Source organism: Bellilinea caldifistulae (assembly GCF_001306055.1).
GTDB classification, from domain to species: domain Bacteria; phylum Chloroflexota; class Anaerolineae; order Anaerolineales; family Anaerolineaceae; genus Bellilinea; species Bellilinea caldifistulae.
On record NZ_LGHJ01000012.1, the window covers coordinates 112,616 to 169,597 of the forward strand.

At 55.7% G+C, this 56,982-nt stretch carries 54 protein-coding genes (2 of these 54 only partly in view); 20 read left to right on the forward strand and 34 right to left on the reverse strand.

All coding sequences use genetic code 11. From position 1 onward, the window contains the following. Both AC812_RS06550 and AC812_RS06555 read left to right on the forward strand, forming a co-directional pair. On the forward strand, nt 1-438 hold the 3' portion of the coding sequence (locus AC812_RS06550) for an MOSC domain-containing protein (protein WP_061919310.1). Its footprint begins 132 nt before the window's first position; only the last 438 of its 570 coding nucleotides appear in the window; the start codon falls outside the window, past its left edge; the stop codon is at nt 436-438. Between the two features lie 18 nt (nt 439-456). Continuing rightward, nucleotides 457-840, forward strand: a complete 384-nt coding sequence (locus tag AC812_RS06555; protein WP_061919312.1) for an ACT domain-containing protein — start codon at nt 457-459, stop codon at nt 838-840. Between the two features lie 9 nt (nt 841-849). On the opposite strand, the gene AC812_RS18260 is transcribed toward AC812_RS06555, so the two are convergent. Beyond that, nucleotides 850-3,648 (reverse strand): methyl-accepting chemotaxis protein, encoded by a 2,799-nt coding sequence (locus AC812_RS18260; RefSeq protein ID WP_061919313.1) that lies wholly within the window; start codon nt 3,646-3,648, stop codon nt 850-852. Between the two features lie 160 nt (nt 3,649-3,808). Between AC812_RS18260 and AC812_RS06565 the strand changes: the two genes are divergently transcribed. Continuing rightward, nucleotides 3,809-4,750 carry a DMT family transporter gene (locus AC812_RS06565; protein WP_061919315.1) on the forward strand — a complete coding sequence of 314 codons (942 nt, stop codon included), beginning with the start codon at nt 3,809-3,811 and terminating at the stop codon, nt 4,748-4,750. Nucleotides 4,751-4,756: 6 nt separating this feature from the next. Here AC812_RS06565 and AC812_RS06570 read toward each other — a convergent pair whose 3' ends face one another. Then, nucleotides 4,757-5,794 carry a class I SAM-dependent methyltransferase gene (locus AC812_RS06570; RefSeq protein ID WP_061919317.1) on the reverse strand — a complete coding sequence of 346 codons (1,038 nt, stop codon included), beginning with the start codon at nt 5,792-5,794 and terminating at the stop codon, nt 4,757-4,759. Between the two features lie 287 nt (nt 5,795-6,081). On the opposite strand from AC812_RS06570, the gene AC812_RS06575 reads away from it, so the two are divergent. Then, complete coding sequence (locus AC812_RS06575) at nt 6,082-6,630, forward strand: ribonuclease HI family protein (RefSeq protein ID WP_061919319.1); 549 nt, start codon at nt 6,082-6,084, stop codon at nt 6,628-6,630. Here AC812_RS06575 and AC812_RS06580 read toward each other — a convergent pair. The 7 genes from AC812_RS06580 to AC812_RS06610 form a co-directional block, all read right to left on the reverse strand. Then, nucleotides 6,621-7,208, reverse strand: coding sequence for a protein-tyrosine phosphatase family protein (locus tag AC812_RS06580; RefSeq protein WP_169787265.1), 588 nt, complete (start codon nt 7,206-7,208; stop codon nt 6,621-6,623). The two genes, AC812_RS06575 and AC812_RS06580, sit on opposite strands and share 10 nt — an antisense overlap. A gap of 72 nt (nt 7,209-7,280) precedes the next feature. Beyond that, nucleotides 7,281-8,192, reverse strand: coding sequence for a carbohydrate kinase family protein (locus tag AC812_RS06585; protein WP_061919321.1), 912 nt, complete (start codon nt 8,190-8,192; stop codon nt 7,281-7,283). Nucleotides 8,193-8,201: 9 nt separating this feature from the next. Then, nucleotides 8,202-9,116 carry a hypothetical protein gene (locus AC812_RS06590; RefSeq protein WP_061919323.1) on the reverse strand — a complete coding sequence of 305 codons (915 nt, stop codon included), beginning with the start codon at nt 9,114-9,116 and terminating at the stop codon, nt 8,202-8,204. A gap of 39 nt (nt 9,117-9,155) precedes the next feature. After that, entirely contained in the window at nt 9,156-9,662 is a 507-nt protein-coding gene (locus AC812_RS06595; RefSeq protein WP_061919325.1) for a DUF3592 domain-containing protein, read from the reverse strand. An 83-nt stretch (nt 9,663-9,745) separates the two neighbouring features. After that, nucleotides 9,746-10,987 (reverse strand): 2-oxoglutarate dehydrogenase complex dihydrolipoyllysine-residue succinyltransferase, encoded by a 1,242-nt coding sequence (gene odhB / locus AC812_RS06600; protein WP_061919327.1) that lies wholly within the window; start codon nt 10,985-10,987, stop codon nt 9,746-9,748. Beyond that, complete coding sequence (locus AC812_RS06605) at nt 10,988-13,765, reverse strand: 2-oxoglutarate dehydrogenase E1 component (RefSeq protein WP_061919330.1); 2,778 nt, start codon at nt 13,763-13,765, stop codon at nt 10,988-10,990. It lies immediately after the preceding gene. A 118-nt stretch (nt 13,766-13,883) separates the two neighbouring features. Next, nucleotides 13,884-14,963: a double zinc ribbon domain-containing protein gene (locus tag AC812_RS06610; RefSeq protein ID WP_169787266.1), complete on the reverse strand. Its 1,080-nt coding sequence runs from the start codon at nt 14,961-14,963 to the stop codon at nt 13,884-13,886. 140 nt (nt 14,964-15,103) lie between these two features. Here AC812_RS06610 and AC812_RS06615 point away from each other — a divergent pair, with 140 nt between their 5' ends. From AC812_RS06615 to AC812_RS06630, 4 genes are all read left to right on the forward strand, one after another. Continuing rightward, complete coding sequence (locus AC812_RS06615) at nt 15,104-15,838, forward strand: DUF364 domain-containing protein (protein WP_061919334.1); 735 nt, start codon at nt 15,104-15,106, stop codon at nt 15,836-15,838. A gap of 64 nt (nt 15,839-15,902) precedes the next feature. Further along, nucleotides 15,903-16,103, forward strand: a complete 201-nt coding sequence (locus AC812_RS06620) for a PspC domain-containing protein (protein WP_061919336.1) — start codon at nt 15,903-15,905, stop codon at nt 16,101-16,103. A gap of 85 nt (nt 16,104-16,188) precedes the next feature. Continuing rightward, nucleotides 16,189-17,166: a LiaI-LiaF-like domain-containing protein gene (locus AC812_RS06625; protein WP_061919338.1), complete on the forward strand. Its 978-nt coding sequence runs from the start codon at nt 16,189-16,191 to the stop codon at nt 17,164-17,166. A 157-nt stretch (nt 17,167-17,323) separates the two neighbouring features. Beyond that, nucleotides 17,324-18,724 carry an alpha/beta hydrolase family protein gene (locus AC812_RS06630; protein WP_061919340.1) on the forward strand — a complete coding sequence of 467 codons (1,401 nt, stop codon included), beginning with the start codon at nt 17,324-17,326 and terminating at the stop codon, nt 18,722-18,724. Here AC812_RS06630 and AC812_RS06635 read toward each other — a convergent pair. Both AC812_RS06635 and AC812_RS17970 read right to left on the reverse strand, forming a co-directional pair. Then, a complete protein-coding gene (locus tag AC812_RS06635; protein ID WP_061919342.1) occupies nt 18,685-19,560 on the reverse strand; it encodes an HAD hydrolase family protein in 876 nt (291 codons plus the stop codon). The genes AC812_RS06630 and AC812_RS06635 overlap by 40 nt on opposite strands. An 84-nt stretch (nt 19,561-19,644) precedes the next feature. Further along, complete coding sequence (locus tag AC812_RS17970; RefSeq protein ID WP_082149228.1) at nt 19,645-20,514, reverse strand: M23 family metallopeptidase; 870 nt, start codon at nt 20,512-20,514, stop codon at nt 19,645-19,647. A gap of 121 nt (nt 20,515-20,635) precedes the next feature. Between AC812_RS17970 and AC812_RS06650 the strand changes: the two genes are divergently transcribed. Then, nucleotides 20,636-20,992 carry an MGMT family protein gene (locus AC812_RS06650; protein ID WP_061919348.1) on the forward strand — a complete coding sequence of 119 codons (357 nt, stop codon included), beginning with the start codon at nt 20,636-20,638 and terminating at the stop codon, nt 20,990-20,992. Between the two features lie 3 nt (nt 20,993-20,995). After that, on the forward strand, nt 20,996-21,910 hold the full coding sequence (locus AC812_RS06655; RefSeq protein ID WP_061919350.1) for a YihY/virulence factor BrkB family protein: 915 nt from the start codon (nt 20,996-20,998) through the stop codon (nt 21,908-21,910). Nucleotides 21,911-21,960: 50 nt separating this feature from the next. Here AC812_RS06655 and AC812_RS06660 read toward each other — a convergent pair whose 3' ends face one another. Both AC812_RS06660 and AC812_RS06665 read right to left on the reverse strand, forming a co-directional pair. Then, nucleotides 21,961-22,578 (reverse strand): superoxide dismutase, encoded by a 618-nt coding sequence (locus AC812_RS06660; protein ID WP_061919352.1) that lies wholly within the window; start codon nt 22,576-22,578, stop codon nt 21,961-21,963. A gap of 278 nt (nt 22,579-22,856) precedes the next feature. Further along, nucleotides 22,857-23,147 carry a PilZ domain-containing protein gene (locus AC812_RS06665; protein WP_061919354.1) on the reverse strand — a complete coding sequence of 97 codons (291 nt, stop codon included), beginning with the start codon at nt 23,145-23,147 and terminating at the stop codon, nt 22,857-22,859. A 143-nt stretch (nt 23,148-23,290) separates the two neighbouring features. Between AC812_RS06665 and AC812_RS06670 the strand changes: the two genes are divergently transcribed. Further along, a complete protein-coding gene (locus AC812_RS06670; protein WP_061919357.1) occupies nt 23,291-24,508 on the forward strand; it encodes a YibE/F family protein in 1,218 nt (405 codons plus the stop codon). On the opposite strand, the gene AC812_RS06675 is transcribed toward AC812_RS06670, so the two are convergent. Together AC812_RS06675 and AC812_RS06680 are read right to left on the reverse strand one after the other, a co-directional pair. Continuing rightward, nucleotides 24,505-25,170 carry a helix-turn-helix transcriptional regulator gene (locus AC812_RS06675; RefSeq protein ID WP_061919358.1) on the reverse strand — a complete coding sequence of 222 codons (666 nt, stop codon included), beginning with the start codon at nt 25,168-25,170 and terminating at the stop codon, nt 24,505-24,507. The two genes, AC812_RS06670 and AC812_RS06675, sit on opposite strands and share 4 nt — an antisense overlap. 9 nt (nt 25,171-25,179) lie before the next feature. Beyond that, a complete protein-coding gene (locus AC812_RS06680; protein ID WP_061919360.1) occupies nt 25,180-26,091 on the reverse strand; it encodes a S1C family serine protease in 912 nt (303 codons plus the stop codon). Between the two features lie 188 nt (nt 26,092-26,279). On the opposite strand from AC812_RS06680, the gene AC812_RS06685 reads away from it, so the two are divergent. The 4 genes from AC812_RS06685 (at nt 26,280) to AC812_RS06695 (ending at nt 29,706) form a co-directional block, all read left to right on the forward strand. After that, nucleotides 26,280-27,194 carry a DMT family transporter gene (locus AC812_RS06685; protein ID WP_061919362.1) on the forward strand — a complete coding sequence of 305 codons (915 nt, stop codon included), beginning with the start codon at nt 26,280-26,282 and terminating at the stop codon, nt 27,192-27,194. 107 nt (nt 27,195-27,301) lie between these two features. Further along, nucleotides 27,302-28,195: a cobamide remodeling phosphodiesterase CbiR gene (cbiR, locus tag AC812_RS06690; protein WP_061919364.1), complete on the forward strand. Its 894-nt coding sequence runs from the start codon at nt 27,302-27,304 to the stop codon at nt 28,193-28,195. 18 nt (nt 28,196-28,213) lie between these two features. Next, nucleotides 28,214-28,387, forward strand: a complete 174-nt coding sequence (locus AC812_RS17540; protein ID WP_157235430.1) for a hypothetical protein — start codon at nt 28,214-28,216, stop codon at nt 28,385-28,387. 8 nt (nt 28,388-28,395) lie between these two features. Next, nucleotides 28,396-29,706 (forward strand): MFS transporter, encoded by a 1,311-nt coding sequence (locus AC812_RS06695; protein ID WP_061919366.1) that lies wholly within the window; start codon nt 28,396-28,398, stop codon nt 29,704-29,706. An 8-nt stretch (nt 29,707-29,714) separates the two neighbouring features. Here AC812_RS06695 and AC812_RS06700 read toward each other — a convergent pair whose 3' ends face one another. From AC812_RS06700 to AC812_RS06755, 12 genes are all read right to left on the reverse strand, one after another. Continuing rightward, the gene (locus AC812_RS06700; RefSeq protein WP_061919368.1) at nt 29,715-30,095 is read right to left on the reverse strand and encodes a hypothetical protein; all 381 of its coding nucleotides are present in this window, start codon (nt 30,093-30,095) and stop codon (nt 29,715-29,717) included. Then, nucleotides 30,092-31,468, reverse strand: coding sequence for an ABC transporter substrate-binding protein (locus tag AC812_RS06705; protein ID WP_061919370.1), 1,377 nt, complete (start codon nt 31,466-31,468; stop codon nt 30,092-30,094). The genes AC812_RS06700 and AC812_RS06705 overlap by 4 nt, the downstream gene beginning before the upstream one ends. Then, nucleotides 31,465-32,463: a M42 family metallopeptidase gene (locus AC812_RS06710; protein ID WP_061919372.1), complete on the reverse strand. Its 999-nt coding sequence runs from the start codon at nt 32,461-32,463 to the stop codon at nt 31,465-31,467. The genes AC812_RS06705 and AC812_RS06710 overlap by 4 nt, the downstream gene beginning before the upstream one ends. A gap of 19 nt (nt 32,464-32,482) precedes the next feature. Next, the gene (locus AC812_RS06715) at nt 32,483-33,562 is read right to left on the reverse strand and encodes a M42 family metallopeptidase (protein ID WP_061919374.1); all 1,080 of its coding nucleotides are present in this window, start codon (nt 33,560-33,562) and stop codon (nt 32,483-32,485) included. A gap of 4 nt (nt 33,563-33,566) precedes the next feature. Next, nucleotides 33,567-34,514 (reverse strand): DpnII family type II restriction endonuclease, encoded by a 948-nt coding sequence (locus tag AC812_RS06720; RefSeq protein ID WP_061919376.1) that lies wholly within the window; start codon nt 34,512-34,514, stop codon nt 33,567-33,569. Continuing rightward, nucleotides 34,498-36,177 carry a DNA methyltransferase gene (locus AC812_RS06725; protein ID WP_061919378.1) on the reverse strand — a complete coding sequence of 560 codons (1,680 nt, stop codon included), beginning with the start codon at nt 36,175-36,177 and terminating at the stop codon, nt 34,498-34,500. The genes AC812_RS06720 and AC812_RS06725 overlap by 17 nt, the downstream gene beginning before the upstream one ends. A 12-nt stretch (nt 36,178-36,189) precedes the next feature. Next, entirely contained in the window at nt 36,190-37,257 is a 1,068-nt protein-coding gene (locus AC812_RS06730; protein ID WP_061919380.1) for a zinc-binding metallopeptidase family protein, read from the reverse strand. 21 nt (nt 37,258-37,278) lie between these two features. Beyond that, nucleotides 37,279-37,692, reverse strand: coding sequence for a hypothetical protein (locus AC812_RS17545; RefSeq protein ID WP_061919383.1), 414 nt, complete (start codon nt 37,690-37,692; stop codon nt 37,279-37,281). 71 nt (nt 37,693-37,763) lie between these two features. Further along, nucleotides 37,764-38,582, reverse strand: coding sequence for a vWA domain-containing protein (locus AC812_RS17975; RefSeq protein ID WP_061919385.1), 819 nt, complete (start codon nt 38,580-38,582; stop codon nt 37,764-37,766). A gap of 164 nt (nt 38,583-38,746) precedes the next feature. Continuing rightward, a complete protein-coding gene (locus tag AC812_RS17980) occupies nt 38,747-39,847 on the reverse strand; it encodes a magnesium chelatase ATPase subunit I (protein WP_061919387.1) in 1,101 nt (366 codons plus the stop codon). Nucleotides 39,848-40,031: 184 nt separating this feature from the next. Continuing rightward, the gene (locus tag AC812_RS06750) at nt 40,032-40,466 is read right to left on the reverse strand and encodes an arsenate reductase ArsC (RefSeq protein ID WP_061919389.1); all 435 of its coding nucleotides are present in this window, start codon (nt 40,464-40,466) and stop codon (nt 40,032-40,034) included. Between the two features lie 127 nt (nt 40,467-40,593). Further along, entirely contained in the window at nt 40,594-41,841 is a 1,248-nt protein-coding gene (locus AC812_RS06755; protein ID WP_061919391.1) for a radical SAM protein, read from the reverse strand. A gap of 126 nt (nt 41,842-41,967) precedes the next feature. Here AC812_RS06755 and AC812_RS06760 point away from each other — a divergent pair, with 126 nt between their 5' ends. Genes AC812_RS06760 through folP form a run of 4 tightly spaced genes read left to right on the forward strand, consistent with a single transcriptional unit; the run spans nt 41,968 to nt 45,220 of the window. Beyond that, nucleotides 41,968-43,002: a hypothetical protein gene (locus tag AC812_RS06760; protein WP_061919393.1), complete on the forward strand. Its 1,035-nt coding sequence runs from the start codon at nt 41,968-41,970 to the stop codon at nt 43,000-43,002. Beyond that, on the forward strand, nt 42,999-43,640 hold the full coding sequence (locus tag AC812_RS06765) for a hypothetical protein (protein ID WP_061919396.1): 642 nt from the start codon (nt 42,999-43,001) through the stop codon (nt 43,638-43,640). Before AC812_RS06760 ends, AC812_RS06765 begins: the two co-directional genes overlap by 4 nt. Nucleotides 43,641-43,642: 2 nt before the next feature. Further along, nucleotides 43,643-44,338, forward strand: a complete 696-nt coding sequence (folK, locus tag AC812_RS17815; protein WP_201797737.1) for a 2-amino-4-hydroxy-6-hydroxymethyldihydropteridine diphosphokinase — start codon at nt 43,643-43,645, stop codon at nt 44,336-44,338. A 30-nt stretch (nt 44,339-44,368) separates the two neighbouring features. After that, nucleotides 44,369-45,220, forward strand: coding sequence for a dihydropteroate synthase (gene folP, locus AC812_RS06775; RefSeq protein ID WP_061919398.1), 852 nt, complete (start codon nt 44,369-44,371; stop codon nt 45,218-45,220). 57 nt (nt 45,221-45,277) lie between these two features. Here folP and AC812_RS06780 read toward each other — a convergent pair whose 3' ends face one another. From AC812_RS06780 to AC812_RS06805, 6 genes are all read right to left on the reverse strand, one after another. After that, nucleotides 45,278-46,336, reverse strand: coding sequence for a hypothetical protein (locus AC812_RS06780; RefSeq protein ID WP_061919400.1), 1,059 nt, complete (start codon nt 46,334-46,336; stop codon nt 45,278-45,280). Nucleotides 46,337-46,495: 159 nt separating this feature from the next. Then, on the reverse strand, nt 46,496-47,659 hold the full coding sequence (locus AC812_RS06785) for an FIST N-terminal domain-containing protein (protein ID WP_061919403.1): 1,164 nt from the start codon (nt 47,657-47,659) through the stop codon (nt 46,496-46,498). 27 nt (nt 47,660-47,686) lie between these two features. After that, entirely contained in the window at nt 47,687-50,722 is a 3,036-nt protein-coding gene (locus AC812_RS06790; protein WP_061919405.1) for a GAF domain-containing protein, read from the reverse strand. A gap of 33 nt (nt 50,723-50,755) precedes the next feature. Then, entirely contained in the window at nt 50,756-51,271 is a 516-nt protein-coding gene (nusG, locus tag AC812_RS06795) for a transcription termination/antitermination protein NusG (protein ID WP_061919407.1), read from the reverse strand. Between the two features lie 81 nt (nt 51,272-51,352). Continuing rightward, entirely contained in the window at nt 51,353-53,911 is a 2,559-nt protein-coding gene (locus tag AC812_RS06800; protein ID WP_061919409.1) for a DUF2207 family protein, read from the reverse strand. A gap of 97 nt (nt 53,912-54,008) precedes the next feature. Next, nucleotides 54,009-54,377: a winged helix-turn-helix domain-containing protein gene (locus tag AC812_RS06805; RefSeq protein WP_061919411.1), complete on the reverse strand. Its 369-nt coding sequence runs from the start codon at nt 54,375-54,377 to the stop codon at nt 54,009-54,011. 159 nt (nt 54,378-54,536) lie between these two features. Here AC812_RS06805 and AC812_RS17550 point away from each other — a divergent pair, with 159 nt between their 5' ends. Next, nucleotides 54,537-56,783, forward strand: a complete 2,247-nt coding sequence (locus AC812_RS17550; RefSeq protein ID WP_061919413.1) for a hypothetical protein — start codon at nt 54,537-54,539, stop codon at nt 56,781-56,783. 2 nt (nt 56,784-56,785) lie between these two features. On the opposite strand, the gene AC812_RS06815 is transcribed toward AC812_RS17550, so the two are convergent. After that, nucleotides 56,786-56,982 carry the 3' portion of a transglycosylase domain-containing protein gene (locus AC812_RS06815; protein ID WP_169787268.1) on the reverse strand. It continues 3,373 nt past the right edge of the window, so only the last 197 of its 3,570 coding nucleotides appear in the window; the start codon falls outside the window, past its right edge — the gene reads right to left on this strand; its stop codon occupies nt 56,786-56,788.

A 56,982-nucleotide genomic window follows, 5' to 3' on the forward strand; every position in this document is an offset into this window, starting at 1 on the left:
ACGCGTCTTTCCGACAGTCGCACCCCGCATTACGAGCGTGGCACGCTAATTCGCAATGACCGCCAGGTTTCTCTGGTTTCCAGCGAAGAACTGTCGGAAATTGCCCAAAGGCTGAGCATTTTGACCGTACAGCCGGAATGGCTGGGAGCCAACCTTCTTCTCAGCGGCATTCCAAACCTGACCCGCCTGCCTCCGCCGGCGCGTCTGTTCTTTGAGCAGGGGGTGGTACTGGCCGTCAGCGCCGAAAACCTGCCCTGCACCGGCCCCGGCCGCGTGATTCAGCAGAACTACCCCGAACGAGAGGGCCTTGCCCCGCAATTTGTCAAAGCAGCCCGCGGTCTGCGCGGGTTAGTCGCCGTGGTTGAACACCCCGGCGTGATTACGCTGGGAGAAAAAGTACGTGCAGAAATCCCTTCCCAATATCAATACCGGCTTTAGCCAGAGAGGAAACCTTCTGTGAACCCATCCCAAGTGCTGAACATCCTGCCCCAACGGCTGGTCGTCTGCCGGTTGGAGGCAGGTGAGCCCATCCCCGACTGGGCACAAAACGGCTCCTTCTTCTCCATCACCCGCACCGCAGAAGAACTTTCCATCGTCTGTGAAGAGGGACTGAACCCGCCCGGCATCCTTTGCGAAAGCAGCTGGCGGGCGCTGATGCTGGAAGGCCCATTTGATTTTGACCAGATTGGCATCTTGAAGTCCATGTTGGATGCGCTTGCTGAGGCGCGCATCAGCATCTTCGCCATTTCCACCTTTGATACGGATTACATTTTGGTGCGGGCAGCCGATTTAGAAAAAGCGGTTTCAGCCCTGCGCTTAGCCGGTCATCGCGTCTGTTAATATACCTTTCTAATTGAGGGACTTACCGGCTGCCTGTACCGCTGCTTCCAGCCGATCGAGCGCACCGAGAAACTCGGCCGTGACCGCCTCCACCTCGCGGGCTGTGTGTTCAAATTCCTGAAGATTGCCGTTGTGGAAAGTCTCAACGGCCTGCCGTGTCAGTTGATGGAAACGAATATGAACCTCTTCCAGCGCTTCAAACTGGGGCAGATTTCCATAATGCTGCTTCCCTGCCCCATAGTACCAGCGCCCCAGTGAACACTGCTCGTGAGTCACCACGCCGTAGTTGTTCAAGCGATTTTCCAGGCGGGCAATCCGCAAGCGGCGCAGCCAGGCGCTGTGTGCCTGCCGCACCAGTTGAAAACGCAGTGAGGTATCTCTGCCGTTGTCGGTCTGAAAGTTAGCCACCATTTGAATCAGCGTTTGTGCCAGTTCCGCCAGTAAATTCGCCGAACGGGAGACCTCCTCAACCTGTGCGCTCATCTCCTCGGTCGAAGCCGAAACCTCTTCCACCGCAGCGCTGTTCTGCTCACTGATGCTGGCGATATTTTCGATGGCCTCGCCCACTTCGCCGGATCCGGCCGCCATTTCTTCGGTGGCCGCCGTGTTCTCCTCTACAATCGCCGAAACGCTGTCCATGGCGCTGGCGAGTTCCTCCGCCAGTTGATCAATTCTCAAAGTTGCCCGGGCAATTTCCTCACCCGATTGCAGTCCTTGTTGCGAGGCACGCAGCAGCTCATCCAACGCCCGGCGCGACTGATCCGCCAACCCCACCCCTTGCTGGACTTCCCGGCCGCTTTCAGCCATGGAACGGACGGCCTCTTCCACCGCTTTTTGAATTTCGCGAATCAAAGCCGCAATTTCACGGGTTGCCTGGCGGGCTTGTTCGGCCAGCTGGTATACCTCCTGCGCTACCACGGCGAAACCGTTGATTCGTAATTCAAACTTCTTCAAACTGGACACATTGAAGCCAATCTGCACAATGCCGGGCCGATCGGCGCGGGAAACGCCGACGAACTTGTACACCTCATCATCAAAAGATCGTTTTTGCGACTCCTGACATAAAACACCGTCTTTTTGGTGAATCAACTGCCGGAAGGGATAAGCCTGTTCTTTGGGGTCGGTGGGGAATTTCCAACCAATCAACTTGGAATCGTTCGACAGCACCACCACGCCGTCCTCATCGGTTGCCAGAATCATATCCAGTTGGGCAGCCTCTCCCAGTCTTTGCCAGTCACTGAGCGGCCGCTTATCCCACCCTGAAAGCAGCAAGTGGTTGATGATCCGACATTGGGCGGTCATCATGCGGTCGAGCATCACTTCGGTCATTTTCTTGCTTTGCACCTCGGCATGGGCGGCTTCAATGGCGGCGTTAATCGCAAGGATGTTGGTCTTGGCGGCAATGTCATCAATCGTTTCCAGAATCATGCCAATTTGCCGGGAACGGTTGCCCATTTCCTGCACTTTTTGGGTAGATAGATCCACAACGTTTCGAATGCGCTCCATCCCGCGTGCGGTATCTTCCACCACCCGTGCCGTATGCTGGCTGGTTTCAACTGCACGGCCGGAAGTCAAAACCTGCTGCTCGGCGGAAACCCGAATCTCACGGACTGCCTGGGTGATTTGATTGGCCACTTCAGCCGCTTTGCCCACGGCTGCCGCCTGTTCCTGCGCCCCTCGCGCCACACCGTCAATTGCCCGTGTCATTTGATGAATAGACGAACTGGTCTGACTGACCGCTGTCGCCTGCTGGGAAATTCCCTGGGCAACCTGTTGAATGGTCATCGCAATTTGAGAACTGGCCTGTCCGCTTTGATCGGCCGCACCGGATAACTCATCCGAGGCTTTGCTGACCGTCAAGGCGCTGTTGGCAAACTGACCGATCAGCGTTCGCAGTCTTTCCACCATCTGTTTGAGGGTGTTTCCCAGCAAGTCATCTTCGCCTTTCGGCTCCAATTGAACGGCAAGGTTGCCCTCCCCCAATGCCTGAGCCACCGCAGCCACATCCTCCAGGTAGGTCTGAGTTTCCAACAAACCCGCAGCCAGTTTTCCGGCTTCATCTTGCCGGCGCGTCAGCCGGGCAATTTTCTCCATCTGATCGAAGTCCATCTGCAAGGCTCCCCGCGCAATTTCATGCAAATGGGCAGTTACTTGCTCCAGGGGTCGGGTGATGTGCAGGCTGAGCGACAGGCTGGCAACCAGCGAAAGACCGGCAGCCAACAGACTGGCTATCATCAATACCGCAGCGGCGGAGCGGTAGGTGCGTTCGCTGGACTGATAGACATTTTCAGCAACGGTTTCACTGGCCTTCACCAGTTCATCGAAGGATTGACTGACCAGTTTCTTATTCTGAGCCAGGCTGCCGCTATTGAGCGAGTCATACACCACCGAGCGGTTGCCGCTATCGGTCAGGCTCATCGCCTCCAATACCGCACGCTGATACGATGACCAGTAAATCTTGAAATTGGTCAACGCCTGCACGGCATCCGGCGGGACTTTTCCCCTCTCGTATTCACCCAAAAAGGCGTTGATGGCATCCATGTTGCGCTTCAGGGTTTCACGGATTTCAGGACGGTTTTCCGGCAGCATCACATAAGTCAGCAGGTTGCCGTGCAATTCATACAGCGTTTTATGGGCGGTTCCCAGCGTTTTTATAGGGAGCGTCTGGTCAAGGTAAATCACCTCCACGCTGCGTTGAATTTGTTGCAAATGGAAAAAACCCACGGCTGCAACCAGCAGAACAAACACAACCCCCATGATTGCCGATCCAACCAGTTTCGTACGAGTATTGAAGCGACTCAAATCCACCTTTGCGACTCCTTTCCATCCATTGAAAAAGAAGGGGTTAACGCCATTTAGGTTATAGCGGTTTGACCCGTAAAAATCCAATAAAATCCGTCTGTTGGGCGCGTAAAATTCAGGTAAAATCCGCCTTGTTGTTTAAATTCGCTTCTCAGGACTTAATTCGATGACCATCACCGCAAGCGCAGTTGATACCCGCACGGCCAGCAAAGGTTATGCAATTGCCCTGGTCGGAGTGCTGATCTGGTCAACCACTGCCATTTTCATCCGTTACCTGACCGCTTATCAGCTCATTCCCCCCATCCTTCTGGCGGCCTGGCGGGATTTGCTCGCCAGCCTGACAATGGCGATCGTATTGGGGGTTTTGAAACGCCGTTTGCTTTACCTGCCAAGGTCTCTTTGGGGGTTCATTCTGGGATACGGGGTAGTTCTTTCGCTATTCAATGCCCTTTGGACTCTGTCGGTTGCTTTCAACGGAGCAGCCATTTCGGTGGTACTGGTGTATAGCTCGGCTGCTTTCACGGCCATCCTTGCCCGTTTTCTCTTTGGTGAAAGCCTTTCCATGGCCAAAGGCCTGGCCATTGCCGCCAGCCTGAGCGGATGCGTGCTGGTGGCCGGGGCATTACAGCCGGAAATGTGGCGGCTAAACCCGCTCGGCATTTTGACCGGACTGCTCTCCGGGCTGGCGATGAGCGGTTACAGCCTGTTCGGCAAAGAATCAGCCCGGCGAGGAATAAGTGCATGGACTGCTCTGGCCTATACCTTTGGAACTGCGGCCGTCATTCTTTTCTTTGGCAGCCGCCTCTTGCCGTCTTTTCTGGGGGGTGTGTCAACCGGCGATTCTCTCATCCCCTCTCTGGAAAATGCCGGTTGGGCAGCATTGATTTTACTGGCAGTTGGCCCGACCATTGGCGGTTACGGCCTCTACACCCTCAGCATGAGTTACCTGCCGGCTTCGGTGGTCAACCTCATCGCCACTTTGGAACCGACTTTTACCACCGTTCAGGCTTACTTTCTGCTGGGTGAGCGTTTCAGCGCTGAGCAGGTGGTGGGCAGCCTGTTGATTCTGGGCGGGGTAATCGCCTTGCGGTTTCACGAAAAAGGCTGATGCGCCTCAACTGGCCGCTGCGCGGTCTTTGCGCGCCACCCGCAGAACAGCGATTTTGGTGGGGTGGTTGAATGGGGATGGATCAACCGGTGGAGGAGAAACCCGCGTTTTTGGAAAACCGGTCACGTCTTCCGGTACGGGGATGATCTCCTCCAGCCAGAGATAGCCGCTCCGGGAAATCTCATCAAAAATGCGGATCAGACCCGTCCCGCTCATAAAAAGGGCATTATTGACCACGATCAAAACGCCGTCATGGGCAACCAGCGGACGAACTTTATTGAGCAGCGGCAGGGTTTTCTCGTTGAGGAAAATCTCACCGTTGAAACCAGTGGAGAAGAAAGGCGGGTCGAGAATCACGCAGTCAAACAACTGTTTGCGGCGCTTCAGGCCATCTACCACCTTGAAGAAATCCCCAATCAGGAAGTCCTCATCGTTAACCGGCCAGCCGTTCAAACGGTAAGTTTCCCGCGCCACTTCCAAAAAACGCGGGTTGTGATCGGTCTGCACAACCCGCCGGGCGCCGCCCGCCAGCGCCGCCGCCCCCAGGCTGCCGGTATAGGCAAAAGTGTTCAACACACTTTTCCCGGCCATGTGTTCTTTCAGCCATCCGCGCAAATTGCGGGTATCCAGATAAAAACTGGCATCCTGATTCAGGCGCAGGTTGATCGCATACGACACACCGTGTTCAACAATCCGGGTAGCAAGTGCCTGCTCATCCCCAAACCGAATCACCCCCAAACGCGAAGCCATGTTGCGCAGGCTGCGGGTTTTATGCACCACCGCGGTAATCCACGGGAATTGCCGGATGAACCATTTTTGCAATTCGATCAGCAGCGGACGCAGAACCACCGGATTCTCGTGGTAGTTGAAAATCACCAGTGTGGTGGCATACAGGTCAATCAGCACATCCGCAAAACCCTCATAAAAGCCACTGAAGAGGCGCAGCGCGGTTTGATGCTGATCGTCCATTCGCGGCAAACGTTCTTGCAGGGCCTTCTCCACCCTTTCAAATAAAATCTCACCATCCACGGAAAAATTACTCATCTTGTGTATTATAACCAGCCCGTGGGTATAAACCTAACAGTTTTCTTAATCCAATTTTTACCAGTTATTGATTGCATTTTTACATAAATCCTGCATAATCATAGATAAGTGAAGCAACTGAAAACTCACGCAGGCTGCACAGGCAAACCAATGAGGTCTTCACTCAACCAACACGCAACAAGATTCAACCTTTCATCTTCTTCCTTCCCTCTGGCTCACAATGAGCCCTCTTCTTCCCGACCGGCGATGGAAATCTCCATCGCCGGTTTGCGTTCAGCGAGGAAACCATGACACTCACACTGTACTTTGACGGTCTCTTTATGGGCATTCCCAAAAAGAATTGCCCCGCCCACGGCGCCGGCTTCATGTGTTACGGTTGGATTGCCTGGCGCGGCAGCCGCATTATTGCTCGCGGGCACGGCGGCTACCTGCGCGGCCGGGATGCCAGCAGTAACATTGCTGAATACCTGGCGTTGATTGAAGGGCTGGAAGCGCTGCGGGATATGGGCGTGGAAGGTGAAACCATCCACATCATCGGGGATGCCAAATCGGTCATTGAGCAAATGGAAGGGGTCGCCTCGGTTCATTCCGACCAGATTCGCCCCTTGTACGAAAAGGCTCAGCGCATCGCAGCCGGATTTGCCCATTTAGATTGGCGCTGGATTCCACGCAAGCACAACCGCGAAGCCGATGCCCTCACCCGCCGGGCACTGCGTCAGATTCGCTCCAATCCGAACAGTTATTCGGCGGCATTGAAAGCCATCAACCCGGCCCTGCCCGGCAGTCACCCCACCCGCAAGTTCTGGCCGGTACTGGATTTACGAATCTACTGCTGAGACAGCCTCTCCGCAAAACGCTCAATTTGTTCCTGCTGAACGCGGGTCAGACGAATGAAAATCCGCACCTGCCGAATTTTCGCCCACGCCTGAGAGGGCGTTAAACCTTCCGAAATCAAACAGGCGGCTGCCATGCTGGGTGCCCGTCCCACCCCTGCTCCGCAATGGATATACACCTTACCACCCTCATTCTTGATCTGCCGATAAAACTCAACCCCTGCCTGCAAATCCTCCAGCGAAGGCGCGGCATCGTCCACCGTGGGGAGATGAAGGTAAGCGGGAAAATCCAGGCCCAGTTGACGATCATCGAACTCAGCCCGCAGATTGATGACGCCTCGAATGCCCCACCGTTCTAAAATCCGCCAGCCGCCTTGACGAAACTGCGCCCCGACAAACAGATGGGGGGTAATTTCGCACTGCTCACGAATGGGGCGGTCTAAAACCAGACGGTTGAACACATTGAACAACCACCAAAAGGTAGCCCGCACTCCCTGAGTCACCAACCGTACCCGAAACAGGCGTAAAAATTTGGCCAGATCCATGCTTGCTTCGCGGCTGGTTTTACCCTCTATCTCCACTTTCATCTCCTTAACACACAGCAATGCCGCGATTGTAGCCGTTCAGCAGGCAGAAATCAAGTTAAGGTTCGGTTAAGCGGGGTAAACCCGTCGGTACCATTCTTCCAGCCCCGCGGCATCCAGAAACCCATCCGCCGCCGAAACCGCCCCAATCTTATACGAAGCAAACACCACCGCCTTGCGAAGAGCCGTTTGGGCTGTATCTCCACCAAAATAAGCATGCAGAAAGGCGGCAAAAAGCGCATCGCCTGCGCCAATCGTGTTGCGCACCGGACGGGTATTCACCGCCGGAACATGGCAGACCTCTCCGGCGTCGCGCTCACCCAGCAGACATCCCTTTTCCCCCAGCCCAATCCCCACAATTTGTGCCGGGTATCTGGCCTGAATCGCCCGCAGCCACTCCTCCGGCGGTAAGGGCAGCCTTTCATGGCTCATAAAGAGAATATCCGCAAATTGCATAAAATCCCGGTTGTAATCATCCTCCAAATCCCCGATGGCGTGTACATCGGTTGCAATCGGTTTGCCCAGACGGCGCGCCTGCACTAGCAACGGGCGGGAAAAATTGATGTTGCAGAGGATGGCTGCATCACAAGCCGCCAGAGCCTGTGCGGCGAGCCGGGGCGGGTAAACCTGCTCTTGAATGTCCTTCAAATCCGTGTGAATCTGACGCCTGCCATGTGAATCGTAGAGGATCACTGACTGGGGCGTCTCTTCGAGCCGCTCCAGCACACTGGTTGATGGGATGCGGTCTCTCTGTAAGGCATTTTGCACCCGCCGGCCGGCATCGTCCCTGCCAATCATTGAAAGAAATTCCACTTCGTTCCCCAGGCAGATGAGTGCTTTGGCAAGGTTATAGCCAACCCCTGAAACACTGGACTGGATGCCGTAAAAAGGAAAATTAACCGGATTGTAATCCAGCGGGAAGCGTTCAATTCGCAGGGTTGTTTCGATGTTGATCAGGCCCGAAACCAGAAAACGAGTCATCCGAAAGGCTCATACCACCGTTTCCACAATGCGGGTCAGCACATGACGCTCGACCTGCGCATCGTTGTGGGGTGTCGGCACATCCCGGAACAGATACCAGTCCTCGACATGCTCGATGAAGCCCTGAGGGGGAATGGTTTGCAGCGGGCCAAGCGTTTCCAGTTCCAAAAAGCGTTCGTTGATAAAAACCTCGACATTGCAGCCCAAATCGGGATAGACCGCCTCGCCTGCCACCGCAAAGCGTTTGATGAACAAATGTCCACGGCGGGCATAGGCACACCACCCGCTGGGGATGAAGGCGCCAATCTTCTGGGCGATTTTGATCAAGGGGTCTTGGCGCACCAGCAAGTACTGACGGCCCCAAATCAAGCGCGCATCGCTCAGGTCGGTATACGGCCACAACGCAAGGGAATTGACCGGCAGTAAACCAGCCGGATCGGTATGCGGCAGGCGCGGCGGCATCGGTAAAATGGCCGTGCCGCCGGAAAGCATCACCGAGAGCGCCCAAGGGGCAAGCCGCACATCCCATAACCCGCGGTTATACAACCGATGAATCACCCGTACATGAGTTCCCACCGGCGAAAGGCGGATATCCATCTCCTTCTGGATGCCGGTGGTGCGCTCAACCGGTTGAGTAACACGAACACCGTCCCCCAAATCCTGCCAGACGAGAGGTTCATTATCGGGGTAGTAGGTACGCGGGTCGGCTTCCGGCGCATGCCACAGGCGGTGACCGCCGTACATCCGCCATCCATCCCTGCCCGCTTGGCCCTGGTCTTCCTCGATTTCGGCAAATTCGTTTTCCTCATCGAGGAAACCGTACCGCAAAATCCGTGGCCCGAATTGAGTAGAGACAATCACATCCACCAGTTCATTTCGAAAGCGGATGCACTCCTGCCAGCCGTTGAACGATACCATCTCCATAAGACCTACCACCCTCACTCCAGGATTCGATGCCGGACTCTATCCCAGCGAATTAGCCAGCAACACCACACTACCGATACATAAGATTGTAACCGCAATCACCACCAGGATAATTCCCGCCACCAATTCGGCTTTGCCGGTCTTACCGGCTTCCAAAACCGCCTCGGATGGGTTTTGAGGATTGTAGAAGACCGGAACATTTTTCCCGGCGGGGTAATACGCAATCCGCTCTTCAACTTTCCTGCGGTTACTGATGGCAACGCTGGGGCCAATCCCCATTCGATCACCGGTATAAGTTATCCCCGCCACCTGATATTCGAACCGCACAACGGGGGAGTAGGTATAGGTTGAGATACCGTCTTCATCTTCGCTCTCATGTTCCGCAATGCGCGACTCGATTATCCGGCCGGTGGTTTTTGGCCAGTCAAGGCTTTGCCGGGCTTTTTCTTTGTTCTTCTGATAGCGCAGAATTAACCACACCCCAATGCCGGCAAAGAGCAAAAACAGACCACCCCCACACAAAACAACAAAAAGCGCACTAGCCATTGGCAGCCCCTCCCGTGATCAGGAATTCCTTTTCATTATACATAACTTTATAATGGGAAAGGGCGTTGGACGAGGGGCACTTTTCAACCAATCTCTACCAGCAATTGACCCGGGTCTTCGAGCATCTGTTTGATGCGTACCAGAAACTGAACCGCCTCGCGGCCATCCACAATCCGGTGATCGTAACTCAACGCCAGATACATCATCGGGCGGATGACCACCTGCCCGTTGACTGCCACCGGCCGCTCTTGAATCCGGTGCATACCGAGGATGCCAACCTGGGGTGGATTGAGAATCGGCGTACTCAGCAGGGAGCCAAACACGCCACCATTGGTGATGGTAAAAGTGCCACCGCGCAAATCATCCAGGGTGAGACTTCCTTCGCCGGCTTTGCGAACAAACTCGCCAATCTTGCGTTCAATCTCGGCAAAGCTCAGGTTTTGGGCATCCCGCAGCACCGGCACCACCAACCCTTCGGCATCCCCTACCGCAATGCCAATGTCGTAGTAGTATTTGCGGACAATCTCAGTCCCCTGAATCTCGGCATTCAGGTTGGGGAACTCACGCAGAGCGGCAACACTGGCCTTGACGAAAAACGACATGAAGCCCAAATCCACCCCATGGCGCTTTTGAAAGGCTTCGCGGTAACGTTTGCGCAAAGCGATGATCTCGCTCATGTCCACCTCATTGAACGTGGTCAGCATGGCAGCAGTTTGCTGGGCTTCTACCAGCCGGCGGGCAATTGTCTGGCGGCGGCGGCTCATGCGGATGCGCTCCTCGCGCCGCTCACCGGTGACGGGGGGCGGTGCCGCCTGCGGAGCCGGTTGAACCGGCCGAGCAGGCGGTTCGCTCGACCTGGCCGGTTCGGATGGAGCAATTTTCTGGCGACTGAGGTAGGTCAGCACGTCCTCACGAGTGATTCGTCCCCCCGTTCCGCTGCCGCTGATTTCTTCCAGCGGAACACCCTCTTCTTCGGCTAACTTGCGCGCCAGCGGGGTGATTGAGGGGGCAGCCGGCTGAGGCTTTTCAATGAGCGGCTGGGTTTGTGCGGAAGGCTCACTCACCGGCGGCGCGGTTTGTTTCTCCTCCGTCGGTGCAATCAGCGCAAGCACCTCCCCAACCGCTACCGTTTCACCGGCCTGTTTCTCAATCCGTTCCAGCACTCCGTCGGCGGGTGCGCTGACTTCCAGGTTGATTTTATCGGTTTCCAGTTCCAGCAGCACCTCGCCGGCACGTACCGGTTCGCCTTCTTTCTTTAACCAACGTCCAACCGTGCCTTCCAGAATCGATTCGCCCATTTCGGGAACTTTGACCGCTATGCTCATCTACTCCTCCTCTTGCGGGTTTGCCGAAAAAGCGCGCCGGATCAGCCATTGTTGATTGTAGAGATGCAGGGCATTCGAGCCTTCTGCCGGGCTGGCGCTGCGCGGCCGGCTGATGACCTGCACCGGCGCACCCCAAACTTTCTCGATGTACGGACGCACAAACTCCCATGCCCCCATATTTTGGGGTTCTTCCTGCACCCAGCGGACTTCTTTGAGATTGGGAAAGCCATCTAACACAGCGGCGAGCTCTTCGAGGGGGAATGGCGCCAGTTGTTCCAGGCGGACAATGGCGGTTTGGGGGTTCTGGCGACGCACCTCACTGACGGTCAAGTCCACCGCCACCTTACCACTGCACAACAGCGCCCGCTCGACCTCTTCCGGCGGGGTGTTATCGGTCAGCACCGGCAGAAAGCCGCCGCGCGTAAAATCCACTCCCGCCGAAGCCACCAGCGGATGGCGTAGCAGGCTTTTGGGGGTCATCACCACCAGCGGTAGGGGATGTTTCTGAATCAACAGGGCCTGCCGGCGCAGCAGGTGAAAGTACTGAGCGGCGGTGGTGCAGTTGACCACTTGCAGATTCTCATCCGCATACAGGTTGAGGATGCGCTCCAGACGCCCACTGGAATGATCCGGCCCCTGGCCCTCAAAGCCGTGCGGCAGCAGCAGCACCAGCCCCGGGGTCAGCAGCCACTTGGCGCGGGCGGTTGTGATGAACTCATCCACCATCACCTGAGCGCCGTTGATGAAATCACCGTATTGGGCTTCCCAAATCACCAGCCGGTCGGGTGACTGAATGCTGTAGCCGTATTCAAAGCCCAGCGCAGCCAGCTCCGAAAGCGGGCTGTTGTAAATTTCAAAGGCAGCCCTTGCCTGCGGCAAGCGCTGTAATGGAATGAACTTTTCGCCGGTTTGGTAATCAAACAGGGCGGCATGGCGTTGACTGAACGTACCCCGCAGGACATCCTGTCCAGTCATACGGATGGGAATACCCTCCTCCAGTATCGAAGCAAACGCCAGTTCTTCCGCCTGCGCCCACTCAATTGCAGGCCAGTGGATGTCCTCCATCCATCGGGTGCGCCGCTCGCGCGCCTTGGTCAACTTGGGGTGCAGGTGAAAATTCTCCGGCAATTGCTGCAAAGCCCGGCTGAGGGTCTGCAATCGTTCAAGAGGAATGCCGGTTTCAATGTCTTTCAGGGAAAATCGGCCGGGTTTGGGAGATTCGGCCTCCGTTTGAAGGACGGCGTTGGCATCCAGGCTGTTTAGGATGTTTTGCAGGCGCTGCTCACAGTCAAGGATGATCTGCTCTTCCTGGGCGGGGGTCAATTCGGCTCGCTCCATTAATTGCTGCGCCCACTGACGGCGTACGGTGGGGTGCTGCTCAATTTTTGCGTACAGGCGCGGCTGGGTGAATGAGGGTTCATCCCCCTCGTTGTGTCCGTGGCGGCGGTAGCCGATCAGGTCAATCACAAAATCGCGATGAAACTGCTGGCGGTAAGCCCATCCCAGGCGAATCGCCAATAAACAAGCCAACGGGTCATCGGCGTTGACATGCACAATCGGCACGCGAAAGCCCTTTGCCAGATCACTGGCAAAGATGGTGCTGCGCCCGTCCTTGGGGTCGGTTGTGAAACCCAACTGATTGTTGGTGATGATATGAATCGTACCGCCGGTATGATAACCTTCCAATTTGTACAGGTTGAAGGTTTCGGCGACCACCCCCTGACCGGGAAAGGCTGCATCCCCATGAATGAGCACCGGCAGAGCCGCCAGCGGGTCGAAACGGGGGGAACCGGGTTGGCAGGTCTGGCTGCCGGCTGCCCGCGCCATTCCCTCAACCACCGGGTTGACCGCTTCCAGATGACTGGGGTTGGGCACCAGGGTGATCTCGATACAGGCCGCACATTCATCCTCGGCGGCTTGCCGACCGCCCAGATGGTATTTGACATCCCCGCTGAACCCCAGCGCATCATCATTGCGCAGTCGGCGCTCCAGCGGGTCTTTGAACTCCGCCAGAATCGTTTCGTACGGCATACCCAACACATGCGCCAGCACATTCAAGCGCCCGCGATGTGCCATGCCCATCAGCACGTGCCGGACTCCGCCCTCCCCAGCCAGTCGGATGAGCTCATCCAGCATCGGCACCAGCATATCCACCCCTTCAATCGAAAAACGGGTTTTACCCGGGAAAGTGCGTTGCAGAAAACGCTCAAAAACTTCCACCTCGGTCAGGCGTTCCAGCAAAGCCAAACGCTCTTGCGGGGTTAAATCCGGCTGGTAGAGTTCCTCCTCAACGGCCTGTCGCAACCAGTGGCGTTCCTCCGGCACACGAATTTGCAGATAATCATGGCCGATCCTGCCGCTGTATAGCGATCGCAGCCGTTGAACGGCATCCAGCGCCGTCGAACTGCGCCGGGCAGCCGCTCCACCCACCAGGCGTGCCGGCAGAGCAGCCAGTTCTTCCTTGCTCAGGCCGTAGGTAGATTCCTCCAGCCACGGGTCACCCGGTGGCGGGGAACCGAGCGGATCCAGATGGGCATCAAAATGCCCGTACTGACGGATTGCCTCAGCCAGACGGCTGACCGCCACGGCCTTTTCGGGTGGGATACCGTCCTGGCTAAGCTCGGGGCGAAGGGTCTCACTTTTTTTCTCGAAAACGGGAGGAAATCGGTCAAAGAAAATTCGCAATGCCGTATCTACGGCGTTCGGATCCTCACAGTATTTTTCATATAAATCCAGCAAATAGGCTTGATTGAAGCCGTTGAACTCATCCCACTCCATGCTGCCCTCTCCCTTAGCCGCGTCGTCGGTTAATCTTAACGGTCATGGCGCATGGCTGTCAACCAGATCGGGCAAAGTTGAACAAGGTTGTACAACCTGTGTGGAAAAGCCGGGTGGTTTACCGCGACGGTTGAACGCGCACCACCCTGCCGCGGCTGTTGACATCCAGTATCCAGCGGCTGCCGGGCTGAGCCTGCCGGAAGAGCGATTCATCACTGGTTTCGTAGGTGTAAGTTTCGCCATCGGCGCGGAAAACGATTTGATAAACTGCCTGCCGGGAACCAATCCGCTGGTCGCTGCTCAACTGGGGCTGGGGAAAGACCGGATTGGAGTCGCTGCCGCTCAGGGTCAGGGTATCCACCTCCGTCCAATCCAGGATGGAATAGCGGCAGTATTCGGCATAAACCTGATAGACACAATCCTGAACGACTTCGCCGAAACCGGTGCCCTGATCCACGGTGTAGGGAGTGCCGCACACCTCGGTGGCAACCGGCTGAGGCTCATCGGAGGTGAACGCAAAACGATATTCACAGCCCAGCACCTGCGCCCCACCGGGCAGGTTCTCGCGCCAATCGGCCCGCTCAACCGGCTGCAAGGCTTCCAGCACCAGCCGGGTTTGCCAGCCGGCCGACTCGACCGTGCCGACGACTTCGCTGGTACGATTGAACACACCGCCGATCACCAGCAAACAACCAAGGATTGCCACAATCAGCACCGCTGCAATCACCAGCATAGCGCTGCGTGAACGGGTTTTCGGCGCAGCTGCAGCCGGAGCAGGCGGCGGGGTTTTGGTCAGCGGCGACCCGCAGGTTCGGCAATAGCGGGCGGCCGCGGGGTTCGGCGAGCCGCAGGCCGGGCAAGCCACATCTTCAACCGCTGCGGTTGAAAACGCCCCCACGACTTCACCCGCCTTGCGCTGAACACCCTCTTTCAAATCGGCACCGCATTGGCGGCAGGTTTCAGCCTCAGCCGGGTTGCGGGTTCCGCAAAATCCGCAGTGAATATCCGGTTTCCGGGCTGCAATTTGTTGGGCTTCTTCCCCGCTAATCAGTTCCTGTTCGAGGGGTTGTTCAAACTTCACATCTTCCGGCTGCGGCCCGCCGCAGGAAAGACAGACCTTCTCGGCACCTGGGTTGCGCGTTCCGCAGCGCGGACAGGTCCATTCCAACTGGGTGTATCCAAGGCTCTTGCGCGCCACAATTCCAACTCCTGTTTTTTTGATTACTTTATTCAACTATAAGATTACCTTATTTCCTCAATTTGTTCCACAATTCCGGCAGGGTACTTTTCAAAACACCTCATCTGAATTGGGTTTATAATCGGGGCGGGAGGGTTACCATGACACTGATTGAAGCATTACTGAAGACCATGCCAGCCGAACCGGTCGCGGTACGGGAAGTAATGGTTGGCGTAAACTGGACGGCTGTGTGCAGTCGTCAATGCGGCCTTGCCGCTACGCTGCGAAATGAAGGGGAACACGGCAGCAACCGCATTCGGGATGTGGGCAGCCTTCACCTCAAAACCGCTCAAGAGCTGGCCGGCTGGCTGAAATCCGAAAATCCGCTGGAAGCCAGTTTGGGCATGGCGGCTGTAAACTCGCTCCTGCCGCCTCCTCCTGAGAATCTGCTGACGGAAATCAACGCTTTTGATTACTTACAAACCATCGCAGCCGGAAAAACGGTTGTGATGGTCGGGCACTTTCCGCAAGTGGAAAAATTACGTCACAGCGGGGCGCGCGTTCTGATTCTCGAAAAGCAACCCCGCGAACGAGACCTCCCCGCCGAAGCCGCACCGGATGTTGTTCCGTTGGCGGATATTCTTGCCATCACCGGAATGACGCTGGTCAATCACACCCTGGAAGACCTGCTGGGGTGGCGCAGTCCGCATTCCCTGGTCATGCTGCTTGGCCCCAGTACCCCGCTGACTCCCTTGCTGTTTGACTTCGGCATTCACCTGATTTCCGGCACTCAAATTGTGGATGAACAAGCCGCTCTGCTCACGATTCAGCAGGGAGCCGCTTTTCCGCAGGTCAAAGGCACCCGGCTGGTGACTCTGAGCCGATTACCGGTCTGAACTCAACTTTTCGATGCAACTTTTTTTGACCCTCCATCGTAAGTAAAAACGGAGGTAATGAACCATGCAAACCAAACGTTTATATCGAAGTCGTCAGGATCGAATGCTGGGCGGAGTGTGCGGCGGTCTGGCGGAGTATTTGGGCCTGGACCCCACCGTCGTCCGGCTGGTTTTTCTTTTGTTGTTTTTCCTCGGTGGTCAGGGATTGCTAATTTACCTGATCATGTGGCTGATTGTACCGGAAGAGCCGGTTTCTCCGCTTTAAATCCAAGCTTTATGGACGGCTATGGCCCCTTCTTCCCCAACCCGGACAGGCCATAGCCGCCTTGACCAATTGAATGGAAAAAGATATGCATCAGAAATCCTACCGTTCTCTATTTTGGCCGGTGTTGTTGATCGGCGTCGGTGTCATCTGGCTGCTGAGCAATCTCGGCGTGATTCCCCCCCAGAATCTGGCCATGCTGGTCAACCTCTGGCCGTTGATCTTGATCGTCATCGGGCTTGATTTATTGATTGGGCGCCGCTCGGCGCTGACAGGCGCACTGGTTGCCGTGGTAGCGGTTGGCATTGCTGTGGTTGTCCTGATAGCCGGGCCGGCGTTGGGACTTTCCACCAGCGGTGTTCTGCGCCATGAATCGATCCGCGATCCACTGCGAGAAGCCGCCCACGCCGAAATCACCCTCAACCTGAGCAGCCAGCCAGCCCGCATCTACCCCCTCAGCAATTCCACCAACCTGCTGGAAGCAGAGATTGATTATTTTGGCGAGCTGCGCTACACCTCAAACGGCGAAAGATTGCGCCGCATCCGCCTGCAACGTATCCAGCCCAATCCCTCGCTCAACTTTTCGGTTGATCCAACCGCCCGATGGGATATTGGCTTGACCCCTGCCATCCCGCTGGAATTAACGATTGACGCATCCTCCGGCTCGGCGGAATTCGATCTTTCTTCTTTGCAGCTAACCAGTCTGGTGATTGACCAGTCCTCGGGGCGATTGCAGATTCAACTGCCTTCGAGCGCCACGGCCTATACTGCCAAAATCAACGGCGGTTCGGGCAGTTTGCAAATCACCCTGCCGAAAGAGGGCAACTTCACCCTGCGGCTGGAAGGCAGCAGCGGAGCCATCCAGATCCGCACGGCTGGTGAAATTCCGCTGCGGCTGGAAATTCGCGATGATGGTTCGGGGAGCGTGAATCTGCCGGCCTGGCTGAATCGCATTTCCGGCAGAGATAAAGAAGGCGTGTGGGAAAGCGCCTCTTATTCTGGCGCCTCTAATCCAATCGTGATCATCTGTGAAGATTTAGGCTCTGGCTCCTTTACCATCCGCTGAGGATGAAGCAGCAACTGAACCAGGGACGGCTGGGCAAACCCAAAAAGCGCCAGCCGTCTTTGAGTTTAGAGACAAATCACTTTCGACGAAAGGATGACCGGCTAACCTTCCTGTGAGATAATCAGGGACACAATCTCTTGACGGAGCATGCTCGGATATGCGCTTTCTGGAAAACATCATCCTGATTCTGTTGTTGCTTGCTTTAGCCTGGTCATTTTTACCCCCGCAACGCCGCTCGCGGATCATCCTCTACCTGCCCTTCCTGACCGGTTTACTGATCATCGTCCATCTTGTGGTCGAAGGTGCCCGTTGGCAAATGTTTCCGGCTTACCTGCTCGCCATCGGGCTGCTGGCTAACAACACCCGTTTATTGCGCTCAACTGCCAGCCGTCCCACCTCACAGCCGGTCTGGCTGCGCTTGCTGCTCGTCCTTGGTGGACTGCTGTTATTCATTGTGGTTTCTCAACTGCCGGTACTGATTCCGGTGTTCAACCTTCCACAGCCGGGCGGCGGTTTTGATGTGGGCATAAGCCAGGTGGTACTCACCGATGAGACCCGCCCTGAAACCTTTACCAGCCAGACCGACGATTTCCGCCAAGTCCCGCTGATGATCTGGTATCCTGCCGCGAACCCCCTCAATGCCCGACCGGTTACTTACTGGCTGGATCAGCCCCAGATCAGCCGCCAGCTGGCCGGTATGCTGAACCTGCCGTTCTTTTTGCTGGATCACCTCTCGCTGGTGCAGACTCACGCCGCTTTGGATGCTCCGGCGGCAGGCGGACAGCCGCCCTTTCCGGTCATCCTCTTTTCTCACGGCTACCGGCTGGGTTACCTGCAGCAGAACACCTCCCTGATGGAAACCCTTGCCAGTCAGGGTTATGTGGTCATCAGCATTGGGCATCCCTATCAGGCGGCGGCAGTACCCGACGAAAATGGGAACTTAATCCGCTTTGCGGCTGAAACCGCCCGACGCTTTTCGCAAGATGCTGCCTTCCGTGAAGAAAGCCTGACCATCTGGACGGATGACCTGCGGTTCGTTCTCAATCACCTGCCGGATTTTCAACAGGGCAAGTTCCTGCCTCAACTGACTGGCAGACTGGACCTGGAACGAATTGGTGTCGCCGGTATGTCCTTTGGCGGTTCTGCCGCCAGCCGTTTATGCCTGCAAGAAGTCCGCTGTGATGCGCTCCTCACCCTCGACAGCCCGCAGTACGAGCCGGTGCTTTCCGCATCCTTGCAACAGCCGTCCCTGTTCTTTGCTGCGCAGGAAAGCGAATATGTACGCCGTGAGGTGTACGAACAGGTTAACGCCCCTGCCTACCTGCTCACCATTCAGGGCAGCGCTCATTATGACTTCACCGATCTGACGCTGGTTTCACCGCTCAATGCCGCTCTGGGCTTTTCCGGCGGAGTGAATGGCGATCAAATGGTGCGCATCCTCAATCAGTACAGCCTGGCTTTCTTCAATCGCCACCTGAAAGACCTGCCCGCCCCGCTGCTGGATAGCCCCTCGGCTGCTTATCCTGAGGTGACCATCACCGCCCGCAACCTGCCCTGAACCGACTCCGCCAGAGGAAGCCGCTCCAGTGCGGCTTCCAGCACCGGCTGGAAAATGCCCCGTTCGTTACGGTCGAAGATGAATTGAGCATGAGCTTTCAATGGCGGATGCGCATTGGCGGGCGCACAGGCCAGATCGGCCATATCCAGCATGGTAAAGTCGTTTTCGCCATCCCCAACCGTAATGAGCGGGACATCCTGCAGGCCGAGCGCTGGCAGCAGCGCACTCAGACCGGTCGCTTTGGTAACCCCTTTGGGGGTCATCTCGTACAGATCCCCCAGACTGGAATTACCCTCGATGGGCAAATCCCTCAGGATTTGCGCCAATTCTTCCAGTACCGGCGGTTGATCGGAAATGCACAACAACTTGCTGAACACCGGCACGGGTTCTCCCGGCTGCCACGGCAGGGGACGATAACCGTAGATAATCGCCCGCGGCCCGCCGTACGGCGAGGTGCGAATCAGCCACTCGCGCCCCTCACCCTGGGCTACCACCGCCAGCGGATGCGGGAAAGCCAGCATCCGCTCGATCAGCACAGCCGCAACCGAGGGTTCGAAAGCAAAGTGACGGTGCACCCGCTCACCCGGCAGGTAGACCAGCGCGCCGTTGTGCAATACCAGCGGGTACGGCACCGGCTGATTTTCAGCAATCAACCCGTTGATCAGCAGCGGCAGGCGCATCCCGGTCAGCGAACGCCCGGTGGCAAACACCACTGTGAGCGGTAATTCTTGTTTCAAAAATTCCACATCCATCGGGTGAAAGCGGTTTTCGGCAAACAACATCGTGCCGTCCATATCCACGGCAATCACCAGTTCCAAAGAATTCATCCCGTTCATAAACACAATATCCTTCTACCTTTCTAACCAAAACAGCCCAATTATTGCCTGAAAATCGAAAAAACACAAGGTCAGCGCGCCGACTCACGGCGCAGAGGAACATTTGTCCAGAAGGCACATCGCATCCATGCTCTGAAACAACCCGCTGACCCGCCAAAGGCAGTAAGCCGCCATTTCTTCATTGGTCGCGGAAGGATCGTAATGCGCCATGGAAGGAAAATTCACATCCGCCGGGCCGATGCGCGCTTCCAGATGCAGGTGCGGCGCCAGCGCATTGCCGGAATCACCGACCGCACCGATCACCTGTCCGCATTCGACCATCCCGCCGGGCGTGACCGCCGGCACATCCTGAAGGTGGGCATACAGCAAATAGAGCGAACGCGGACGGCTCTGCCAGTCCTCGGGCAGCGGATAAGGCGGACAGGTCAGCGCCAGCGGTTGAACCACATCTTCCGGAGCTTCCGGCAGGTTAAGCCTTGCCAAAACCTGTTCGTCCAGATCGCTCAACGGTGTCTCCACAATCAGCGCATTCCCATAAGGAAAGCGGTTGACGATGACACCGGCGACGCGCCCGCTCAAAACCGCCTGAACCGCCATTCCGCTGCGCGCAATCCGCTCCGGTTGGCTGAAATCGGCCAGATCCACCCCAAAGTGAGGATCATCGCTGCCCGGCGGAGGCGGCTTGTAGGGGTTGGAAATCTGCTCGGTCAACCGCGTCAATTCATACCCTTCCAGCGGCGAACAAATCCGGCTTTGCGGTGATGGGGTAGCGGTGGGGGATGGGGAGGGGGTCGGACCAGGCAATGCCGCCGTCCGCACGGCAGTTGCCGTCCATCCGGGTGCGGGGGAGGCGGTTTGCGGCACATGAACCGGACTGGTCGGGCTGCAGCTGACTGCCAGCAGCAACGACAATCCCAGCAGCCAGCCCGCTCCAAATCGAATTCTGTGAAGCATGGGCAAATTTTACCCGCAAAATCATGGCTGAAACGATGGATTGGCTACCGTTTTTTCCCTCCATGGGGTATCATCATAGAAAAGCAATTCTCCGACCTGTGAGGTTGCTGGGGAAACCGGTATGAAGGATGAAATCTTCAACGACCGCTCGACCAATCAACGAATTTACGACCTTGTGCGCCAGATTCCACCCGGTCGGGTGGCCAGTTACGGGCAAATTGCCCGCATGGTGGGCGGCGGGGTTGGGCCGCGCCAGGTCGGTTACGCACTGGCTGCCCTTAAATCCGGCACGGATGTACCCTGGCAGCGAGTGATCAATGCCAAAGGGCGCATCAGCCTGCCCGGCATCGGCGGGGCCATTCAACGCCAGTTGTTGATCGAGGAAGGCGTGCAATTTGACGAAAACGACAGCGTGGACTTTGAGCGTTACGGCTGGAACGCCGCTGCCGATCCAAAAAGCCGCCCTTCCACTGACTGACTCATGGTTGATCTGAAACAAGCCATTCTCCCTTATTACCTGCGGCTCAACCGCTTCAGCCGTGGGACCATTGAAATCATCCGGGTGACTCTCAAAAACTTTTCCCTGGCACGCGGCAGTGAAGCGGCGGCCAGCCTGGCGTACTATGCGCTTTTCTCATTATTCCCTTTGCTGCTGATCCTCATCTCGGTAGCCGGTTTTGTCCTCAACCGCGAAGATGCCTATCAGGCGGTGCTGACGCTGGTTTTCCAGGCCCTGCCCAACGCCGAACCGCTCATCGAACGCAATTTACAGGTCATTCTCAACCGACGCGGAACTATCGGAATCATCGGTCTCTTGGGAGCGTTCTGGTCGGCTTCGGGTTTTTTCAATACGCTGGTACGCAACATTAACCGCGCCTGGCTGAACCTCAAACCGCGCGATGTGATTCGCACCCGCCTGCTGGCTCTCGGCATGATCGGCATGATCATCCTGCTGCTCGTGCTTTCGCTGCTTTCCACCGCCGTTTTCAACCTGATTCGGGTATTCGACCGCATATTTCTCAACGGCAACCATCTGGAAAACACCTTCATCTACCCCTACCTGCGCCTGCTCATCCCGGCTTTCTTCACCTTTCTCATGTTCCTGATCATCTACCGCTGGATTCCCAATACCAAAGTGCGCTGGCGGGCCTGCATGTGGGGTTCTTTGTGGACAAGCGTAGCCTGGGAACTGGCCAAATACGGATTTAGCGCGTATTTATCCAGCGGATTGGCGCAATATGAGATTTTATACGGCTCACTCGGCACGGTATTGGCGCTGATGTTCTACATCTACCTGTCCTGCACCATCATCCTGCTGGGGGCACACCTCACTGCCACGATTGACCAGCGCAAACCGCGCCGCACCTTGACAGAACAGACCGAGGTTAAAAACTAAAAGGCAGCCCATCTTACGGCTGCCTTTGCACCTTGTAACTCCACAATGGTTTAGCGGTTAGCCTGATACCGGCTCTCGACAAAATCCCAGTTGACAATCGTCCAGAAGGCTTTGACGTAGTCGGGACGGCGGTTCTGGTAATGCAGGTAATAGGCGTGTTCCCAAACATCCAACCCCAGCAGCGGAATGTGGCCGTCCATGTAGGGGCTGTCCTGATTTGCGGTGGAATAGACCTGCAATTTTTTCTCGCCATCCAGCACCAGCCAGGCCCAGCCGGAGCCAAAGCGAGTAACGGCAGCGTTGCTGAACTTTTCCACAAAGGCGTCGTACGAACCGAAGGTGGCGTCAATCGCCTTGGCAATCTCACCCACCGGGGTTTTGCTGCCGCCGGGGGCAATCCAGTCCCAGAAGAGGGTGTGATTGAGGTGTCCACCGCCGTTGTTGCGCACCGCCGTGCGGATGTTCTCCGGCACTTCGTTGATGCGGCGCAAAATCTCTTCAATTGGATGGTCAAACCACTCGGGGGCACTCTCAAGGGCTTTGTTGAGATTGGTCACATACGCGCCGTGATGCTTATCGTGGTGAATCTCCATGGTGCGGGCATCAATGGCGGGTTCCAGGGCGTTGAAGGCGTATTTCAGGGGAGGCAGTTCAAATACTTTTGCCATCGTTCAATTTCCTTTCTTTTTGTTCTTGTTTTGATATTCATATCCCCACCCGTTCGGGGTATTTATTTATATTATTATGATAATAATACTACGATTTCAAAAGGGAGTCAATCAAGCCTGTACAGGTTTCATATCGAGTTCGTACAAGCGGGGGATGCGCACCATCACCCCGCCGGACCTGGGAATCACCCTTCTTGAATAAAAAAACAAAAGCTGCCCGCCTTCTACGGCAGGCAGCCTGAAAAGCCCATTCCACATCCGGAAGTGCTGCCGGCGCCTCAGGAAATGTTGACCGCCACGCGCATATCCTGCGCGGTGCGCTCCACCCTCACCACCTTGCCGTGCACCACCATCGAATCGCGCCCTTCCAGATGGGGAATGGACAGGGCAATCTCGGCTCCCAGCGGCAGATTGAGGTGACGGTCGGTGGAGAGCAAGATGCCCACAGCGCTGACGTTGATGGTCTTGCCGCTGGCGCGTACCGGGTCAACAATCAGCACCGGGCGTTCCCAGACGATGCGGTTGGCACGGCGGGTATTGGCGCTAGAAGGGGATAAGCGGTCTTCCATTTGTTGACAACCTTTCTTTACGATTAATCCTGAAAAAATAATAGCACATTTTATGCCAGAATAAAAGTGGGTGGAACTGCTAGTTTGTTCCTGAAACTGCACCATCGTCACGGTATGTTATAATCCCTCTCGCATCCAGAGCCATGACCTTTAACCCGAATCGAGTGAGTTTAATCCTCAGCCTGCTGGCGGTGATCGCCGGCGTAGCGCTGATTGTCTGGCTTGTTCCGTTGCTCAGCGGGCTGCTGAGTACCGAACGTCCCGCCGGTCAGGTCGGTTACGATTCCAGCACCGTGCGCGCCGAGGTGCTGGAAATCCTCGAAAGCGGGCAAATCACCCTCGGCGAGCGCCCGCAACGTTATCAGGTCTTTACCGCCCGCGTGCTGGAAGGCGATTTTGCCGGTCAAATCGTCGAGATCGAATACGGCTTGCAGCAAATCCGTTCAAACGATGCCGATGTGCGCCCCGGCGAAGTGGTGTTGATCACCGTTGGGGTAAGGCCGGATGGGAAAATCATTGCTTTTTTCACCGATTTCATCCGCACCGGCAGCATTTTGCAGTTGTTTCTGCTGTTTGTGCTGATCAGCATCCTGATCGGCGGCTGGAAGGGACTGCGCGGGTTGCTCGGTATCGCCCTCAGCCTGCTGGTCATCGTTCTGTACATCATCCCCCAGATTCTGGCCGGTAAGAACCCGGTGCTGGTCAGCATCATCGGCTCGTTTGGCTTTCTGGCCGTTTCGCTTTACATTGTCTACGGTTGGACGCTGAAAACGCACGCCGCCGTGCTGGGCATGTTGATCGCGCTGATCATCACCGGCACACTGGCCTGGGTTTCGATCAACTTCACCCGCCTGAGCGGCTTCGGCGATGAAAACGTGATGTTCCTCGCCCAAATGACCGCCACTCCGCTCGACCTGCGCGGCCTGCTGCTGGGCGGCATGATCATTGGTGCGTTGGGCGTACTGGATGATCTGGTTATCAGTCAGTCCTCGGCCGTGTTTGAATTACACGGGGCAAACCCGGCCCTCTCGCTGGGTTTTCTCTACCGCCGGGCAATGAACATCGGCCGGGATCACGTTGCCGCCACGGTCAACACGCTGGTGCTGGCTTATGCCGGCGCATCCCTGCCCATGCTGCTGCTCTTTTCGCTCAACAATCAGAATGTCGCTCTGCTGCTCAACCTCGATTTCATCGCCGAAGAGGTGGTGCGCACCCTGGTCGGTTCGGTGGGCTTATTCGCCTCGGTGCCAATTACCACGGCGCTGGCTTGTCTGGCGGCGGTTCATTCTCACCGACTCGGCAAATGGCGGCGCTGGCTCGGCCCGGAGACCGGATCAGAAGAACACACCCACTCCCATTAAATTTGCAGATAGCCGCGGCGCGCCCCAACACGGACTGCCTCGGCACGGTTCATCACCCCCAGTTTGCCGTAAATGGACGAGATGTGATATTTGACGGTATGCTCGCTGATGCCCAGCGTCAGTGCGATTTGCTTGTTGGTCAATCCCTGCGCCAGCTGCTCCAGCACTTCCACCTCACGGGGGGTCAAACGCTCTTCACCCGCTGGCGAGATCCACCCCCTCACCGCCGATGTCCCCCGCGGGTTGAACCAGACCGGCAGCCCAACCGAAAGCCCCTCCACCAGCGCAGCCAACGCCGCGCGCAAAACTTCCTCTTCCACCCCCAGTGGCAGCACGCCGACCGGCCGGTTATGGAAAACGGACGGAAGAGGCGTGCCTTGCGCCTCTTCCCAATCCGTCAGCAGCAGCAACATTGCCGCCGGATGATCCCTTGGCAGGTGGTGATCCACCTCGTTTAACTGGCGGGACGAAAGAACTGCCACCAGCACATCCACCGGTTCTTCCAACCGGTTTAATTCGGCTGTATCTGCCATCTCAGCAGTAATGGTGAGGCGTTCGCTGCCGGATAGCAACGCCCGAAGCCCGGCACGGATGGTACCGCCCGGGCTCAGCAGTGCAACCTGCAACGGACTTTCTTGCCTGCCCCTGAAATCCGCTGCCATCAGTTCATCTCAACGTTCACCCACGGTGACCTGTTTTTCAAGCCGTTGACCACCGCGCAGCAATTCAAGGGTGACAGTGCTGCCGACCACATCCGCCGAAAGCACCGAAACCAGGTCTTCGGGGTCATTCAACGGTCGAGTGTTGATGGCAGCCAGAATATCACCTACCATCAAACCGGCTTCCGCCGCCGGAGTGCCTTCCTCAACGCCAACCAGCAGTAAACCGCGTTCCTGCGTGCGGTTCAACGCTTGTTGCAAGGCCGAGGGGATTTCAACCGGCTGGCTGCGAATGCCCAAATACCCGCGCCGAATGCGTCCATGCCGGGCCAATACATTGCCAATCTCCCAGGCCACCGCCACCGGGATGGAGAGGAACGTACCGCCCGCCAGCCCGGAGGTATTGATACCCAGCAGCCGGCCGTTCAGATCAACCAGGCCACCGCCCGAAAAGCCGGGGTAAGGGGTGGCATCCAGCCGAAAGAAGCGCCGCAGAAGCCCACCCCGCATCGTCCGCACCGGCCCGCCGATGGCCGAAATCAACGCCCAACCCACCTGAATTCCGTCCGGATCCGGGCGCGCCACGGTCAGCGCCGGTTGGCCGATTTTGCCTTCGCTTTCGGCGGTTACCGCAGGTGTCAGCACCGCTTCTTCCAGCCGCAGCAAAGCCAGATCATTGGCAGGGTCACGGCCTGCCAGCGAAGCAGCCTGAACACTGCCATCCGGCAAAAGAATGCGGATATTTTCCTCCCGTTCGACCACATGATCGGCGGTCAGGATCAAATTAGACGAATACGCCAACCCGCTGCCGGGCAGACGCTTGCGGGCATCCACCAGCACCGTGTAGGTGGCCGCCCGCTCGGCCGCGCTGGTCCATCCCTCCGAGACTTTGCTCATCCACTCGCTGCTCGTTTCACCTGACATTCAACACCTCCTTTTTCAGTATAACGATATGCCCTTTTCAGGGCAATCCACCTGTCTGATTTCAGTATACTTAGGCGGGTTGATTTCTGCCTCTGCCATTTGGGGGATGCCCCCACCCGGAAAAACGGACAGGAACAGGTCATCACTACCTTGCCCTGCAAAGATGTGATAAGATTGCCCCCAAGCCCATGGATGCCCTCCTCGATCTGCTTCTCTCCCCCATCGGCGGTGGTCTGGCTGCCCTGACCGCCGCTTTTCTGTGGGCGCTGGCCTCCTTGTGGTTCACCCGCCTGGGCAGCCACCTGTCGGTGATTGAAGTCAACCTCCTCAAAGGGCTGCTGGCGTTGATTCTGCTGGTGATAACCCTGTACGGCAGCGGCGGCAGCCTGCAATCCATTCCAAAAAACGCGTTGGGGCTGCTGCTGATCAGCGGGGTGGTCGGCATTACGCTGGGTGATAGCGCCTATCTGCAAGCTCTTCAACACCTGGGGCCGCGCCGAACTTTGCTTTTAGCCACGCTTGCCCCGCCCATGGTCGGGCTGATCGCCTGGGGAGTGTTGGGTGAAACCCTCTCGTGGCTCTCCTGGCTGGGTATCTTTGTCACGGTGGCGGGCATTGCCTGGGTAATTCTGGAACGCACCCCGGATTCAGCACCGGCATTTGACCTTAAACGCGGTTTGTGGTTTGGTTTTCTGGCGGCCCTCTCGCAGTCGGTTGCTCTGGTGCTTTCACGCGTGGCTTTGACCCGCACCAGCGTGGATTCGCTGCAAAGCACCATTTTGCGCCTGGCAGCCGCCGTGGTTGTACTGGCGGCCTGGTCGCTGATCCGCCGCCGGTCGCTCATCAGTATTTCCGTTTTTCGGGCTCAACCTCAGCTGTGGGGAACCCTGGCAGCAGCCACGTTCATCGGCACCTATCTGGCGATGTGGCTGCAACAGGTCTCGATTGGGCTTGCCCCGGCCGGTATCGTCCAGACTCTGCTTTCGGCCAGCCCGTTATTCATCCTGCCGATGGCTGCCTTACAGGGACAAAAAATCACCCCGCGCGCCGTGCTGGGCGCTCTGCTGGCCTTAAGCGGGGTGGCCTTGTTATTCGCGAGTTAACTTCCGGTTAAAACCGCCTTTTTCTGCTGCGAATTTACCGCGAATTGTATACAATGAAGCCGTATTGGGGTTAATCCCTTAAGAATCCACCTGCAGCGAGGTCAATGATGAAATTCGGAATCATGGCGATGCAAATGGAAGCCCTTCTCCCGCCGGTCAGCAATGCGCAGGAAGCCATGCAGCATGTTGCCTCTTTCAGCCATGCGGGGCTGATTCGTAAGCTGCATTCAGCCGGTTTCTCCCTCATTGAACTGGGCGGTGATCTGGGGATGTGGTTTCCAACGGCTTTTTCCCCAACCGTCATCGAAGAACTGGCTCAACTGAAAGACGAACTGGAATTGGCTTATACCGTTCACCTGCCGCTCTGGTCGGTGGAGCCCTCCACTCCCCTTCAGGCGGTACGACTCGGCTCGGTGCAGGCGCTGACAGACTGCATCCACGCCACCCTGCCCTTACAACCCGCTTGTTATGTCCTGCATGCTACTGGCGCGCTGGCCGCCGAGTTTTACCAGATGCGCTTGCCGCCCGCCGGCAAGGGGTTGATTTTACGCCAGTTCCAACAAAACGCGCTGCAATCCATTCAGGAACTTCTTCAGCAAACCGGCCTGCCGCCGCGCAAACTGGCCATCGAAACCATTGAGTTCCCCTTTGACCTGACGCTGGAGATGGCCGAGCGGCTCGACCTGTCGGTTTGTCTGGATACCGGTCACGTACTGGCCGGTTTTTCCGGGGCGCTGGATGTCTTCACGGTGTTGGAGCAGGTGCTGCCGCATCTGGGCGAAGTCCATCTGCACGACTGTCCCCGCCCGGCCAGGCCAGATCAACCTTCCTACGGCATGGACCATCAACCCCTCGGCAGCGGTGACCTCGACACCGCCCGTTTGCTCGATCGTTTGAGCGAATCCGGCTTTGATGGCCCGGTGATCTTTGAACTGACCGTTCCACAGGCTTTATCCTCCCTGCAGGTGATCCGGCAATTGCGCCCGGCACTGCTGGCCTGACCCGCCGGAGAAAATTCCATGGACAAGAAAAAATTAAACTGGTTCGATCACATTGCGCTGAATGCCTGCTGGCTGGGAATAAACATCGCCTCCGGCGTGATTACGCCATTGCTGCTGCCTTATCTGGTGCTGCTGTTCATGCCCGAAGAGCAAAAAACACCTACCTTGCCAATGTACGAGTCATCGGCCTGACGGTTGCCATGCTGGTGCAGCCGCTTGGCGGCATGTTATCGGATCGCAGTACCTCACGCTTTGGACGGCGGCGGCCATTCATCTTTGGCGGTACGCTGGCCAATGTGGTTTTCCTTGCCATCATTGGCGCAACCCCCCTGTTCATCGGCTCACCCTTGGATGAGGTCTTTCAATCCAGTTTGGGCATTTCAACCGCTTATGCAGTCCTGCTGGTAGGAATTGTCCTGCTGCAAATTTCATCCAATATTTCCCAGGGTGCGCTGCAAGGTCTGATTCCCGACCTGGTGCCGGAAAATCAGCGTGGGCGTTCCTCCGGTATCAAAGCAGTTATGGAACTTCTGCCGGTCTTTCTGGTCATCTTCATCGGCCCGCTCATTGACCGCGGGCAGGTTGGAGTGGTCATGGGGATTGTGGCAGTCGGTTATCTGGTGACGATGGCAGTAACCGTCCTGTTTGCCCGAGAAACCCCCATCCGCCAAAAGCCCGCTGATGGCGTTGGAGACCGTTTTCTGCGCCTGCTGGCACTGACCGGCATTTTTGTTGGGGCTACGCGGCTGGCGGTCTGGCTGGTGAGCATCAGCGGCAGCCGCCTGACCCAAATGGGGGTAAGCCGCGAGGTCCAGATTTTACTGATCGGGTTGGCCGGGCTGGCAGCCATGGCCGGCTCCATCCTGATTGGCGTTTATTTTGGCGCCTCGGTCGGGATCGGAAAAGAGGCCCGCCAGCAGACTTCTTTTATCTGGTGGGTGATCAACCGCCTGCTCTTCCTGGCAGCCGTCGGCTCCATTCAGGGCTTTGCCCAGTTTTACCTGCGCGATGTACTGCAACTCCCCAACCCGGCTACCAGTACAACCCTGCTGCTGGCGGCTGTAGCCATCTTTCTGATCCCCTCGGCAATTTACGGCGGCACCCTGGCAGACCGCTTTGGGCCAAAACGTTTGGTGCTGTACGCCGGGCTGATCGCCGCCTTTGGCACGCTGATTCTCCTGTTTGCTCCAAACTTCCCGGTCGTGATTCTAAGCGGCTGCATCATTGGTCTGGGTACCGGCACCTTCTTTGCCTCCAACTGGGCGCTGGGCACCGAACTGGCCCCTCCTCAGGAAGCCGGACGTTACCTGGGGATTTCCAATCTGGCCGGGGCTGGAGCAGGCATTGTGGGGGCTGGCATCGGCGGCCCGATTGCCGACTTCTTCAACAAGATTGAACCCGGTCTGGGTTATCTGGTCATCTTTACCATCTACGGGGCGCTTTTCCTGTTCTCCGTACTGACTCTTGCGAAAATCCGCCTACCGGGTCAAAGAACCGCCCGCAGTTCCTGATTAAACCGCTATTTCGACTGTGACGTTTGACGTTGGGCGGCAATGCCGCTCAACGTCCCGATCACCACAATCAACACCAGAACGACCGCCCCAAACACAATCCCAAAAGTTTGCTCGCGGTTGGCAAGCAATTCCGCCGGTATCGGGGTGGGGGATGGTCTGCCGGCCTGAATCTCACCGGTCGGTGTCTGTGCCGGCAGGGGAGTTATCTCAACCGTTGGCGAAGGCGCAGCGGTCTGACGAGGAGAAATCGGCTCGCTGAACGCCATTGCCGCCCAAAAGGCCGCCAGCACCAGCACCAAACCGAGAAGATGGGGGTTTTGCTTCTTCACCCACTCCCGCCAGATGGCAATTCGCCGGATAATTCCATCCACAAAGCCCTGGTTCATGGTGTAAGCAACTTCTCCACCGCCGATTGTGCCGCCTGAGCCGGGCTGGACTGGTTGCGCAGTACAGCCAGACCACTTTCCCTCAGCACCGGACCGAGACTGGCAAGGATTTCGTTCGAGGGGCGAATTTGTGCCGAAAGCACCACGCGGCTCAACGTGTTTTGCAGCGTGACCGGCTGCCAGGCCGAGAGAGAGGTGGGGTGTACCGGCAGATAACCAGCCGCCACCGCCCATTCGGCCAGAAAATCAGCCGCGTTGAGATACTCCGCCAGTTCCACCGCCATTTGACGGCGCTGCGGATCGGGATCGGCAATCGCCAGTCCCCAACCAATTGCCTGAGTAAAATCATCTCCACCCAGCGAGGGAAGTAACATGGGGGTCGTATCGGCTGGCAGTTCGCTCAGGTAAAAAGAGGCAAAAGTCACTGCCCAATCCGCCTGTCCTTCCAGATAGGCCTGCCAGACCTGCCCGCCGCTCTGATACTGGGTCACCGATTGCGGAAACGTTCCCCGGCGGGCGCCTTCCTGATACAGTTCAAAAACTTGTTGCAGTAAATCCGCTTGCAGGGCAGGCCTGCCCTGCAAATCCTGCACCAGTCCACCCAGCGAACGGTACAGGGTCAGGGTAAGCAGGGCTTGGGGGTCATCGCCGGCGAAAAGAAGCGGGTTACCAAAGGCGAGTACTTCCTGCCAGGTTTGCGGCGGGCTGCCGCCTACGCTGGCCGGGCGGTAAAAGAGCATCAACGCATCGCCAGCAATCGGCAAAGCAAAGGGGATATCCTGCACCCGGCTCAACTGACGGGCATACGGATACCAGTCCACGCTTTCGATTTCTTCGCTCACCCCCTCCAGGGGATAGATCAGGCCTTTCAGAGCCGCCGCTTCCAGGTCACCCCGGTTCAAGGCAATCACCGAGGGTAAGGCAGCCGGGGCGGCAGCAGCCGCCGCCGTCAGCGATTCGAGCAGCCCGCCCGGCCCGGAAGGGGCTTTGATCCGTACATGAATCAACACCCCCGGATTTTCCTCCATGAACGCATCCAGCCGTTGCTGCAGCAATTGTGCGGCAGGAGTATCGGCAGCCGGGTCAAATTGCGGCGGCAGCCAGAGCGTGAGGGTGACTGCACCGCTAAAAGTCGGTTGTGGTTCGGGCGTAACGCTCGCTTCTGCCTCAGGTGTGAGCGTGATCGGGGCTTCCGGCGTGCTGGTCGGAGGGGGGCTGAATAACCCCGGCAAAATCGGTTCCAGCCACTGGACACATCCACCTAACAGTGCCAGAATCAAAACCGCCGCCGTCAGGCGCATCAGCGCCGGAGAGATCCTTCGGTTGCCATCCCCCTTTCGGTTTTTACCGGTGCGGGGAAGCAGACCAGTCATTTCAATTCAACCGGTGATTCCAGCAAAGCCTTTAACAAGCCGACGGCGTTTTGCACATCCTCAAAATCCACCATCTCGGATGGCGTATGAATGTAACGGCAGGGGATGGAAAGACAGCCAGCCGGCACGCCGGCGCGGGTCAACTGCATGGCGCGGGCATCCGTTGACCCGCCTTCCAGAATCTCCAGTTGATAGGGAATGCCAGCCTGTTCGGCGGTATCCGCCATCCAGCGCACCACGCGCGGGTCGGCAATCATGCCGCTATCCTTGACTTTGATGGCGGGCCCCTTGCCAAGCGCAACCGCCATCTTCAACCCTTTGGGGGTATCGCCGGTAGCGGTTACATCCACCGCAATCCCAATTTCCGGGTCAACACCAAAAGCGGCAGTGGTAGCGCCCCGCACCCCAACCTCTTCCTGAGTGGAGAAGACGAAGTAGACCTCATGCGGGGTGTTCTTCAACTGGCGCAGCGTTTCCATCATGACCGCTACCGAGATGCGGTCATCCATAGATTTGGCTACCAACCGCTTGCCCAGGTCCAAAAACGGGCGTTCAAAAGCAGCCACATCCCCCACCCGTACCGGGCAATCCTCCTTGCTGGTTGCTCCCACGTCAATGAACAATTTGTCAAAACTGTGGACGCGCTCCATATTTTCCAGACGTTCACCGCCGATTACCCCGGCAACCCCGTTCAAAAAGCGTACCCGTCCGCCATAGAGTGTGTGCGGACGCACGCCGCCAATGGTCGAAAAGCGCACAAAACCATTTTCATCTACATGAGTGGCAATCAGGCCGATTTCGTCCATGTGGGCCGCCAGCATGATGCGCTTGCCGGACGGGCTTTTTTGACCTTTTCGCACGACCAGATTACCCAGCGCATCCACGCGTACCTCATCCGCCCAATCTTTGACTTCTCCCAAAATCAGTTCGCGGACAGGCATCTCATAGCCCGAGGGGGCAATGGTTTCCACCAGTTTTTGAATTAGCGCTTTCATGCAAATCTCCTGGAACAGTTTAGCGATCTTCTGAGAATAACTGCGGGCTGAGCCGCTCCAATCCATGATACAACAAAGACAGGGTGTTTTCCCAATCCAACAAGCGCGCTTGAAGGGCGGGGGTATGGGCATAGCGCACCGGTACCGAAACGGACACTACCGGAATACCCTCCCGCTGCTTGTGAATGGCGCCGGCATCCGTGCCGCCACCGCCGGGCTGGCGAATCTGATAAGGAATACCCATCTCCTCCGCCGTGCGAATCAGATGACGAATCAAGCGCGGGTCGGAAAGAGTGGCGGCATCGGCTACATAGATGGCCGGACCACCCCCAAGGCGGGTATTATACCGGGTATTTTCCTCCCCGTCCCAGGCAGGCAAGTCATTGGCAGGGGTGGCATCTACGGCAATCGCCACATCCGGGTTGAACGCATAAGCCGCCACGCCAGCCCCGCGCAAGCCGATCTCCTCCTGCACGGTAAAGGCTGCCTGCAATTCCACGTTAGGCGGTGGATTTTTGATTAACTCGATCAGGGCAGCCACGCCCAGCCGGTCATCCAGCGCCTTACCCACCAGACTCGGCCCAGCCTGCCGGAAACGAGTCGCAAAGCCAGCTCGCTCACCCGTTTTGACCTTCTTGCCGTTTTCATTGCCAAGGTCAATCCGTAATTGTTCAACCGTGAGGGCGTTTTTTCGCTCATCGGGTGTCGTCAGATGAATGGGGCGCGTGCCGATCACCCCCGGCAGATGCTCTTTTCCCACTAAAACCGGCTTGCCGACCAACACGCGCGGGTCAATACCGCCGACTACTTCAAAGCGATACCAACCGCCCTCTTCCTCTTCAACGAGGATGAAACCGACCTCGTCCATGTGGGCGGCCAGCATGACTCGCAGGGGGTTTTCTTCCTGGGCATGGCGCACGGCCAGCACATTCCCAAGGGCATCCACGCGCACTTCATCGGCAAAGGGTTGGATTTCCTCCAGTACGATGGCGCGCACTTCACGCTCATCACCCGAAACAGCCACCGCATTCGACAGGCGTTCGAGCAGATCCAGTTGGCTTTTTGAAACAGGTTGTGAAAATGGGGAATATTCGCTCATAAGACTAATTCTTTTCGTGGTATTTTTTGGGAACGAAATCCAACACGATTTTTTCAAGATCGCCTAAATTGCTCAGGTTCAGGAAGAAATGACAGTTTTCCCAAAGGCGATAAAGGTCTCGTCTTCTGGCCAGCCAGCCACCACCATCGGCAAAATTAACGAAAATTCGCTTTTCATTATAACGGCTATTACTATGACGAATGCGGTCATAAATTGCGAGCATGTCCCGCGCCTTATTGGTTTGACCACTGCTTGTGGTTTCCTGGAAAGAGCTCATAATAATCACCCATGGGTCATCCAGGCTCGGCACTGCAAAATCTATGTCGGTTTCCACGAAACGTGATCGTCCTTGTTCAAACGGTATGCCATACTGGCTTTCAACTTTCCGCAAAACATTTTCTATTTCTGCTTCGACGTGATGTCCTTTTTTCGCGCCATAAGTCCCGATTAATGAGCGCTTGTAACGTACTTTGCGAGCCGCCTGTGTACTGGCACCAATTTCAGCGTAATTCAAACTTTCCAGATAATATCGGGGAATAAAGGCAGTCAGTTCCCCATCATTGCAACCGTTAAAAAGTAAAGAAACGATTTGACTCAGAAAATTCGGATCTTGTGAAATCCTGCTCTTGATCCTGACAAGCGACCATTCTGCATCAAAACCGCCCTCAATTCTTCCTATGCGCCTCAAGAGAGAAATAATTCTCAAGAATTTTTCTTCGGAAAGCTCCAAATCCCTGAGAATAACATCCAAAACTGCGGGGTTTTGAACAATTTTCTTCCGCAAATCTTCTTCTCTAATCGGATGAACACCGGAAAGCTGCGCCTGGGCTGCCAGTTCCAGCAAATTGTCAACCTCTCGATCAATTTCATCCTCCAAAGAAGGATTTAGATAAAAAACGCTTGCGCTCTTCCAGACTTGCTCAAAGGATATTTTTTCAATGCTTCTGGTCATCGGCAATCTCCAATTTTGCGGCCTTGATCGCTTTCCCCCATGTCGGGAACACATCCAGATAAACTTTCAAATCATATTGGCTGTAGGTTTCCACATCTTGCGGTGTGGGAAGTCTTCCTAGTTTTCTGGCCAACGAACGCAATTCCAGCTGGAGCTCTTTCTTTGTCAATTCCGTTTTTGAACGCCGGATAGAAGGACGAAGCACTTCCCCATTTTGCTGAACTTCTTGAATTTTTTTCTGCATCAATTCAACATAAAAGGGATCAATGTCAATTCCGACGAAACGACGGTTTAATTTTGCCGCCGTGATGATTGTGGTTCCAGTGCCGGCTAGCGCATCGAGAACGACATCATTTGGATTCGTTGTGAGTAATATGATTCGTTTGAGCAACGCTTCCGGCAATTGACAGGGATGCCAGTCACGATCACGCCGATGCTTAATCCGATGGATATCCCACCATATATCCGAAAGCATTTCCTGCTGGTTTTCACCCCTTAACTTCCGATTGCGAATACAGGAAGCCCGTAAACAATAGACACGGCTTTCAATATTCTTGATTGCTTCATAGTTAAACGTAAAACCTTCTTTTTGTTTGGTGTAAAAAAGCAGGCTGTAATGAGCAGGCATTAATTTTCCACGCGGCTCAGAAAGTGCATCCCAAACAATCCAGTTTTGAAAGTACAATCGCTGGTTCAGGTAATCAGCATGATACATGGACCAACGCGGGAGGTTCAGAACAAACAAAGAACCGGTAGGTTTCAAGACCCGGATATATTCTGCCAGCCACTGATTACACCATTCCAGATATTCTTTACCAGCCAGTTCATCATTATACACATTGTAAGATTTGTCTAGATTATAGGGAGGATCAGCAAAGACCAAATCAATTGAATCGTTCGGATATTTCTTAAGAATCTCTAACGCATCTCCCTGTAATACCACATTAAAGCCGGGGATTGTCTCATCCAGACGATCAGTGTTTGAAGCAGTTTTTTGCGGTTCAATCACCGAAAACAAGCCTGGTTGATATTGAATTCTATTTTCCCCAATCTGCTTCACTGTTGAGTTTGTGTGTAATGCCCCCGCCGGGCCAGCCCAGCCGACAATTTCCTTACCATTGACATCTACCAAACTCAATATCCGCTGAAAGGATGCTTCGCTCAAAGAAGTATAGTTATCTTCTGTATCTAACGATTTCCAAACATCCGAAATGGCTGCCCCAGCCGGATTCATCAAGTGGGCTTTCCCTCCCCAGTCCTTCACTGTTTTACCGCAGGCTTTGCAAAACTCATGGGGAGTTCTTATTTTGTTAATTTCAAAATGATGACCTTTTACAAACATCAATAAACCGGCGTGGACAGATGGTAGTCCATTGGTAAATTGTCTTACCCTGGACTCAAGAGCAATCCAGTACTTAAAGTTCAAGCGCTGATCGAGATACACCCCAAGCGAGGGCAAATTAAACGGCAAACCCTGGACGAACAATATTCCACCAGGTTTCAAGGCACGCACCAGATTATCCAAAATATTATAAATGGACCGACGGGTCTCTTGACCAAGCCCGCCCGAAATCAGTAAGGCAAAATCCAATGATTTGGATTCAAGCTTTTTAGCATTATCTACTATAAATGGTTCATCTGGTGTAATTAGATGTTTGATCATCTTGAGAATCAGTTACTCATCCCATTTCATTTGTTCCATAAAATTCGCCGGCAGGCTGGCGATGAATTGTGCCAGCAAGTGACCGGTACGCTGCACATCTTTCATGGAGATGATTTCCACCGGTGTATGCATGTAACGCAAGGGTATGCTCAGGACCGCCGTTGAGATGCCCTCCCCGATGATTTGCATGGCGTAGGCATCTGTGCCGGAGCGAGCCGGTAAAATTTCATTGTGGAAGGGGATGTCCAAGCGCTCCGCCGTCTCTTTGAGGGCACGGTAAAACGCCGGATGAATATTTGCCCCCCACCCAATCGTCAGCCCCTTGCCCAACGGGAAGGTGCGGTAATCCGAAGGTCCTCCCGGCCCTTTTGCAAAAGTTACATCCACTGCCACCGCCAGATCCGGGCGGATCGAAAACGGCGAGGTGTACCCGCCGCCCAGGGTAATTTCTTCCTGCACGGTGGCTACAGCCCACACATCCCACACATGATGTACCGGCTGCAACGCCCTGAGGCAAACAGTCAGGGCTGCAATTGAGGCGCGGTTATCCAGACTGTGACCAGCCAACAGGTCATTGCTCAATTCCAGCGGAGGCTGGGCAAACGAAATCAGATCACCAACCCGCACCAGTTCCCGAACCTGCTCCGGCAGCAGGCCGGTATCCACCAGCAGGTATTTCAGGTCCACCGATTGCCGCGGCGAAACTTCGTCCGGCAGCAGGTGGGCTGGCGGCTGCACCACAACGGCTGGCAAGTCCTCTCGCCCATGCACAATCACCTGCTGACCGGGCAAAATGCGCGGGTCAATTCCGCCGATCGGGGTAAAACGCAGCCAGCCGTCCACAATTTCCGTCACCATCATTCCAATGGCGTCCATGTGGGCGGCCAGCAAAATGCTGGGGCGCGGTTCTTCACCACTGCCGCGTTTGAGGGCGTGCAGGCTGCCCAGCGGACTGAACGATATTTCATCCACCAGCGGCTGCCATTCCTGTTGAATCCGCTCGCCCACCGGGCTTTCATAACCGGAAAGCCCCGGCAGAGAAATCAGATCTTTGAGAAAATCCTTGATTTCACTCATCATTTTTGAATGGTTCCCTTGAGGTTATGGAGAAGTTGGAGTATCGGTGGGGGTCGGCGTAGCCACCACCGGCGTATCGGTTGGCAGAAGGGGGGGTTCGGTCAGGGTCAGGGTCACGGTCAGCGTCGGCGTTTCGGTGAGAGTCGGAGTACGGGTCGGCGGCACAAATGGCGTAAACGTCTGGGTTGGCGTCCACGTTTGGGTTGGGGTCGGCGTAAATGTGTCGCTCGGCAGGATGAAAAATGTGGGGGTCAGGGTGGGAGGTTGGGGCGGTTCAGCCGTATTGGTAAGCGTGACCGTCGGGGTTGGCGTTGGCTCAGGCACATTCCCGTTGAGCTGCAGAATAAAAAACCCCAAGCAATAGCAGGGTATGGTTGCCAGTATGATAAAAACCAGAATGGATCGGATCCGAGTGCGGCGTTCGGCGCGAAAGGCCATCCAGAAGTTCTCCCAGTACTCCTCGATAATATCACGGCCTTATGGATGTGGCAAGTCGAGTAACGGACAAGTCAGCGGCGTTCATCCGGCATGGGATTCAACTGGGTCGTTTGCATCTCCTTGCGGACGGTTTGGTAAAGGTTCTCGGCTTTCAACTCCCCAATCGTGTAGCAGGGTGCTTGCAGTTGATCGGCCAGGGCCTGCGCCAGTCCCTGATCAAACGCCACATGCTCCATGTTGATGACCACACTGTGGATGTGTTCCTCGGCAATCTGCCGGGCAATTCGATAGGCTTCTTCATGGGGCGGAAGCTTGCCCATTGAAACATTCCCGGCGCCATCGGTGAGGACGATCAGCAGCGGCATCACATCGGGATGCAGCATCCGTTCGCGCATCAGCACATCGTAAGCCAGTTTCAGGCCGGCCGAAAGCGGCGTCTTGCCTCCTACCGGAATATCGGCAAGTGCCCGCTGTGCCAGCGTAACCGAATTGGTGGGTGGCAGAACCAGCGTGGCGCGGTCTTTCTGGAAAACGATCAACCCGACCCGATCACGACGCTGGTAAGCATCCGTCAAGAGGGAAAGGATGGCTCCCTTGGTCGCCTGCATCCGCTCCGCCACCGCCATAGACCACGAGGCATCCACCAGAAAGAGGATTAAGTTTGCCGCCCGGCGCACCCGCACTTTGCGCATGTAATCGCTGGGGCGCACCGAAAAAGCCACTCTCTGCCGGTCTTCCTCACGTTCCCGCTGATGGGGAGCAGCCGCCCGTAAAGTAGCATCAAAAGCCAGATCATCAGCCTTGCCATAAGAAGGCCGCGATTGGATATAACGGCCGCGTTTTCTTTCGGTGCGGGTACGTGACCGACGCCCGGCAAAACGACGCACCATTTTATCCAAGGGTGTGTCCAGCCGGCGCGGGTCGAAAGACTGACCGATTTTTACCCGCTCACCGCCATCCCACCATTGAGCGTTCTGTTTTCCAAAAATTTCTTCCGTCTGTCCGGGTTGAGGAGTTCCCTGAGGGAGCGTTTCCGGACTTTCCGCTCCCTCGTTCAGACTTTTTTTTGCTGATTCTTCTCTTCCTCAACCCTTTCAACTTCTTCGCGCCGCTGACCGGTAGAACTGGCTCCCTGTAATTGCTCAATCCGGTCTTGCAGTTCTTCCATAGTCACTTCTTCCTGAGAGAAAGGCCCGCGGCGCAGACGGTGCGGAAGCGCCAGTTCTGCTGCCAGCGCAATATCCCGCCCGTTGATTGCCGTGCGCCCATCGAAGGCGGCCTGCGCCCGGGCGGCTTTGAGAATGACCAGATCGGCGCGGTGTCCGTCCACATTCAAAGAAGCGGTCAATTGAGCAATTGAAAGCAGATCGCGACTGGTATAACCAACCTGATCAATCAACCGGCGAGCGCGTTCAATCTGGCGGGAGAGTTCTTCCTCTTTTGGCAGCCACTGCTGACGGAATTTTTCGGGATCGGCTTCAAAAGCCAGATTGCGTTCCATGATCTGCACCCGTTCGCGCGCATCCCGGATACCGTATATCTCTACGGAAAGGGCAAACCGATCCAGCAGTTGCGGGCGTAAATCACCCTCTTCGGGGTTCATCGTCCCCACCAGAATAAAGCGGGCCGGATGGCTGAACGAGATGCCTTCGCGCTCTATGATGTTCATCCCCATGGCAGCCGAGTCGAGCAGCACATCCACCACATGGTCATCCAGCAGGTTGACCTCGTCAATGTAGAGCAGACCGCGGTTGGCAGCCGCCAGCACGCCCGGCTCGAAAGCACGCTCGCCCTTCTGAATCGCTTTCTCGATATCCAGTGTCCCAACCACTCGATCCTCGGTCGCCGAAATGGGCAGATTGACGAAGGGAGTGGCACGGGTCGCAACCGGCAGCTCCTCCCCACGAGCGTGCCGCTCACGACATTCGGTACACCATGTAGAAGGACTATCCGGATCACAACCAAAACGGCAGTCGGCCACCACCCGCACATGCGGTAAAAGCGCTGCCAGCGCCCGTGCCGCGGTGGATTTGGCCGTGCCGCGCTCTCCGCGAATCAGAACCCCCCCGATGCGCGGATCAACCGCGTTCAAGACCAGCGCGCGCTTCATGCGTTCCTGACCGACAATGGCAGTAAATGGGTAGATGACTGGCATGTTCTTAAGAATTTCCTTTTTTCAACAATATCCTGCAATCTTTCCTGTGCAAGTTTATCACAAGCCGTTCAGAGAATCAAAGACAATTCGTAGAGGGTACAGCAATTCCATGTCCATAGCGACGTTTAAACAAGAGAAAGCACCAGTTTTATGCTCTGGTGCTGAACAAGCCAAAAGCTATGATCTAGTTAACCGGAATGTTCATTTCCTTCAGCCACTCGCGCACCCGCGCATCAATTTGATCGCGTATTTCCCGAAATTTTTGCAGGGTTTCCTCCTCGCTACCAACAAACGCTGCCGGGTCTTCAAACGGCCAGTGCATCCGCATTCCCATGCCCGGAAAAATCGGGCAATTTTCCTCGGCGTTGCTGCATACGGTAATCAAATAGCCAAAATGAACTTTACCCATAAAAGTATCCAGGGTTTTGGAGTAATGCTGGCTGGTATCTACCCCAATTTCTTCCAAAACTTTGACCGTGTAGGGATTCAATCCCTTCGGCTCTAAACCGGCACTATAGACTTCAAAATGATCCCCGGCGTATTTACGCAACAAAGCCTCGGCCATCTGGCTGCGTGCTGAATTACCTGTACATAAAAACAGGACTCTCGCTTTGCTCATCGTTACCTCTTTTGACGAATACGGAATAAGGTTTATTCAAAACTTTTTAACCAGAATAACATAAACCACCAGCGATTTGATTAAAAAGGGTATAACATTCCTTTATTGGACGATTAAAAAGCAGAGGTCAAGGGCATTGAATTAACCCCTGCGCCCACAGGCAGCCCCCGCAGGCTGGCTGGGTATTACCAAAACAATCCTCTAAATTTTGATCGGCCATTTCACAGGCATTGCAAACGACACAGGGAGCAAAATCAAAAGTCAGCAAACGCCGACGCAAATCCATGTAAATCGGGTCTCGCCAGATTGCAGCAAGACTCTGCGTGGTTAAATCCCCACAAAAATAAGCCGTGGATCGGCGCAGATGATCATCCAGGTAGCTGTCATGGGTATGCAGCAGTGAAAGGCAGGGACTGACCTTACCATCCCATCGCACGGAAAGACTGCCCTTATCTATGAACGGACAACGATTACCCGTCCGCAACGGATTCAAACCGCTAACTTCCACTCGAAACCCATCCTGAATTGCCGCGGCTAAGGATTGCTGCACTTCCGGCGGGAAATCCGCTCGCGGCAGGTTGATAACCGGCAGCAGACTGGCTTTCTGCGCTTCTGGTTCATACTGGGCACGATCATACAGCGACTCTCTGCGTAAATCGCGGGTGTGTGCCAGCACATTGCTGATCGAAAAGCAGGCCGCACCCAACTCGCGCCCCAATTCGAGTAAGCGGGGCAGTTCATGGATATTGCGGCGCATGGCCACAAAAGCGATTCCCAATTGAGTGACTGCTCGGCTTTCCTGCCGCAGTTGATGAAAACGACGCAAATGGCTCAAAATCTGTTCAAGTGCATCGCCCAACCGCACATCCATGTAAGCCTGCGGAGTGGCCCCATCCAGTGAAACCCACAGCACATTGACCCCCGTATCCAGTAAAGCCCGGCAGGCACTTTCTCCCAGCAAGGTACCGTTGGTGATGATCTCCACCTCTGCACCGATTGAGCGAGCTTCGGCAATCATCTCAAAAATGCGGGGGTGGGCAAGCGGTTCTCCATATCCGCCGAAATAGAGGGTTGGGCGGGGGTAAAAAGTCTCCACCCCTTCCAACAATCGTTCAAAAATCTCTTGGCTCATAAAACCGGCCGCTTCGTCCCATACATTTCGAACGCAGGTACGGCATTGCAAATTGCACACATTGGTCACCTCCACATAGACCCGTTCCAGAAATGTAACCGGCCGATAGAGAATGAGCTCCCGTCCGTTTTCTTCCAAGATGGTCTGTTCACCGGCCTGTAAACCGAACCGCTCAGCAACCGCCGCAGGAATTTCCAGTTTCCCCTCCCGATTCACCCGCACCCAATAGCGCTTTTGACTCATCAAAGGTCAACACTCCGTAAAAAAATATTCAATAGCACGAATAAATTATACGAAAAAGGCCTACCCCTTGTCCATTGACATAAAGACGGATAAGATTGATAAAAATCACAAAAACAGGGAGATGCCATGAAACAGGTAGCGCTGGCTTTAGTCGGTTTTGGGAATGTTGGACAGGCTTTTGCCCGTCTGCTGCTGGAAAAAGAACAGCAAATCGCCCAGCAGTTCGGTTATCAGTTCATTGTCACCGGCATCGTTACCGGCCGTCACGGCAGTGCCATCAGTTCCGGCGGCATCAGCCTGACGCGGGCGCTGGAAGTGATCAGCCGTGGTCAATCGCTGGACATCCTCTCCGAAATGCCGGCTCCCAAAAACACCCTCGATTTTCTGTTTGCCAGTTCCGCCGAAGCCATGCTGGAAACCTCACCGGTCAACCACCACACCGGCCAGCCGGCAATTGATCACATCAAAGCCGCCCTGGACAAAGGCATGCACGCCATCACTGCCAACAAAGGGCCGGTGGTGCATGCCTATCAAGAATTGATGGACATGGCCGCCACCCGCGGCAAGCGCTTCTTGTTTGAAGCGGCCGTCATGGACGGCGCTCCTATCTTTTCGCTGTTCCGCGGGCCTTTACCATGCATCGAGGTTCACGGGTTTCAGGGCATTCTCAACTCCTGCACCAATTTCATCCTCGGCCTGATGGAAAACGGCAAAACATTCGATGAAGCCGTCCGCGAGGCTCAGGCAATTGGCATCGCCGAAACCGATCCATCGGCGGATATTGACGGCTGGGACGCTGCCATAAAGGTTGCTGCGCTCAGCACCGTGGTGCTTGGCATCCCTCTCAAACCTCAGCAGGTTGAACGCAGCAGCATCCGCGAAATTACCCCCGCCATGATCAGCGAAGCTCGTCAGGCTGGCGAACGTTGGAAGGTGGTCTGCACTGCGCGGCGCAAAGGCAAAGAATTGCTGGAAGCCTCGGTTAAACCTCAGCGCGTCTCGGCCGGTAGTCCCCTGTTTGCCATCAACGGTACCAGTTCCTACGTGGAATTTCACTCCGATGTACTGCCCGGCCTGGGGATCGTCGAAAACAATCCCGGCCCGAACACCACCGCATACGGCTTGCTGGCCGACCTGATCAACGCACTGCGCGGGCAATGAGCGAAGCCTACTGGTTCGGCGGTTTCCGGCTGGAAAAGCCCGCTGAATTGCCGGACGCCTTGCAAGGGCTGGGATTTCAACCGGGCTGGATCGAGGAAATTCACTGGGTCAACGCCTTAAATCCTCCCGATCAGACCTTGTTTCATTCCATCACTCTCTTTGAATGGCCTCGTCTCAGCCATCCGCTGCGACTGCTACACTTGCTTTTGAACGAATTAATCCACGCTCAACGTCATACCCTCCTGTGGGTTGAAAGGGACTCGCACAACCACCTCCGCGCGGCTGTGCTGGGCAGCCCGGTCACCGTTGGCCGGTTCAATCTGCCGCCCCAATACCGCCTTCTGCCACTGCCGCCCGCCAGTGGAAATTGGCCAAAAATGCTCGCCTTCTGGCAGTCGCATCTGAACCTGCAAGCCGAAATCCAAACCGCTCCCAACTGGCTGATTTATCCACCCGCGGCTGAGGCCGCAATACAGATCTCCTTTCCCCATGCAGAGCGCATCCTACCCCCGTATTCGGATACCTGTATCGAACAGTTGGCAGCCGGACTGGAAACCGCCCGTTCCCTTTCGGCTGGTGAGGGGTTATGGATAGATGAAAGACCGCCTCATCTGGCGTTATTTATCGAAAGAAGATGAGATTGAAACAGGTTTTTCTGGCTTTGGGAACTAATTTAGGCGACCGGCTGCACAATTTGCAGCAGGCAATCTTCCAACTGCCTCCGGCTGTACTGCCCCTCCGCGCCTCACAGGTTTATGAAACTCCCCCGTGGGGAATTGAAGACCAACCCCGTTTCCTGAACATGGTCATTGAAACGGCAACAGCCCTGCCGCCAGTGGAGTTATTAAACTACCTGAAAACTTTGGAAAAACGACTGGGGCGGGTTGAGAATGTGCGGTACGGACCGCGCCTGATTGACATGGACATCCTGTTTTATGAGGATCAAGTTCTCTCGGAGGAGACGCTTCAAATCCCCCATCCCCGTCTGCACGAACGCTCCTTCGTTTTGCTCCCGCTGAACGACCTCATTCCCGGTTTTCAACACCCGCTCCTGAAGAAAACCATCACGGCTTTGTTGAAAACCAGCGACCTGAGCGGGATCATCCCTCAGCCCCTGCCAGCCGGTTTTCAGTTGCTGCCCTATGACGGCTGGTACAACCTGCCAGCCGACCTGCGCGGTGCATTGGAAGATTCCGATCGGGCGGCGGCGGCATTTTATACCCTGCCCTCTTCGCACCGCCAGCGTTGGATAAACCACATTCAGGAAGCTCGCCGGGCAGATACCCGTTTGCATCGCATCGCAAAAATGGTTGAATCACTCGCCGAAGGTCATTAATCCCCCATTGACACCCTGACGGAGCGTATCATGAAAAGCCTCTCTTTTGGCAGCCGGACGTACATCATGGGCATACTCAATATCACACCGGACAGTTTTTCGGGAGATGGACTGCTCAACCAGACCGACCTGCTTCAGGCAGCGCGCCGGCAGGCATTGGATTTCATCGCTGCCGGCGCCGATATTCTGGATATTGGGGGAGAAAGCACCCGCCCCGGCGCACAGCCCGTCAGCACGGAGGAGGAAATGAGCCGCGTTCTGCCGGTGATTGAGTTGCTGGCAGCCCTTGAAGCGGATGTCATCCTCTCGGTGGATACCTACAAATCCGAAGTGGCCGAGGCAGCCCTGCGGGCCGGTGCAGACTGGATCAACGATGTGTGGGCTTTGCGCGCCGACCCGTTAATGGCAGAAGTGGCTGCCCGCCATCATGCCACCCTGATTCTCATGCACAACCGTAGCAAACCCTCCAATGCCCAACTGGAAGAACGGCTGGGCGGACGCTATGTGGGAATTGAGTATCAGAATTTGATTGAAGACATTTGCAATGAATTGCTGGAAAGCGTTCGGCTGGCTCAGCTTGCCGGTGTTCCCACTGACCGCATCATTCTCGACCCCGGCATCGGCTTCGGTAAGACCGTTGACCAGAATCTGGAAATTTTGCGCCGCCTGGATGAATTCAAGAAACTGGGGTTTCCGTTACTCTTGGGAGTTTCGCGAAAATCCTTCATCGGCTACACCCTCAACCTGCCCCCCGACCAACGTCTGGAAGGAACCCTGGCTGCCTGCGTGATCGGCATTCAACGCGGTGCTGACATTTTACGGGTGCACGATGTGGAAGCCGTTACACGCGCCGCCCGCATGACGGACGCAATTTTGCGTTAAACAGTCAGTCCGCCCCCTGCGACCGGAGCAAGGGGCGGACTTTGAACGGGTTATTTTTTAGGGATAGGTATTGTTCCAGAACCAGTTGTAGGCGTAATACCCCTGCGGGCTATCCATGCGTATGGCAATCCGCTGGCTGCCTTTCAGGCTTTCGGGAATATCGAAAGTGGCTTCAAAACTGCCGCCGCTGCCGGTTTCCTTCGTACCAACCACCACACCGCCAATCCCCTTGGTGCCGTAGGCACCCATGCGGACGGTAAAGGTTTGATCGGCCGGGAAGTTTTTGGCGCTGATGGTTACCTTTCCATCCCGCACCACGGCTTTGATGCTGAAGGTGGGTATTCCGCTGTAGCCGGGGGCTGGCGTCGGGGTCGTGCCGGGCGCGGGGGTGCTGCCGCTGCCGGTGCTGTTGTAGAACCAGTTATAGGCAAAGTAACCGCCGCTGGCTTCCAGACGAATGGCAATCCGATCCTTACCCTTCAGGCCATCCGGAATTTTGAAAGTGGCTTCCAGCTTTCCGCCGCTGCCTGAATCAAGGCTACCTACAACCGTGCCGTTGACGCCCTTGGTGCCGTATTCACCCATCCGCACGGTAAAGGTCTTTCCGGCCGGGAAGTTGTTGGTCTTGACTTTTACTTCGTCATCTTTGGTGACCGATACGATATCCACCGTTGGGATGCCGGTGTAGGGCTTGCTTGGCGTGCCGGTGTCTGCGCCGGCCGGGTCGTTGGTGAACCAGTTATAGGCATAATAACCTTGCGGGCTGTCAATCCGAATGGCGATCAGTTTCAATCCTTTGAGCGAGGCAGGAATGTCGAAGGTCAATTTTTTACTGCCGCCGCTTTCGGAGTTGAAACTGCCAACGACTTCTCCGCCGACCCCTTTGGTGCCTATTTTGTTCATGCGCACCGTAAAGGTCTGGTTAGGAGGCAGGTTTTTCATCTGAATGGTAACCGATTGATCCTTTTTGACTTCTGAGATGTCAAATGTGGGATAACCGGAATAGGCCTGAGCCGTGGTTAAAGGCAGCGCCAATGCCAGAACGCTGATGACCATCAGCGTTACGATAAGACGCAGCCCGTTCCAGCCAGATTTTAGGACAATTGAGTTGTTCATGGTTCGATCCCTCCTGGATCAAGAAAAAAAATTTACAAAATCAGTATAGCAAAAGGCGCTACACGAAACAATAGGTTAAAAATAAAGACGATGAACGCCCCAAAAAGTTCCTGTATTGGGTAAGTTCCTGAGAAAAATGCTCAAATTTGAGAAAAAGCGCTACGATTCGCCCTTGAACACCACCGCCAGCGCTCCCAAATTTGCCGCAACGGGCAAAGCATCTTCACTCCCCCGCCAAATCTGTCCCAAAGTCGCCACGCTAAAACACGGTATTTCGCCGGCTTCTTCTTGAACGACCTCCAATAATTTCGCCGGTCTGGTGCGGAACAACTCAAACCAACCCACATCCAGGAAAAGCATTGCCACGCCCGCCGCTCCCTCACCTGCCAGCTGGTTGGCAGTCTGAATCGCGGTTCGAACGGCTTGCAGAGCAGCAGTTGGATCCGTCGTCATCAACCGTAAGATACTGCCTTCGGGTATGGCTACATTCATCCGCAGAGAGCCATCCTCTGCGACGGTCAACGGCGCAGCCAGAACCGTTTCGGATTGTCCTGCTTCCCGATAAGCCAGCGGAAAAAGGCGCAGCAGATCTTGTAACGGCGGTTTTGTCCACTCAGCCGGGGTGTGACCCAGAACCGTGCAAAGTTGGTCGGCTGCTGGTTGACCGTCCAGTTGAATCAGGCGGTTTTCACGGCTGGCAGTTGCCCGAAAATACACCCCGCTATCCTTCCAACCCTGTGCAGCAGCCATCCCCGCGCGAATGCCGGCTCCTAACCATAACGCTGAAAGTCCACCCTCGGCACAAAAGGTTTCCCCCAACAAAAAATTTTTTCCGCGCGGGAAACCAGCTCCTGAAAGAAAACCTCCCACCCCCAACGGCACCTGTTCAAAATAAGGAAGTAGCGTGCTGATCTCCCCATTTAACCCGTCAGCCGCCAGCAGCACCGAATGCCAGTGGCGGTTAATTCTGGCATGCTCCAATCGCCCACTCAATTCCAGCGCACTGCCAAGCGGATCTATCGAATAATGTCCGATCCAGGTGGTATCCAGCGCAAAATTTCCACCCAAAATCACCACCACCATTTTCTGGGGGGCAGAAGCGGCGTAGATCGTCGAGGTAGTACCACCCCACAGGGGAATATCTCCCAGCAGAGCGTTCAAAACCGGCCTGATTTCCGCCGGATCAAAAAGATGCGAAAAGAAGACCAGCGCCGCTTTGGGGCTGGCAGAACGCAGTCCCTTCAAAGCTTGTTGAGCGGCCTGCTGAGCGGCTTCGCGTCCGTTGATTTCATTGCTGTACCCCACTGCACTGACCAGACTCATGCCTGCCTCCCTTCCGCGCGGATTGGCTTACTGCTCGGCTACGGGTATGGTGAAGTGGAAGGTTGTACCGCGGCGGTACTCGCTTTCAAACCAGATTTGCCCGCCCTGCATTTCCACCAGACTGCGGGTAATGTTTAAACCCAAGCCGCTCCCCGGCACTTCCCGCGCTTTTGGATCTTCGGAACGGAAGAACTTCTGAAAAATCTTGGGTTGATCCTCCGGGGCGATTCCCAGCCCGGTATCCTGAACCCACACATGCACCACTTCCGCCGGCCCGTTTTCGTCCCATTCATTTTTGGTGCGTAACGCCCCTACGGTAATTTTTCCACCGGCTTCGGTGTATTTGTGCGCATTACTGACCAGATTGACCAGCACCTGCACCAGACGGGTACGGTCTGCCCACACCGGCGGCAAATCGGCGGGCAGGTTGATGGTAAGGGTCTGTTGCTTTTCTTCGATCTGCCGGCGGGTAGAACGCTCAACTTCCTGCAAGGCTTCGGAAAGGTGAATGGGCGCAAACTCCAAGCGCAACCGCCCGGCTTCAATCTTGGACAAATCATTCAAGTCCGAAACCAGAGTGTTCATGCGGTCAATGTTGGAGCGGATGACCGTCAGGAAATTAGCCTGAGCGTCGTTGACCGGCCCAACCGCTTTAGCAGCCAGCAGTTCGGTGTACCCCTTAATCGAGGTCATCGGGTTTTTGAGTTCGTGGGCAACAAACGACACAAACTCGCTCTTAGCCACATTGGCGGATTGTACGGCGCTGTACAACTGGGCGTTTGCAATCGCAATGGCGGCATGATCACCAAGGCGTTGCAAGAATTCGAGCATATCCTCATCGCAGACTTCGGGCTTGCGGCTTTCCAGCAGCAGTAAACCGATCACACTCTGCTCCCGCTGGATCGGTATCAAGACTTGACTGGCTGCGCTGGTAAACAACCCCGGCAGATCCTCAGCCGGGTAGGACCGAATGGCGCGGCGCAGGTCAATCATCCGCCCCAGTCCAATCCGATCCCCCGGGATCAAATCATTTTCAAAAATGCTCAATTCGTCCGCATATCCCTGGGAAGCAACCACACGCACCCCTTCCGGCAACACCACCCCCACCAGTCCCGCATCCGCCCCGGATTGACGCATCGCCCATTCCAGCGTAATCGTCATGGCGCGGCTGACATCCAGACTGGTGTTCAATTCGCGGTCAATCCGCTGCAAAACGGAGAGTTCCTCAACTTTGGCAGCCAGCGCCTGATCAGTCAGGGTGTAAAGCCGGGCATTTTCAATCGCCACCGCTGCCTGCGAGGCAAAAGCGGTCAACAGTTCCTGATCATCCAGGTTGAAGTTGGAGCCGTCCTTACGGTTGACCACCTCAATCACCCCCAGCACCGTATCTTTGACGATCAGGGGTACAACCAGCAGCGAGCGGGTCACAAAGCCGGTCATCTTATCCGGCTTGGAGAACCAGTCTTTGGAAGAACGCACATCATTGACAATCAGCGGCTGGCGGGTCTGGAAAGAGCGCCCGACCACCCCTTTATCAGCGGGCATGCGCTGACCTTCCAACTCATGGGCTACCGGCCCCAGCACCACCCTGAAGACCAACTCCTCAGTATGCTCATCCAGCATCAATAAACTGCCCGCCTCACAATTCAAAATATCTACCGCACTTTGCAGAATATTCTTCAACAGGCGCTCCGGGTCGAGTGTAGAAGTCAACTGGCGGGTAACCTCGTTGAGAGTCTTCAACTGACGGGCGCGCCGCTCACTTTCAGCCAGCAGGCGCACCTTGAAAATGCCGCCAGCCGCCTGATCAGCCAGCGCTTGCAGGATGCGCAACTGCTCGGTAGTGAACCGCTGGGCGGGGTCGCGCCGTCCCAAGCAGATGATCCCAATCGGCTCAGCGCCGGCGTTCAGCGGGGCGGCCATCCACGCGTAGATGGCGTCGGTCAAAGGCAGCAAGCCGCGCTGGCGTGATTCGCGGCTGTAATCATCGGTCATGCTGCCGCGTCCACTGGCAGCAACTTCACTTTCGAGGCTCGGTTCAACCGGCAAATACAAATTTTCCTGTTCGCTGACCCGCTCTTCCCCATCAATGAAGAAAACCTGTACCAGTCCATCCCCCTGGGGAGATTTGAGAATCAGGCGGAATTGATCGGCGGGAATTAACTGGGTAATTTGAGCATAAATCAGCTCAAAAATATCATCCAGATTGAGGGTGACATTGACCCCTTGCGCAACGCGGGTGAGAATATTCATCTCGCGCACGCTGTTTTCCATTTCGCTGACCATCTGGGCGCGATCCAGCGCCAGCGCAGCCTCACGGCACAATCTGCCGACGGCTTCCAGAACTGGCGGGGTGAATCCTGCGCCCGTTTGTCCATCCAGCGCCAGCCAACCCAACAGGCGCTGGTTACCGGGTAAGGGGAAAAACCAGCGCGCATTCAGCAGGCTCAAGCGGGTTCGTTCGCCGCGCAATTCATCCATCAGTACCGCATCGGCTTCATTCAAACTTAAGAAACCCTTGATTTTGGTAAGGTGCTCAACCAGCGGACTGTTGGATTGAAAAACCAGATCACTGGTTTTCTTGCCGTTTTGGTCTTCAGCCGCCTGATACGAATCACTCACCAGATCGTATAAAAACAAGTGGGCTTTTTCAACCCCCAATTTCTCCAACAACTCCCTGCGCAGACGGAGAATGATCTCGCGCCGGTCGAGTGTATCCAACAGACTGACCGCTTCGGTCATTTCAACCCGCCGCGGTGATTGTTGCAATGAGACACCTCTCAAGGAAGAGAACAGTCCTTCCAAACGATTGCGCAGCGGGAAGAAAGCCAGCGCCATGATAAAAAACAGCAGCGCACTCAACCACGGTGAATTCCAGCCAAGGGCTTGTTGAAACACCAGCGAAAGGCCGCTCACCAGCAAGGCATAGCCGCCCGCCAGCAGCAAACCGGTCATTACCAGCGGGGTATAGCGGTTGATCTGGCCCGCCCGGCGAGATTCGAGCGTGCGTCCGTTGAACAAAGAGGATTTTGGAGTTGAATTACCCGGGGATTGACTCATCATGAAAATTGATTTTTATGGCAATGAAAATGGGGATCAGGAGGATTTCTTTCGTTTGCGGATACTGCCGGCATTCAGTTCGAGCGGCACCTGCTGTCGGCTGAGCATTTTCAACAACACTCTTACCCGTTCGCTGCCCGGAAGTTTGACATCGAAGATGGCTTCATAGCCGCTGAAAGGTCCGTGCTCGATGATCACCTCATCACCCGCCTGCAATCCTTCCAGCCTTTCCCCGCCCGCCAGATTGATTTCCTGTACCCGCCGCCGGATAGCATGAATCAGGCTTTCCGGCACGGCTGCCGGTTCACCCCCAAAGGATACCAGCCCTTTGGCGTGCGGCATCCATTGAAAAGTGGAGACGCCAGCCGCTTCCAGATCCACATAGACGAAGAGATAGCCGGGAAAATAGGGGCGCACTTTGCGGGCACGCGGGTTAACCGGGTTGACTTTCAGACGCGGATAAAATACTTCAAAACCGCTTTCTTGCAGGTGACTGGCAAGAACGGATTCTTTATGCGGGTGGCTTTGCAGGGCATACCAGTTGGCGGACATGAGACATCTTCTCTGTTTAGATATTATACCTGTTTCGCCTGCACCGGTTTATTTCCACGACCGGCTTTCAATTTTATTAGTTTAACCAGCCCCGGAAGAGCCGCCCCCGCTGCCGCCCCCGCCACCGCCGCCATCGCCGGAGCCCATGGAAGAGGTGGTAATCACCCCCGTCAGCACAGCGCTGTCAACGGCTGACCCATCCAAAGCGGTAGCCCACGAAAGAAGCGTACTTAACCCTTGATTGCGAAAGGCTTTCACCCAGGCATCACCCAACCCAAAGGCAACCGCATACGGCAAAAACTCTTCCAGCCATTCCTGACGCAGCAAACTGCTGTTTTCCGGCTTCATCAGTTGGCGCAAGTAGCCGCGGAAGGATTCCCAGCGTTGAAAGCGCTGCATTCCGCCGAGCATAAAAATGGAGAGTTTTTCAGCCGTTATCCAGAAAGAGAACGCGCCGATCATTGACCCCAATCCCACGCCCATCAACACCACTCCCACAAAAGGAGAAACAAAATTTGTTAAGATGAAGAATAAGCCAGCCATTCCGACCACAAAGGCAAAAATAAAGAGAAACGTCGCCACAGCGTTCAAACGACGGCGTGCCTCAACCGCCTCTGGCCGAACCAAACCCTGGTTAACCAACTCATTGGTCAAAATCCGAGTAAATTGAGTTGTCTTGGAACTCAAAACCTGCCCTACCTTACTGAGGAATATCTCCTTCTTGGATGAAAGCGCATCTGGCGGGAAGATCAACCGCTGAAGCAGGATTTCATGATCGCTGCCGCTGAGCGGTTGCAGCAAAGACAATCGAAAATCCCGCGCTTTGAAAACCCCCTTACCTTCCACCAATTCCATCTTGACCCACGAACGCCGCGCCCACTCCAACAAGAGCGCGAACAAATCAAATAACCCAACTCGGCCGTTGTAGAGCATGAAACCGGCAGCAGCAGGAGTCAGGTCATCCGGCGGCTCGGTGATCGTACCGGGCGGAATGACGGCGCTGGGGTCAAATGCGTAGCGGCGGCGGATACGGCCGGCAGCCAGCATACAGGCGCCGACAATCCCAATGGCAAGCCCCATTGCGTAAGGTATCCCTGCCCGCAACTGGCGGCCGCGCTCCAATTGAAGCGCCTGCCATTGCGGAGGCTGCTGAATCAGACTGCCGGGCGGAAAATACGCTTCAATGACCACATCTTCATCTGCCGCAATCTCGCTGACGCGAAAAAGAAAGGCGGATCCCTCATCCAAAGGCTCAATCTTCTCTCCGCGCAGAATAATCGGTTGAACCGGCCTGACTCCCGCCGGCAAGACCAACCGGATTTGGCTCTTCCCAATGGCGTACTCATGTTCGGGCGGAATGGCTACCCACGCTAACCCATCTCCCTGATTGGTCTGCCGAACCGCCCCACTGACGCGGTAGGTTAACTCAAAGGTATGGCGGGCATCGCTGGTCGGCGTAAAATGCCAGACAACCTTCAACGCCTCGCTGTCCTGGCTGACTTCCACCTGACCCGCCTGACTGCCCGGCGCTAAAAGAAGGCCATCCATCCGCGCCGATACAAACTCTAACCGATCCAACTCGTTTTTGGAAATTTCCCGAAACGCAAAGGTGAAAGGCCCGCCTTCGAAATTAAACAAAACAGTTTCGGTTACCAGCAACTCGCCGTTGGGCTGCAAATTGATTTCCACGTCGAAGCGTTCGGCAGAATACGATTTTGCTACCACCGGTTGAACCAACCCGCTCAGTAAAACAATCATCCCGATCAGACTGGCCAGTATCTGAACCCGACGAGTCAGACGCAAGCCGTTCATGATCAGTAGGTAAACCACCGCCATGACCATAAAAACCGCCAGTCCCGCTGCCGGATCGTAAGTCTGAATGCGAAAAAGCGCCGGTGAGGGAATTGCCGAACTGGGGAAAGTCACCATCAATGCAGCGTATAAATTATTTGCGGCGTGCAGTCCCAGCGCCAGTTCCAACCCCTCACTCCGCAGGGTAACCCAGCTCAACAGCAGACCAATCCCAAGGTAAAAAGGCATCGTGAACCACAACCCGTATGTACCCACTTCCGGATTGGCACCGTGTAGCAGCATGAACAAGAGCGAAGGCACCAGCAGCGGCAGCCACAACCCCTTGCTGTACCGACCCAGCCACTGGGTCAGATATCCGCGAAAAATCAGTTCTTCGGTAGAGGTTTGTAAGGGTATGAGCAAAACGGACAGGATGAAATACGGAACGAATTCCAGCGGGTTAAAATTCCACACATAATTGCCCGGCTGCAATTGAGCCAGCACAAGATCTGCCAAAGCCGAAATGCCGAACCACACCAGCCCGGAAAGGAACATCCTCCGCCACTGAAAAGACCCCACCGGCCGAAAGAGGGTTTTCAACGGACGTTGATGGAAAAATGCCACCCCCGCCAGCACAGTCAAACCGGCAAACGGGAACGGAATCATCGTCAAAATCAACAGCGAAAGTGGCGAGAATTGAAAAATATCGGTGGTGCCTTCGATCAGAAAAAATGGGATGGTAGCCGCAATTTGTACCACAAAAGTCACCACGATCACGGCCAGAATCACCACCCCATAACGCCAGAATTCGTTACGTCCTTGCTGGGCGGCTTGTAAATAGGCGTTCATGTCCATTTACCTCGTTTCTAAGTACCCCGTTGACAATCTGCAAATGACTTCTGAACACCCCCAATTATCCGCCAATTTGGATGATTAAACCAGATGGTTAAAGGGACTTTTCCTGTTCAATCGAAGGCGCAGATGGCTGTGTGGTAGTCGGGTTGTTTTCTGACAGTTCCTCGTCCAGCAGATTGGGACGCACCTGATACCTGCGTGCCACCGCCCGATAGCGGTTTTCCAGAATGCCGGCAATCAGGCGGGTTTCCACCACACGGATTGCCCCACACTGTTCCAGAAGGTTGAAATGATAATACAACCGGTTGGGCGGGATATTCAACTCGCGCGCCACTTCCCGGATTGTGGAAGGCTGCTCGATCAACACCCGCAGCACTTTCAGCCGCAAACGCGAAACCAGCACCTTCATGGTTTGTAAATCATTCACATCGAACACCGGTTTGAGTTCATTTTCGGACATCGGCTTTTCCATTCAGTCCTGAGCGGTTAAATCTTTTTGAATTCATTGTAGCAACGCAAGATTTAATTCTTTTCAAGAACAAGTTAAGATCAAGTTAATGGTCTGATTTTTTTGGAACATCTGGATTTTTGGCGCTTAAATCCTTATACTGATTTAAGGATGAGTGTACTGGAGCAACCTTTCGTTGGCGGGACAGGCGAAGCCCCTCTTTTACCGCTTGGGCGGTATTTGCCATTGCTTCCCGGCGGGATGATCGGTGCCTGGCTCAAACAGAACGTGCCGGTGGGAGCGTGGCTTTTGGACCCGATTGGGGCTCACCCCCAGCTGGCACTGGAAGCAGCCCGGGATGGCTATCGCATTCTCATCACCAGTAACAACCCGATTCTCTCCTTCATGCTGGAAATCCTCGCAGCCGCCCCTCCCCGCCGCGAGTTCGAAGCCGCTCTGGCTGCCTTGGCAGCCAGCAAACGCGGTGAAGAACGCCTTGAACGACATCTCCTCAGTCTTTATCACACCCCATGTGCTGCCTGCGGTCAACTGGTTGCGGCGCAAGCCTTCATCTGGCAAAGCGAACCGCTGCGGATGGTAAGCCGAATTTACCGCTGCCCGTCCTGCGGCGATGAGGGCGAACGCCCGATTACCCCGGCAGACATTGAAAAGCTCAGCCTGCCCGGCAACGATGCTCTCCACCGTGCCCGTGCCCTATCCCGGGTGATCGGCGACCCGTCAGCGAGCTCGGCTGAACAGGTTGGCGAAGCCCTCAAAACCTACCTGCCGCGCCCCCTGTATGTACTGACCACGCTCATCAACAAGATAGATACCCTCGCCTTACCCGAAGACCGTAAACGCTTGCTGACCGCCCTGCTGATTCAGGTTTGTGACGAGGGTAATACCCTCTGGCAACACCCGGCAGTCCGCCCCCGCCCGCGTCAGCTGACCATCCCCACTCAATTCCGGGAAAACAACCTCTGGCTGGCTCTGGAAAATGCCGTAGAGGTGTGGAGTTCTCCTGCTCAGCCGGTACAAATTTCGGTTTACCCGCAATTACCGGAGGGGGCGGGTATCTGTCTGTTCCGCGGAAGGATTTCTGCCCTGCCGCCTTCGACCATGCCAATTCAACCGGCGGCGATCATCAGCATTCTCCCCCGGCCCAATCAGGCATTTTGGACTCTCAGCGCCCTGTGGTCCGGATGGCTGTGGGGCCGAGAGGCTGTTCAGCCGCTGCGCGGTGCATTGGAACGCCGCCGTTACGACTGGTACTGGATGTCCCATGCGATTCAACGTGCCTTACGCGAGCTTTCCCGCCACATCCCCGCAGGTACGCCTTTTTTTGCACTGGCCAGCGAGACTACACCGGGTTTTCTTTTGGCCGCCTTTCTCGGCCCGTTGACGGCTGGTTTCACCTTGAAAGGATTTTCGCTGGAACGCGAAAGCGAGTTGGCCCAATTTCACTGGCAATCCGTGCCAACGTCACAACCCGCCCCCGCTCCAATCAGCCCAAAACCGCTTCTGCAAAATGCTCTCCAGGGCTATCTGCAAGCGCGCGGAGAGCCAGCCCGCTACCTGACTTTGTTTGCCGCTGCTTTATCTACGCTGCTCGAAAACGGCCTGCTCCCTCGCCGGACGGAGGAAATTGCCCCCGACGATCTCGCCCGCCTGCAAGCCAAAGTGGGAGAGGTGCTGGAAGACCGTCGTCTTTTCGTCCGTTATGCCGGACACGGTCAGGCTGAAGAAAGCGGTGCCTGGTGGTTGAGCGATCCGCACCCAGCCAGCCTGCCTCTGGCCGACCGGGTAGAAAAAGAGGTTGTCAAATTTCTCGTCCAGCATAAACTCATCCAGCGCAATCAACTGGAAAGCAGTCTTTACCCCCTGTTTCCGGGTTTGTTGGTGCCGTCTCGGCCGCTGATCACAGCGGTGTTGGAATCGTATGCCTCGCCGGTCAACGGGCAGGCTCACCAGTGGCAACTGCGCCCAGAAGATGAGCCGGCCCGCCGCCGAACCGATCTCACCAATGCGGCTCACAGCCTCAAACTCATTGGTGAAAGATTGGGCTTCCGCATCGAAGGCGATCAACCGATGGTCTGGCTGAACGAAAAGGATGAGGCGGTTTATTTGTTTTTCCTGCTGGCAAGCAGCATCATCAGCCCGTATGTGTATCAAGCCCACAGGGCGCCGCCTTCTCGCTGTGTCCTGGTTCTGCCGGGCGGCCGTACCGGGCTGCTTGGTTTCAAAATACGCCGCGACCCCCGATTGAGCGAAGCCTTCCAAAAAGGCTGGCGCTTACTTAAATTCCGTCACCTGCGTTATTTGAGCGAATACCCCTACCTCTCCGAGAATCAATGGGAAGACCTGCTGAACGGCGACCCCCCGCAATGGGAGGACGCCGTTCAGATGAGAATGTTCTGAAACTAGGGTGTGGGTGTATCGCTGGGAGTTGGTGTCAGGGTAGGCGGCGGGGTAGGTGTGAGGCTGGGCGTTTGTGTGCTGGTCGGCGTGACAGTTACGGTTGGCGTGACAGTTACGGTTGGCGTGGGCGTAGGTGTCGGCGTGGGTACTTGAATATTCAGGTGAATGGTACGGATGGCGTAGGTGTCCCTCCGGCTGT

What these genes read in the sequence shown, in the direction of transcription:
- AC812_RS06635 (WP_061919342.1), bottom strand. Translation starts at nt 19,560, where the DNA reads ATGAACGGGATGAATTCTTTGGAACTGGTGATTGCCGTGGATATGGAC.
- AC812_RS06630 (WP_061919340.1), top strand. Translation starts at nt 17,324, where the DNA reads ATGCGCTTTCTGGAAAACATCATCCTGATTCTGTTGTTGCTTGCTTTA.
- AC812_RS06660 (WP_061919352.1), bottom strand. Translation starts at nt 22,578, where the DNA reads ATGGCAAAAGTATTTGAACTGCCTCCCCTGAAATACGCCTTCAACGCC.
- AC812_RS06790 (WP_061919405.1), bottom strand. Translation starts at nt 50,722, where the DNA reads ATGATGAGTCAATCCCCGGGTAATTCAACTCCAAAATCCTCTTTGTTC.
- AC812_RS06700 (WP_061919368.1), bottom strand. Translation starts at nt 30,095, where the DNA reads ATGAACCAGGGCTTTGTGGATGGAATTATCCGGCGAATTGCCATCTGG.
- AC812_RS06565 (WP_061919315.1), top strand. Translation starts at nt 3,809, where the DNA reads ATGACCATCACCGCAAGCGCAGTTGATACCCGCACGGCCAGCAAAGGT.
- AC812_RS06765 (WP_061919396.1), top strand. Translation starts at nt 42,999, where the DNA reads ATGAGCGAAGCCTACTGGTTCGGCGGTTTCCGGCTGGAAAAGCCCGCT.
- AC812_RS06620 (WP_061919336.1), top strand. Translation starts at nt 15,903, where the DNA reads ATGCAAACCAAACGTTTATATCGAAGTCGTCAGGATCGAATGCTGGGC.
- AC812_RS06655 (WP_061919350.1), top strand. Translation starts at nt 20,996, where the DNA reads ATGGTTGATCTGAAACAAGCCATTCTCCCTTATTACCTGCGGCTCAAC.
- nusG (WP_061919407.1), bottom strand. Translation starts at nt 51,271, where the DNA reads ATGTCCGCCAACTGGTATGCCCTGCAAAGCCACCCGCATAAAGAATCC.
- AC812_RS06685 (WP_061919362.1), top strand. Translation starts at nt 26,280, where the DNA reads ATGGATGCCCTCCTCGATCTGCTTCTCTCCCCCATCGGCGGTGGTCTG.
- AC812_RS17540 (WP_157235430.1), top strand. Translation starts at nt 28,214, where the DNA reads ATGGACAAGAAAAAATTAAACTGGTTCGATCACATTGCGCTGAATGCC.
- AC812_RS06720 (WP_061919376.1), bottom strand. Translation starts at nt 34,514, where the DNA reads ATGACCAGAAGCATTGAAAAAATATCCTTTGAGCAAGTCTGGAAGAGC.
- cbiR (WP_061919364.1), top strand. Translation starts at nt 27,302, where the DNA reads ATGAAATTCGGAATCATGGCGATGCAAATGGAAGCCCTTCTCCCGCCG.
- AC812_RS06800 (WP_061919409.1), bottom strand. Translation starts at nt 53,911, where the DNA reads ATGAACGCCTATTTACAAGCCGCCCAGCAAGGACGTAACGAATTCTGG.
- AC812_RS06680 (WP_061919360.1), bottom strand. Translation starts at nt 26,091, where the DNA reads ATGTCAGGTGAAACGAGCAGCGAGTGGATGAGCAAAGTCTCGGAGGGA.
- AC812_RS17550 (WP_061919413.1), top strand. Translation starts at nt 54,537, where the DNA reads ATGAGTGTACTGGAGCAACCTTTCGTTGGCGGGACAGGCGAAGCCCCT.
- AC812_RS06625 (WP_061919338.1), top strand. Translation starts at nt 16,189, where the DNA reads ATGCATCAGAAATCCTACCGTTCTCTATTTTGGCCGGTGTTGTTGATC.
- AC812_RS06695 (WP_061919366.1), top strand. Translation starts at nt 28,396, where the DNA reads ATGCTGGTGCAGCCGCTTGGCGGCATGTTATCGGATCGCAGTACCTCA.
- AC812_RS06585 (WP_061919321.1), bottom strand. Translation starts at nt 8,192, where the DNA reads ATGACTCGTTTTCTGGTTTCGGGCCTGATCAACATCGAAACAACCCTG.
- AC812_RS06805 (WP_061919411.1), bottom strand. Translation starts at nt 54,377, where the DNA reads ATGTCCGAAAATGAACTCAAACCGGTGTTCGATGTGAATGATTTACAA.
- AC812_RS06785 (WP_061919403.1), bottom strand. Translation starts at nt 47,659, where the DNA reads ATGAGTCTGGTCAGTGCAGTGGGGTACAGCAATGAAATCAACGGACGC.
- AC812_RS06665 (WP_061919354.1), bottom strand. Translation starts at nt 23,147, where the DNA reads ATGGAAGACCGCTTATCCCCTTCTAGCGCCAATACCCGCCGTGCCAAC.
- odhB (WP_061919327.1), bottom strand. Translation starts at nt 10,987, where the DNA reads ATGAGCATAGCGGTCAAAGTTCCCGAAATGGGCGAATCGATTCTGGAA.
- AC812_RS06675 (WP_061919358.1), bottom strand. Translation starts at nt 25,170, where the DNA reads ATGGCAGCGGATTTCAGGGGCAGGCAAGAAAGTCCGTTGCAGGTTGCA.
- AC812_RS06725 (WP_061919378.1), bottom strand. Translation starts at nt 36,177, where the DNA reads ATGATCAAACATCTAATTACACCAGATGAACCATTTATAGTAGATAAT.
- AC812_RS06650 (WP_061919348.1), top strand. Translation starts at nt 20,636, where the DNA reads ATGAAGGATGAAATCTTCAACGACCGCTCGACCAATCAACGAATTTAC.
- AC812_RS06710 (WP_061919372.1), bottom strand. Translation starts at nt 32,463, where the DNA reads ATGAAAGCGCTAATTCAAAAACTGGTGGAAACCATTGCCCCCTCGGGC.
- AC812_RS06590 (WP_061919323.1), bottom strand. Translation starts at nt 9,116, where the DNA reads ATGGAGATGGTATCGTTCAACGGCTGGCAGGAGTGCATCCGCTTTCGA.
- AC812_RS17980 (WP_061919387.1), bottom strand. Translation starts at nt 39,847, where the DNA reads ATGCCAGTCATCTACCCATTTACTGCCATTGTCGGTCAGGAACGCATG.
- AC812_RS17975 (WP_061919385.1), bottom strand. Translation starts at nt 38,582, where the DNA reads ATGGTGCGTCGTTTTGCCGGGCGTCGGTCACGTACCCGCACCGAAAGA.
- AC812_RS06750 (WP_061919389.1), bottom strand. Translation starts at nt 40,466, where the DNA reads ATGAGCAAAGCGAGAGTCCTGTTTTTATGTACAGGTAATTCAGCACGC.
- AC812_RS06705 (WP_061919370.1), bottom strand. Translation starts at nt 31,468, where the DNA reads ATGACTGGTCTGCTTCCCCGCACCGGTAAAAACCGAAAGGGGGATGGC.
- AC812_RS06605 (WP_061919330.1), bottom strand. Translation starts at nt 13,765, where the DNA reads ATGGAGTGGGATGAGTTCAACGGCTTCAATCAAGCCTATTTGCTGGAT.
- AC812_RS06760 (WP_061919393.1), top strand. Translation starts at nt 41,968, where the DNA reads ATGAAACAGGTAGCGCTGGCTTTAGTCGGTTTTGGGAATGTTGGACAG.
- AC812_RS06595 (WP_061919325.1), bottom strand. Translation starts at nt 9,662, where the DNA reads ATGGCTAGTGCGCTTTTTGTTGTTTTGTGTGGGGGTGGTCTGTTTTTG.
- AC812_RS06755 (WP_061919391.1), bottom strand. Translation starts at nt 41,841, where the DNA reads ATGAGTCAAAAGCGCTATTGGGTGCGGGTGAATCGGGAGGGGAAACTG.
- folP (WP_061919398.1), top strand. Translation starts at nt 44,369, where the DNA reads ATGAAAAGCCTCTCTTTTGGCAGCCGGACGTACATCATGGGCATACTC.
- AC812_RS06730 (WP_061919380.1), bottom strand. Translation starts at nt 37,257, where the DNA reads ATGATGAGTGAAATCAAGGATTTTCTCAAAGATCTGATTTCTCTGCCG.
- AC812_RS06575 (WP_061919319.1), top strand. Translation starts at nt 6,082, where the DNA reads ATGACACTCACACTGTACTTTGACGGTCTCTTTATGGGCATTCCCAAA.
- AC812_RS06780 (WP_061919400.1), bottom strand. Translation starts at nt 46,336, where the DNA reads ATGAACAACTCAATTGTCCTAAAATCTGGCTGGAACGGGCTGCGTCTT.
- AC812_RS06570 (WP_061919317.1), bottom strand. Translation starts at nt 5,794, where the DNA reads ATGAGTAATTTTTCCGTGGATGGTGAGATTTTATTTGAAAGGGTGGAG.
- AC812_RS06715 (WP_061919374.1), bottom strand. Translation starts at nt 33,562, where the DNA reads ATGAGCGAATATTCCCCATTTTCACAACCTGTTTCAAAAAGCCAACTG.
- AC812_RS17970 (WP_082149228.1), bottom strand. Translation starts at nt 20,514, where the DNA reads ATGCTTCACAGAATTCGATTTGGAGCGGGCTGGCTGCTGGGATTGTCG.
- AC812_RS17545 (WP_061919383.1), bottom strand. Translation starts at nt 37,692, where the DNA reads ATGGCCTTTCGCGCCGAACGCCGCACTCGGATCCGATCCATTCTGGTT.
- AC812_RS06615 (WP_061919334.1), top strand. Translation starts at nt 15,104, where the DNA reads ATGACACTGATTGAAGCATTACTGAAGACCATGCCAGCCGAACCGGTC.
- AC812_RS06670 (WP_061919357.1), top strand. Translation starts at nt 23,291, where the DNA reads ATGACCTTTAACCCGAATCGAGTGAGTTTAATCCTCAGCCTGCTGGCG.